General features: G+C 65.6%; 58 protein-coding genes, 1 tRNA gene and 4 pseudogenes (2 of these 63 only partly in view). 15 read left to right on the top strand and 48 right to left on the bottom strand.

From position 1 onward, the window contains the following. The 11 genes from M9917_RS02940 to M9917_RS02890 all read right to left on the bottom strand — a co-directional run. Positions 1–814, bottom strand: partial view of a LysR family transcriptional regulator gene (locus tag M9917_RS02940; RefSeq protein ID WP_297250802.1) — the 5' portion only. Its footprint begins 287 nt before the window's first position; only the first 814 of its 1,101 coding nucleotides appear in the window; the start codon lies at positions 812–814; its stop codon lies off the left edge, out of view. Positions 815–889: 75 nt separating this feature from the next. Next, positions 890–1,819, bottom strand: a complete 930-nt coding sequence (locus M9917_RS02935) for a dihydrodipicolinate synthase family protein (RefSeq protein WP_297250801.1) — start codon at positions 1,817–1,819, stop codon at positions 890–892. Positions 1,820–1,917: 98 nt separating this feature from the next. Further along, the gene (locus M9917_RS02930; RefSeq protein WP_297250800.1) at positions 1,918–2,922 is read right to left on the bottom strand and encodes a 5-oxoprolinase subunit C family protein; all 1,005 of its coding nucleotides are present in this window, start codon (positions 2,920–2,922) and stop codon (positions 1,918–1,920) included. Next, on the bottom strand, positions 2,922–3,683 hold the full coding sequence (gene pxpB / locus M9917_RS02925) for a 5-oxoprolinase subunit PxpB (RefSeq protein WP_297250799.1): 762 nt from the start codon (positions 3,681–3,683) through the stop codon (positions 2,922–2,924). Before pxpB ends, M9917_RS02930 begins: the two co-directional genes overlap by 1 nt. A 6-nt stretch (positions 3,684–3,689) precedes the next feature. After that, positions 3,690–4,448: a LamB/YcsF family protein gene (locus M9917_RS02920; protein ID WP_297250798.1), complete on the bottom strand. Its 759-nt coding sequence runs from the start codon at positions 4,446–4,448 to the stop codon at positions 3,690–3,692. A 25-nt stretch (positions 4,449–4,473) separates the two neighbouring features. Beyond that, entirely contained in the window at positions 4,474–5,286 is an 813-nt protein-coding gene (locus M9917_RS02915; protein ID WP_297250797.1) for an ABC transporter permease, read from the bottom strand. Then, positions 5,283–6,155, bottom strand: coding sequence for an ABC transporter permease (locus M9917_RS02910; protein WP_297250796.1), 873 nt, complete (start codon positions 6,153–6,155; stop codon positions 5,283–5,285). Before M9917_RS02910 ends, M9917_RS02915 begins: the two co-directional genes overlap by 4 nt. After that, positions 6,148–7,311, bottom strand: a complete 1,164-nt coding sequence (locus M9917_RS02905) for an ABC transporter ATP-binding protein (protein ID WP_297250795.1) — start codon at positions 7,309–7,311, stop codon at positions 6,148–6,150. The genes M9917_RS02910 and M9917_RS02905 overlap by 8 nt, the downstream gene beginning before the upstream one ends. Before the next feature lie 15 nt (positions 7,312–7,326). Then, a complete protein-coding gene (locus tag M9917_RS02900) occupies positions 7,327–8,418 on the bottom strand; it encodes an ABC transporter substrate-binding protein (protein WP_297250794.1) in 1,092 nt (363 codons plus the stop codon). Between the two features lie 66 nt (positions 8,419–8,484). Further along, a complete protein-coding gene (locus tag M9917_RS02895) occupies positions 8,485–9,636 on the bottom strand; it encodes a M24 family metallopeptidase (RefSeq protein ID WP_297250793.1) in 1,152 nt (383 codons plus the stop codon). Positions 9,637–9,646: 10 nt separating this feature from the next. Beyond that, the gene (locus M9917_RS02890) at positions 9,647–10,366 is read right to left on the bottom strand and encodes a GntR family transcriptional regulator (protein WP_297250792.1); all 720 of its coding nucleotides are present in this window, start codon (positions 10,364–10,366) and stop codon (positions 9,647–9,649) included. Between the two features lie 71 nt (positions 10,367–10,437). Between M9917_RS02890 and M9917_RS02885 the strand changes: the two genes are divergently transcribed. Continuing rightward, positions 10,438–10,611, top strand: coding sequence for a hypothetical protein (locus M9917_RS02885; protein WP_297250791.1), 174 nt, complete (start codon positions 10,438–10,440; stop codon positions 10,609–10,611). 436 nt (positions 10,612–11,047) lie between these two features. On the opposite strand, the gene M9917_RS02880 is transcribed toward M9917_RS02885, so the two are convergent. After that, the gene (locus M9917_RS02880) at positions 11,048–11,296 is read right to left on the bottom strand and encodes a hypothetical protein (RefSeq protein WP_297250790.1); all 249 of its coding nucleotides are present in this window, start codon (positions 11,294–11,296) and stop codon (positions 11,048–11,050) included. 782 nt (positions 11,297–12,078) lie between these two features. Between M9917_RS02880 and M9917_RS02875 the strand changes: the two genes are divergently transcribed. The 4 genes from M9917_RS02875 (at position 12,079) to M9917_RS02860 (ending at position 15,897) form a co-directional block, all read left to right on the top strand. Next, positions 12,079–13,866, top strand: a complete 1,788-nt coding sequence (locus M9917_RS02875; protein WP_297250789.1) for a hypothetical protein — start codon at positions 12,079–12,081, stop codon at positions 13,864–13,866. 458 nt (positions 13,867–14,324) lie between these two features. Next, positions 14,325–14,401, top strand: a tRNA-Arg gene (locus M9917_RS02870). Between the two features lie 35 nt (positions 14,402–14,436). Continuing rightward, complete coding sequence (locus M9917_RS02865) at positions 14,437–14,637, top strand: helix-turn-helix transcriptional regulator (protein ID WP_297250788.1); 201 nt, start codon at positions 14,437–14,439, stop codon at positions 14,635–14,637. Positions 14,638–14,707: 70 nt separating this feature from the next. Beyond that, positions 14,708–15,897, top strand: a protein-coding gene (locus tag M9917_RS02860; protein WP_297250787.1) for an IS3 family transposase whose coding sequence is annotated in 2 segments (ribosomal slippage) — positions 14,708–14,966 and positions 14,966–15,897 — 1,191 coding nt in all. Because the reading frame shifts where the segments join, the coding sequence is not laid out codon by codon here. Between the two features lie 23 nt (positions 15,898–15,920). On the opposite strand, the gene M9917_RS02855 is transcribed toward M9917_RS02860, so the two are convergent. Together M9917_RS02855 and M9917_RS02850 are read right to left on the bottom strand one after the other, a co-directional pair. Then, positions 15,921–16,922: an LLM class flavin-dependent oxidoreductase gene (locus M9917_RS02855; protein ID WP_297250786.1), complete on the bottom strand. Its 1,002-nt coding sequence runs from the start codon at positions 16,920–16,922 to the stop codon at positions 15,921–15,923. 241 nt (positions 16,923–17,163) lie between these two features. Next, complete coding sequence (locus M9917_RS02850) at positions 17,164–17,481, bottom strand: hypothetical protein (protein ID WP_465246317.1); 318 nt, start codon at positions 17,479–17,481, stop codon at positions 17,164–17,166. A 193-nt stretch (positions 17,482–17,674) separates the two neighbouring features. Between M9917_RS02850 and M9917_RS02845 the strand changes: the two genes are divergently transcribed. Further along, entirely contained in the window at positions 17,675–18,274 is a 600-nt protein-coding gene (locus M9917_RS02845; RefSeq protein WP_297250785.1) for a TetR/AcrR family transcriptional regulator, read from the top strand. 163 nt (positions 18,275–18,437) lie between these two features. Here M9917_RS02845 and M9917_RS02840 read toward each other — a convergent pair whose 3' ends face one another. Next, positions 18,438–19,655, bottom strand: a complete 1,218-nt coding sequence (locus tag M9917_RS02840; protein WP_297250784.1) for an IS256-like element ISSpma2 family transposase — start codon at positions 19,653–19,655, stop codon at positions 18,438–18,440. 167 nt (positions 19,656–19,822) lie between these two features. On the opposite strand from M9917_RS02840, the pseudogene M9917_RS02835 reads away from it, so the two are divergent. From M9917_RS02835 to M9917_RS02820, 4 genes and pseudogenes are all read left to right on the top strand, one after another. Next, positions 19,823–20,245 (top strand): annotated as a pseudogene (locus tag M9917_RS02835) (transposase family protein); the annotation flags it as partial. A 226-nt stretch (positions 20,246–20,471) separates the two neighbouring features. Further along, entirely contained in the window at positions 20,472–21,362 is an 891-nt protein-coding gene (locus tag M9917_RS02830) for an aldo/keto reductase (protein ID WP_465246316.1), read from the top strand. 159 nt (positions 21,363–21,521) lie between these two features. Beyond that, positions 21,522–22,744 (top strand): IS3 family transposase gene (locus M9917_RS02825; protein ID WP_465246315.1). Its coding sequence is split into 2 segments (ribosomal slippage): positions 21,522–21,771 and positions 21,771–22,744, totalling 1,224 coding nucleotides; the frame shifts between segments, so codons are not numbered across the junction. Between the two features lie 8 nt (positions 22,745–22,752). After that, the gene (locus M9917_RS02820) at positions 22,753–23,736 is read left to right on the top strand and encodes a LysR family transcriptional regulator (RefSeq protein WP_297250782.1); all 984 of its coding nucleotides are present in this window, start codon (positions 22,753–22,755) and stop codon (positions 23,734–23,736) included. Here the strand turns inward: M9917_RS02820 and M9917_RS02815 are convergent. From M9917_RS02815 to M9917_RS02660, 32 genes and pseudogenes are all read right to left on the bottom strand, one after another. Continuing rightward, a complete protein-coding gene (locus M9917_RS02815; RefSeq protein ID WP_297250781.1) occupies positions 23,669–23,908 on the bottom strand; it encodes a DUF2274 domain-containing protein in 240 nt (79 codons plus the stop codon). The genes M9917_RS02820 and M9917_RS02815 overlap by 68 nt on opposite strands. Position 23,909: 1 nt before the next feature. Next, entirely contained in the window at positions 23,910–25,025 is a 1,116-nt protein-coding gene (locus M9917_RS02810; protein WP_297254673.1) for a TraB/TrbI/VirB10 family type IV secretion system protein, read from the bottom strand. 68 nt (positions 25,026–25,093) lie between these two features. Beyond that, complete coding sequence (gene trbG / locus M9917_RS02805; RefSeq protein ID WP_297250780.1) at positions 25,094–26,074, bottom strand: P-type conjugative transfer protein TrbG; 981 nt, start codon at positions 26,072–26,074, stop codon at positions 25,094–25,096. Beyond that, positions 26,071–26,760 carry a conjugal transfer protein TrbF gene (trbF, locus tag M9917_RS02800; RefSeq protein ID WP_297250779.1) on the bottom strand — a complete coding sequence of 230 codons (690 nt, stop codon included), beginning with the start codon at positions 26,758–26,760 and terminating at the stop codon, positions 26,071–26,073. The genes trbG and trbF overlap by 4 nt, the downstream gene beginning before the upstream one ends. Further along, positions 26,757–28,118: a P-type conjugative transfer protein TrbL gene (gene trbL, locus M9917_RS02795; protein WP_297250778.1), complete on the bottom strand. Its 1,362-nt coding sequence runs from the start codon at positions 28,116–28,118 to the stop codon at positions 26,757–26,759. The genes trbF and trbL overlap by 4 nt, the downstream gene beginning before the upstream one ends. A 3-nt stretch (positions 28,119–28,121) precedes the next feature. After that, complete coding sequence (gene trbK-alt, locus M9917_RS02790; RefSeq protein ID WP_297250777.1) at positions 28,122–28,406, bottom strand: putative entry exclusion protein TrbK-alt; 285 nt, start codon at positions 28,404–28,406, stop codon at positions 28,122–28,124. Between the two features lie 21 nt (positions 28,407–28,427). After that, complete coding sequence (gene trbJ / locus M9917_RS02785; RefSeq protein ID WP_297250776.1) at positions 28,428–29,195, bottom strand: P-type conjugative transfer protein TrbJ; 768 nt, start codon at positions 29,193–29,195, stop codon at positions 28,428–28,430. Positions 29,196–29,200: 5 nt separating this feature from the next. Then, entirely contained in the window at positions 29,201–31,648 is a 2,448-nt protein-coding gene (gene trbE / locus M9917_RS02780; RefSeq protein ID WP_297250775.1) for a conjugal transfer protein TrbE, read from the bottom strand. 14 nt (positions 31,649–31,662) lie between these two features. Beyond that, entirely contained in the window at positions 31,663–31,944 is a 282-nt protein-coding gene (locus M9917_RS02775; RefSeq protein ID WP_297250774.1) for a VirB3 family type IV secretion system protein, read from the bottom strand. Beyond that, on the bottom strand, positions 31,944–32,276 hold the full coding sequence (locus M9917_RS02770) for a TrbC/VirB2 family type IV secretion system protein (RefSeq protein WP_297250773.1): 333 nt from the start codon (positions 32,274–32,276) through the stop codon (positions 31,944–31,946). The genes M9917_RS02775 and M9917_RS02770 overlap by 1 nt, the downstream gene beginning before the upstream one ends. Then, positions 32,273–33,256, bottom strand: coding sequence for a P-type conjugative transfer ATPase TrbB (gene trbB, locus M9917_RS02765; protein WP_297250772.1), 984 nt, complete (start codon positions 33,254–33,256; stop codon positions 32,273–32,275). Before trbB ends, M9917_RS02770 begins: the two co-directional genes overlap by 4 nt. A 168-nt stretch (positions 33,257–33,424) precedes the next feature. Further along, positions 33,425–33,874 (bottom strand): CopG family transcriptional regulator, encoded by a 450-nt coding sequence (locus M9917_RS02760; protein ID WP_297250771.1) that lies wholly within the window; start codon positions 33,872–33,874, stop codon positions 33,425–33,427. Between the two features lie 4 nt (positions 33,875–33,878). Further along, entirely contained in the window at positions 33,879–35,870 is a 1,992-nt protein-coding gene (locus M9917_RS02755; protein ID WP_297250770.1) for a conjugal transfer protein TraG, read from the bottom strand. 25 nt (positions 35,871–35,895) lie between these two features. Further along, a complete protein-coding gene (locus M9917_RS02750; RefSeq protein WP_297250769.1) occupies positions 35,896–37,635 on the bottom strand; it encodes a relaxase/mobilization nuclease domain-containing protein in 1,740 nt (579 codons plus the stop codon). A 243-nt stretch (positions 37,636–37,878) separates the two neighbouring features. Then, the gene (locus tag M9917_RS02745) at positions 37,879–38,667 is read right to left on the bottom strand and encodes a lytic transglycosylase domain-containing protein (protein ID WP_297250768.1); all 789 of its coding nucleotides are present in this window, start codon (positions 38,665–38,667) and stop codon (positions 37,879–37,881) included. Positions 38,668–38,670: 3 nt separating this feature from the next. Next, entirely contained in the window at positions 38,671–39,018 is a 348-nt protein-coding gene (locus tag M9917_RS02740) for a DUF736 domain-containing protein (protein ID WP_297254672.1), read from the bottom strand. Positions 39,019–39,086: 68 nt separating this feature from the next. Further along, the gene (locus M9917_RS02735; protein WP_297250767.1) at positions 39,087–39,632 is read right to left on the bottom strand and encodes a S26 family signal peptidase; all 546 of its coding nucleotides are present in this window, start codon (positions 39,630–39,632) and stop codon (positions 39,087–39,089) included. After that, the gene (locus M9917_RS02730; RefSeq protein WP_297250766.1) at positions 39,629–40,150 is read right to left on the bottom strand and encodes a DUF2840 domain-containing protein; all 522 of its coding nucleotides are present in this window, start codon (positions 40,148–40,150) and stop codon (positions 39,629–39,631) included. The genes M9917_RS02735 and M9917_RS02730 overlap by 4 nt, the downstream gene beginning before the upstream one ends. Next, entirely contained in the window at positions 40,147–40,398 is a 252-nt protein-coding gene (locus M9917_RS02725; protein WP_297250765.1) for a ribbon-helix-helix protein, read from the bottom strand. Before M9917_RS02725 ends, M9917_RS02730 begins: the two co-directional genes overlap by 4 nt. Continuing rightward, positions 40,395–41,048: a ParA family partition ATPase gene (gene parA, locus M9917_RS02720; RefSeq protein ID WP_297250764.1), complete on the bottom strand. Its 654-nt coding sequence runs from the start codon at positions 41,046–41,048 to the stop codon at positions 40,395–40,397. Before parA ends, M9917_RS02725 begins: the two co-directional genes overlap by 4 nt. Next, complete coding sequence (locus tag M9917_RS02715) at positions 41,045–42,202, bottom strand: replication initiator protein A (protein ID WP_297250763.1); 1,158 nt, start codon at positions 42,200–42,202, stop codon at positions 41,045–41,047. Before M9917_RS02715 ends, parA begins: the two co-directional genes overlap by 4 nt. Before the next feature lie 13 nt (positions 42,203–42,215). Then, entirely contained in the window at positions 42,216–42,497 is a 282-nt protein-coding gene (locus M9917_RS02710) for a helix-turn-helix transcriptional regulator (RefSeq protein WP_297250762.1), read from the bottom strand. A 143-nt stretch (positions 42,498–42,640) separates the two neighbouring features. After that, positions 42,641–43,183, bottom strand: a complete 543-nt coding sequence (locus tag M9917_RS02705) for a DUF2285 domain-containing protein (RefSeq protein ID WP_297250761.1) — start codon at positions 43,181–43,183, stop codon at positions 42,641–42,643. A gap of 10 nt (positions 43,184–43,193) precedes the next feature. Then, positions 43,194–43,415: a transcriptional regulator domain-containing protein gene (locus M9917_RS02700; protein WP_297250760.1), complete on the bottom strand. Its 222-nt coding sequence runs from the start codon at positions 43,413–43,415 to the stop codon at positions 43,194–43,196. A 100-nt stretch (positions 43,416–43,515) separates the two neighbouring features. Further along, complete coding sequence (locus M9917_RS02695; RefSeq protein WP_297250759.1) at positions 43,516–43,797, bottom strand: DNA -binding domain-containing protein; 282 nt, start codon at positions 43,795–43,797, stop codon at positions 43,516–43,518. A gap of 95 nt (positions 43,798–43,892) precedes the next feature. Next, on the bottom strand, positions 43,893–44,141 hold the full coding sequence (locus M9917_RS02690) for a helix-turn-helix domain-containing protein (protein ID WP_297250758.1): 249 nt from the start codon (positions 44,139–44,141) through the stop codon (positions 43,893–43,895). A 184-nt stretch (positions 44,142–44,325) separates the two neighbouring features. Continuing rightward, a complete protein-coding gene (locus tag M9917_RS02685) occupies positions 44,326–44,652 on the bottom strand; it encodes a DUF736 domain-containing protein (RefSeq protein WP_297250757.1) in 327 nt (108 codons plus the stop codon). 330 nt (positions 44,653–44,982) lie between these two features. Next, positions 44,983–45,843, bottom strand: a pseudogene (gene istB / locus M9917_RS02680) (IS21-like element helper ATPase IstB). Further along, positions 45,840–47,338 (bottom strand): annotated as a pseudogene (gene istA, locus M9917_RS02675) (IS21 family transposase). Before istA ends, istB begins: the two co-directional pseudogenes overlap by 4 nt. A 110-nt stretch (positions 47,339–47,448) precedes the next feature. Then, positions 47,449–47,700: pseudogene (locus tag M9917_RS02670) on the bottom strand (transposase); the annotation flags it as partial. Positions 47,701–47,739: 39 nt separating this feature from the next. Continuing rightward, the gene (locus M9917_RS02665) at positions 47,740–48,378 is read right to left on the bottom strand and encodes a TetR/AcrR family transcriptional regulator (protein WP_297250756.1); all 639 of its coding nucleotides are present in this window, start codon (positions 48,376–48,378) and stop codon (positions 47,740–47,742) included. Position 48,379: 1 nt separating this feature from the next. Next, on the bottom strand, positions 48,380–48,724 hold the full coding sequence (locus M9917_RS02660) for a DMT family transporter (protein WP_297250755.1): 345 nt from the start codon (positions 48,722–48,724) through the stop codon (positions 48,380–48,382). 278 nt (positions 48,725–49,002) lie between these two features. Between M9917_RS02660 and M9917_RS02655 the strand changes: the two genes are divergently transcribed. From M9917_RS02655 to M9917_RS02635, 5 genes are read left to right on the top strand one after another with little or no spacing between them, the layout of a single operon-like run. Beyond that, complete coding sequence (locus tag M9917_RS02655; RefSeq protein ID WP_297250754.1) at positions 49,003–49,596, top strand: DUF6088 family protein; 594 nt, start codon at positions 49,003–49,005, stop codon at positions 49,594–49,596. Further along, positions 49,589–50,605: a nucleotidyl transferase AbiEii/AbiGii toxin family protein gene (locus M9917_RS02650; RefSeq protein WP_297250753.1), complete on the top strand. Its 1,017-nt coding sequence runs from the start codon at positions 49,589–49,591 to the stop codon at positions 50,603–50,605. The genes M9917_RS02655 and M9917_RS02650 overlap by 8 nt, the downstream gene beginning before the upstream one ends. A gap of 15 nt (positions 50,606–50,620) precedes the next feature. Next, complete coding sequence (locus M9917_RS02645) at positions 50,621–51,403, top strand: HamA C-terminal domain-containing protein (RefSeq protein WP_297250752.1); 783 nt, start codon at positions 50,621–50,623, stop codon at positions 51,401–51,403. Then, positions 51,390–54,902, top strand: a complete 3,513-nt coding sequence (locus M9917_RS02640; RefSeq protein ID WP_297250751.1) for a DEAD/DEAH box helicase — start codon at positions 51,390–51,392, stop codon at positions 54,900–54,902. The genes M9917_RS02645 and M9917_RS02640 overlap by 14 nt, the downstream gene beginning before the upstream one ends. Before the next feature lie 15 nt (positions 54,903–54,917). Then, entirely contained in the window at positions 54,918–55,568 is a 651-nt protein-coding gene (locus M9917_RS02635; protein WP_297250750.1) for a competence protein CoiA, read from the top strand. A gap of 194 nt (positions 55,569–55,762) precedes the next feature. On the opposite strand, the gene arsH is transcribed toward M9917_RS02635, so the two are convergent. Beyond that, on the bottom strand, positions 55,763–55,939 hold the 3' portion of the coding sequence (gene arsH, locus M9917_RS02630) for an arsenical resistance protein ArsH (protein WP_297250749.1). 537 nt of this gene lie beyond the right edge of the window; 177 of the gene's 714 nt are visible here — the last part of the coding sequence; its start codon lies beyond the right edge, outside the window — the gene reads right to left on this strand; it ends in the stop codon at positions 55,763–55,765.

Here is a 55,939-nt window from a genome sequence, read left to right as displayed (position 1 = left end):
CGATGGTCCTGCTGCCGTTGCGGGCGGCGAGCGCCTGCCTGAGGGTCGAGCGGCTGTCCGCCGTCGGCGTGTCCAGGATCACATGCGACATCTTCAGATAGCGATCGATGGTGAAGTCCGCCGCGGCGATGGCGCTGTCGGACCGGACATAGCAGTTGTAGTGGCGATCCTTGACGAACTCCGATTCGAGGTCGGAATCCGGGGCCGGCTTCGCGTCGAAGACGATGTCGAGGTAGCGCAGCCGGAGCATCTTCTTCCAGTCGCTGCCGCCGACGGCGCGGAAGGTCAGCGCCGTCTCGGCGGAGATCTCCCTGAGGGCCTCCATCGTCGCCGAGACCAGGGCGGGGCCTTCGTCGAGGGGCTCGGTCACGCCGCATTGGAAGCGCGGGCCGATCGCGGTCTCCCCGGCGTGTTCGGGCGAGACGATCTCCCGCCGGATGACGCCGAGCGCCGAGGCGACCGGGGCGCGCAGCCTGAGCGCCTTGGCGGTCGGCTCGATCCCGTAGCGCGACCGCACGAAGAGCGGGTCCTGGAATTGCGAGCGCAGCTTGGCCAGGGCATGGCTCACCGCCGATTGCGACATGCCCAGCTTCTGCGCGGCCCGCGACAGGTTCTGCTCAGCCAGCAGGGCTTCGAGAATGGGCAGGAGATTGAGGTTGAAATTCCGCAGGCTCGCGCCCTTGCTGGCTGTCCGAACCAGCCCCGGATAGCCGGCTTCGTCGCCGCAGAGCGGATCCGTATCGGGGGCCTCGTCGTTCTCGGCCGCGAAATCCGCCAGGGACCCATCGCGTGACGTATCGGAGCGAGGCGGCATCGCGGGTCCCTTCAGATCATGCCGGGATCGGCACGCCGATATGAACGAGCTCCCTGTGAACCGGTTCCATAGCCGTCAGCCGAGCTCCTTCAGGCGCCGCTCCTGCCGCGCGACGAGCCGCTCGATATCGGCGACGTCCAGCTTCGACAAGGCCCCACCCGGCTTGCGCAGGGTGGCCGAGGCGATCGCGCCGCGCTTCGCCAGCGTGTATTTGCGGATGGAAAGGCCCAGCCCCGGCTGCTGCTCGTAGCGCGCCAGAGGCAGATAGGCGTCGAAGAGGTCCTGCGCCCGCTCGACCTCGCCGGCGGCATGCGCCTTCCAGACATCGACCATCATCTCGGGATAGGCGAAGCCCGTCATGGCGCCGTCCGCCCCGCGCGACATCTCCTCCGGCAGGAACAGCCCGCCATTGCCGACGAGGATCGAGATGCGGCGGCTGCCCTGGTCGCTCGCCGCGCGCAGGGCGGAAATCTTGGCGAGGCCCGGCCAGTCCTCATGCTTGAGCATGACGCAAGCGGGATGGGCGGCGACGATCCTCAGGATCGTGGCCGGAGTGATCTGCACCTGGGTGACGAGCGGGAAATCCTGCAGGACGAAGGGCGTCTTCGGCCCGAGCGTCTCGGCGACCATGGCGTAATAGGAGACGATCTGGTCGTCGGTCCGCAGATTGGAGGGCGGTGCGACCATCACGCCGGCGGCGCCGTCGTCCATCACGCGCTCGCTGAGCTCGCGCATCGCCGCGAAGCCGGCGGAGGAGACACCGGCGACGACCGGGATGCGGCCCTGCACCCGCGCCAGCACGCGGCGCACGAAGATGCGGGATTCATCGGCCGTCAGCTTCGGCGCTTCGCCCATCATGCCGAGGACCGTGAGCCCGGTCGCGCCCTTCTCCAGATAGAAATCGACCATCCGGTCGGTGCTATCGAGATCGAGCGCCCCGGTTTCGGTAAAGGGCGTCACCGCGATGACGTAGACACCCTTCGCGGTTTCATCGAGCAGAGCCATGATCGTCCTCAGTTGGGGGTGGTTTGCATGGGGTTTTGGCGGGATGCGCGCAAATCGTGGCCGGGCCTTCGGGTGAAAACGTCGTCATGGGCCGAAGGTCAGCTCGCCGGAGCTTCGGCGCTGGTCACGCCGTCGATCAGGTTCAGGCTCAGGAGCAGTTCGCTGCTCAGGCCGGCCTCGAGCGGCGCGAGCTTGCCGTCCAGCCCGTCGATCAGGCTTTTCATGGCGCGCGCGGCCTCTATCGCCTCGTCCAGGGTGACGAGGCGCAGCCGGACGGCGGTTCCGGACGGCAACTGGGCGAAACGCCCGATATCGGCGCTGATGATGGTCGCGATCTTGGGGTAGCCGCCGGTCGTCTGCCGGTCCCGGAGCAGCACGATCGGCCGGCCGTTGCCGGGGACCTGGATCGCGCCCTCGACGATGCCATCGGAAACGATGTTGTAGCCATGGCGGTGCTGCAGGGGCGGCCCGTCCAGCTGCAACCCCATCCGGTCGCGCAGGGCGCCGATGCGATAGTCGCCGCGACAGAGCCGGGCGATCATGGACGGGTCGAAATAATCGTCCTGCGGACCGGCCAGGATGCGGATCGGCCCTGGGTCGTCGAACGGATTGCCGATGAGCCGCTTCGGCGTGCCGTCCGTGTCGTCGCCGCCCCGAACAGCAGAGCCTGGCCCGAGCGCCGGGCCGCCGATGGCGGAGCGGCGGTGCTGGGAGCGGCTGCCCATCTCGCGCGGACCGGCGACGCCGCCCCGGACCGCCAGATAGGCATAGACGGCGCGGGCGCCGGCGCGGGCGATGACGGTCTCGCCGTCGCGGACCTCGACGCTCGACAGCTGGGGGATCCGCCTGCCTTCGACCTCGAGCTGGCAATCGGGGCCGGCGAGCGCGATGAGCAGGCTGCCCTCGGCGACGAAGCGCGTGACGCCCACCCCCAGCTCGACCGCGGCGGAATCGGCTGGGTTGCCGACCAGCACATTGGCTACGGCCAGCGAAAGCGGATCGATCGCGCCCGCCGGCGAGACGCCGAAACGCTGGAATCCGAGGCGCCCGCGATCCTGGATCGAGATCGCCGGGCCGCAGGCCGTTATCAGAAGCGCGCCCATCACGGCTCGCTCACGGCGACCGGTTCGCCGGCGGCGGCGCGCTGATCGAGCGCTGGCCATTCATCGGCGGCGATGCGCTCGAATCGAATCGCGTCGCCGGGCTCGTACAGGAAGACGGGCTCTCTTTGCGGCATGAAGCCGCGAACCGGCGTGCGTCCGAGCATGTGCCATCCGCTCGGCCCCTCGACGCTGGAGATCGCGCATTGCGCTCCGCCGATCGAGACCGATTGCGCCGGGACGAGTTGCCTCGGCTCGGGACGCCGCGGCGTCGCCAGGGCGGGATCGAGCCCGCTGAGATAGGCGAAGCCGGGCATGAAGCCGATCATGGCGACCGTGTAGGTCGCGCCCTGATGCCGCCCGATCAGCTCCTCGGCGCTCAGGCCGTGCACTGCCGCGGTCGCTTCCAGGTCCATGCCGAACGCGCCGCCATACACGACCGGCACGCGCCAGCGCCGCGCGCTGCGCTTGACCGCGATGTCGCTTGCCGCCAGCGCTCGGATGCGCGTCTTGAGGCCGGGGAGATCGACGACGAGCGGGTCGAAGATCACGAGCAGCGAGCGGTAGGTCGGCACGGTTTCGAGCACGCCGCGCGGAGCCTCGCTCGCGAGAGCCGCGTCGAGCGCGAGCACGCGGGCGTTGAGGCCGGCATCGATCACCGATCCGAATTCCACGGTGAGCGCCGTGTCGCCGAAGCTCAGCAGCCGGATCTCCGAAGCCGCCGCCGCTTTCTCGCCTGCCTCTGCTGGTGTTGCCCGGGTCACTGGAACCTACTTGAATCCGGCGATCGTGACGCCGGCGGCTTCGAGCGCGTCGCGCAGCGTTCTGGCCGCGGCGACCGCGTTGGGGTTATCGCCGTGGAGGCAGATGGAGTCGATCGCGACCGGCAGCCTCTTGCCGCTCGTCGCGATCAGCGCCCCTGCGTCGAGCATCCGCAGCACATGGTCCCTGGCCGCGAGCGGGTCGTGGATGACCGCTCCCGGCCGCGAGCGGTCCGTCAGGTTGAAGCTGTCGTCATAGCTGCGGTCCGCATAGATCTCGCGGAAATAGGCGAGCCCCAGCTTTTGCGCCGCCTTCTCGGTGGGCAGCCCCGGCATCACCAGGAAGAGGGCCGATGGCGCCGCCGCCTTGATGCCGCGGCCGACCGCGAGCGCGAGTTCCTCGTCGTCGTTGCACATGTTGCCGAGCGCGCCATGCGTCTTCACATGCGTCATCCTGTGCCCGGAAAGCTCCGCCATCGCGGCGAAGGCGCCGACCTGGTAGGCGACGAGGTTCTCGATCTCGCGCGGCGTGATCCCACAGATCCGCCGCCGGCCGAAGTTCAGGAGATCGTGGAAGCCGGGATGCGCCCCGACCGCGACGCCCTTGCTGCGCGCGAGCGCGGCGGTGCGGCGCATCACCTCCGGATCGCCGGCATGGAAGCCGCAGGCGACGTTCGCGGTCGTGACGATGTCGAACATGGCGCCGTCGTCGCCCATCGTCCAGGCACCGAAGCTTTCGCCGACATCCGCGTTGAGATCGATCTTCATTCCGGTTTGCCCTCGCGCTCGCCCTCTAGCGTGCGCCCCCCTTGAGGCGCGCCGCCGTCCATTGGACGATCTGGTTGAGCACCACACCGGCGCATAGCAGCGCGGTCAAGAGCACGCTGATCACCGCGACGGCGGGGGTGAGCTCGTAGTGGACGGATTCGTAGATGCGGACCGGGAGCGTCTGCAGGCTGGGCGTGGCGAGGAAGACGGCGATCAGGAGCTCGTCGAAGGCGATCAGGAAGGTGAGGGCCGCCGCCGACAGGATCGCGTGCAGGGACATCGGGAAGACGATCCGCCAGAACACCTGCGCGCGGGAGCCGCCGAGGCTGATGCCGGCGCGGATGACGCTCTCGTGGATGCCGCGAAGGCTCGCCGCGATGATCATCGCGGCCACGGGCAAGCCGAGCAGGGACTGGCCGACGGCCAGGATCAGCCAGTGGCCGTGCAGGCCGAGCGAGGTCGCGAGCACATAGGTCGCGAGCGCGACCACGACCTGCGGAACCATCATCGGCGACAGCAGCAGCATCTGGAGGGCGGCGCTGCCGCGCGCGCCCGCCCTGACGATCGCGGCGGCCCCGAAATAGCCCGTGGTCGTCGCGATCGCGCTCGCGAAGGTCGCCGTCAGCAGGCTCCAGCCCAGGGCCCGGCGCCATTCCGGCGAGGAGGCGACGGCGTCGTACCAGCGCGCCGACCATGGCGCGGGCCACGCGACGACGGTCGCCGTCGGGCTGAACGACATCGGCAGGAGCGCCAGCAGCGGCAGCAGCAGAAGCCCGAGGACGAAGATCAGGTAGCCGGTATGCAGTCTGCGGAAGCCGCGGGATTCGCCCTCGATCATGAGTCCGGCCTCATCAGGCGCGAGAGGCCGAGCCACCGGCTCGCGACGGCGTAGGCGGCGGCCACGACGACGATCATGATCACCGCGAGTGCGGCCGCCGCCGCGAGGTTGTAGGTGACAGAGATCTGCTGTTCGACGAGCTGTGCGATCATCATGTCGCCGGGGCCGCCCATCAGCGCGGGCGTCACGAAATAGCCGAAGCCGAGGATCGTGGTGATGACGAAGCCGGCCGCGAGGCCGGGCAGCGACAAGGGGAGATAGACCGTCCTGAACACGGTGAAGGGGCTGGCGCCGAGGCTGCGCGCCGCGCGCAGCAGCGCCGGGTCGATCCGCTTCATGCTGCCGACGAGCGAGAGCAGCATGTAGGGCAGGAGCACATAGCTCATCCCGATCACCACGCCGACCTGGTTGAAGAGAAGCTTGTACGGCCCGCCGGGCACGCCGAGAAACTCCAGCGCCTGGTTGACGATGCCCCGGCGGCCGAGCAGCACGATGAACACGAATGTGCGCACCAGGCTGCTGGTCAGGAACGGAAACAGGATCGCCAGGTTGCAAAGCGTCGCCTGCCAGCCGCTGAGGCTGGCGAGCCGCGTCGCGGCCGGATAGGCGACCAGGGCGCAGATCAGGGACACGGTCAGCGATGTCCGGATGGTTTGCAGCAGGACTTCGCGCGTCGTCGGCTCGCCCAGCAACCGCGCATAGACACCGAGCGAGAACTGCCCTTCCTCGCTGAGGCTGAGCACCAGGATCCGCGCCAGCGGATAGAGGAAGAACAGGCTCAGGAAAGCCAGCACCAGCCACATGCCGAGATAGTCGCGGCTGAGGCCGCCGATCCGGCGCGCCGGTCCGGAAGCAAGCTCGCTAGGCATCGCGCCCGTCCTCCGGCACCAGATGCATATCGCCGACATGCCATTGGACGAGCGCTTCGTCGCCGGGCTCAAGCTGGTCGATATCGGCACGGACGGGTTGCTGCACCGTGAGCTGTCTACCCAGGGCCGGGACATCGATCTGGTATCGGATCGCCTGTCCGATGAAGACGGCTTCAGTGACCGTGCCGGGCATCGTGATCCGGCCGTCGCGCAGGCCGGCGTCCGCGGGGAGGGCATCGACGCGCGGCAGGACGGTGAGGGCCTCGGGTCGGAGCAGGGCGGCGCAGCGCTCAGCGTCGCTCAGGCCCGCCCGGATTTGCTCCAGGGGCAGGGCGAAATGCGTGGCCGCGACCTCGAGTACCGCCGCGGAGCCTGACCGGTAAGTCCCCGATACCAGGTTCGACTCGCCGAGGAAGCGGGCGGCGAAGATCGAGCTCGGCGCACGATAGAGTTCCTGCGGCGTGCCGTATTGCTCCAGGCGCCCGTCCTTCATCAGGGCGATGCGATCGGACAGGACCATGGCCTCGTCCTGATCGTGCGTCACATAGATGACCGTCGTGCCCAGCGTCCGCTGGAGCTGGCGGATCTCCCACTGCAATTCCTGCTTCAGGCGCACGTCGAGCGCGCCCATCGGCTCGTCCATGAGCAGGACCGACGGCTCGAAAACCAGCGCGCGGGCGAGCGCCACGCGCTGTTGCTGGCCGCCCGAAAGGCGCGCCGGCTTGCGATCGGCCAGCCCGTCGAGCTGCACCAGGGCGATGGCTTTGGCGACCTTGTCCTCGATCTGCTTGCGGGGCAGGCCGCGAACCGCGAGCGGATAGGCGATGTTCTTCGCCACGCTCATATGGGGAAAGAGCGCATAGTTCTGGAACACGATCCCCATGTCGCGCTCGCGCCCGGGCGGAACCCGCGTCACGTCGCGCTCGCCGACGATGATCCGGCCGCGATCGGGCAGGAGGAAGCCGGCGATCGCCATCAAGGTGGAGGTCTTGCCCGAGCCGGACGGACCGAGAAGCGTGACGAATTCTCCCGCCTCGACATGAAGGTCGACCCCGGCCAGGATGCGCGTCCCGCCCAGGGTCTTCCAGGTGTCCTCGACGCGAACTGCAGCAGAGGCTCCGCTGCGGTGGGTCGATGAGGCGTTCGCCGGCTTCAAAACCCGATCCCTCGCTTACTTCGCCGCGGCCCAGGCATTCCAGGCCGTGGTGACGGCCGGGAGATTGTCGCCCCACCACTTCGCGTCCTGCATGAAGCCCTTCTCGGTCCATTTCGGGTTGGTCGGCAGCTTCAGGGCGAATTCCTCGGCGATATGGGCGAAGGCCTTCGTATTGACCGGGCCATAGGGAATGAGCGTGGCGAACCGCGCCTGGACTTCCGCGGACATGGCGTAGTCGAGGAAGCGATAGGCGTTGTCGAGGTTCTTGGCGCCCTTGAGGATTGAGTATCCGCTCGGGACCTTCATGTGCTCGTTCCATTCGATCGCGAAGCCGCCGCCATTGTCGATCAGGCCCTGGATGCGCCCGTTCGCGATCGCCTCGAGATCGACCTCGCCGGTCGACAGCAGGTTTTCGGAGATCGCGTCCGTGCCGTAGAACGACTGGATGTTGGCGCGGATCTTCGTCATCGAGGCGAGCGCGCGGGGGATGTCCAGCGGATAGAGCTTCGACGGAGCGACCCCGTCGGCGATGAGGGCGAATTCGAGATCGGGGGCGTTGAGCCCGAGCCCGGAGATCGCACGCGCCGCCGGGAACGTCTTCACATCCCAGAATTCGGCCCAGCTCGAGGGGGCCGCGCCCTTGAAGGCCGCCTTGCGATAGCCGAGGACGCGCGCATAGACCATGCGGCGCACGATGCCGGGCTGGGCTGCGTCCTTGCCGATATCGGCGACGGCGAAGCTCTTGAAGCGATCATAGTCGATCGTCGCCACGGCCTGGTTCGCCGCCAGCGTCTGGAGCAGGCCCTCGCTGGTGTCGACGACGTCGACCAGCGGCTGGCCCTGCTGCACGGAGGCGATCAACGGCGCCATGGCCGAGGGCGTCTTCTCGACCGCGATGCCCGTCGCCTGCGTGAAGGGGGCGAAGATGGCTTTCTCCATCGCTTCGCCATAGCTGCCGCCGGAGGTCGTGCGGATGACCACCTTCTGATCGGCCGCGGCGGCGCGCCCGCCGATGGCGAACGTCGCGACGAGGGCGGACGATGCGCCCAGCATGGAACGTCTGGTGAGAGGCCGCGCCGCAGCGCCTTTCCCGGTCAGGCTACGCATGTTTGTTCTCCCCGCTTCCTGGTTGAAAGTCGATCGGCATCACCGATGCCCTTGCAGATGGCGCGCTTAGGGCGCGTCGAAGAATCCGCCCCGGGTCCAGCTTTCCGGTCCGCTGTCGAGGAGCGCGACCGTCTCGCCGAATCCGATGGCGCGGCCGTCCGGAAAATGCCCGACCAGCACGACATGGAACGTCATGCCGACGGCGAGCGGCTCCGCGATCACCGAGTTCAGGCCGATCTGCCACTGCGCCCCCCAGGACGGCGGAAACCCGATGCCGAAAGTGTAGCCGGAGCGCTTCGCGAACCGGCAGTTCAGCGCATACTGCGAGAGCACCGCCTGGGCCGCCTCGTTGATGACGCTCATCGGGCGGCCGGGAGCGATGGCCTTAACCGCCGCCGCATGGGCCTTGCTCACGACTTCGGCCGCGCGCCGGATCTCGTCGCGGGGCTTGCCGATCATGATCGTCCGCAGGCAGGGCGCGTGATAGCGGTGCGTCACGCCGGTCACCTCGAACATGACGTGATCGTCCATGGCGATCGGCTCGTTCTCCCACGCCGCGTGGATGAGGCCGGTCCGCTCGCCCGCCAGGATGTTCGGCCAGCTCCCGGGATATTCCGAGCCGCTCTCCAGCATCTCGACCATGACGGCCTTGGTGATGTCGTTTTCCGTCCGGCCTGCCTTCGTCGCCGCGACGGCCTTGTCGGCGATCAGGCCGGTCAGCCGCGAAGCCTCCCGCATGATCTTGAGCTCGGCCGGCGATTTGACCAGGCGCATCCGATCGACGATCGCCGAGGCGTCCTTCCATGCGAGCCTGTCGCAGGCCTCGGCGAGGAAGCGCGCCTTCGCCGCCGGCATCGTCCAGCTCGCCAGTTCGATCCCCACCGTCGACCCCGGCGCCAGCCGCTTCGTCAGGGTCTTCGCGGCGGCCTCCAGCGGATCCTCGTCGTCCTGGTAGACCGCGAACGACGCGATCAGCCCGTCGCGCGAGGCCCGTTCCGCATTGGCGATTTCCATCTGGCGGGTGAAGAGGAAAGGCTGCCCCGCCCTCTCGACGAGGATGAACTGAAAGGTGAACACCGCCTTGGTGAGATACCCGCTCAGGTAATAGGTGTTCTCGGGCGCGGTGATCAGCATCGCATCGTAGCCGAGTTCCGCCATGCGCGCCTGGAGCGCATCGAGGCGACGCTGGTATTCCGAGCGGTCGAAGGCTCGCTTCATCGTTTAATCCTCAAAGCGCGTCGTGAGCGTCGATGGGTGTGCGGGCTTCGGTCGAGATGCCGCGAGCCAGCGGCCCTGCCAGGAGATCCAGAATGCCCTGGCGGGCCTTGTCGATATGCGCCTGCATGAGTCGGGATGCAGCCTCGCCGTCCCCGCGCTCGATCGCGGCGATGATGGCGAGATGTTCCGCCTTGCCGGGCTCGAACCGGCGCGGGATCCGCGAAAGGCCGAACATCCGCGTCTTTTCGCGCAGGTCCTTGACGAGCCGCGCCATCAGGCGATTGCCGCTGGCCTCGGCGATGGACAGATGAACGAGATCGTCGACCGTCCAATGCCGGTCATGGGAGACCTCATGGGGGTCGACCATGCCCTCGATGGCCGCTTTCAGCGCCGCGATCTGCTTTGGCGGGATGCGCCCGGCGGCCAGGCTGGCCGTCTCGCCTTCGATCAGGCGGCGCGTGGTCAGGATCTCCATCACGTCCTCGACGGACACCGCCTGCACCGTGAGCAGCCGGCCTTCCCGGCGCAGGTAGCCCTCGCCGGCGAGCCGCCCGAGCGCTTCGCGCACGGGCGTCCGCGAAAGCCCGAGCTGCTCGGCGAGCTTGCGATCCTGCACGACGGTTCCGCCCGGCAGATCGCCGTTGAAGATCATGCGGCGGACTTCCTCCATGGCCCTGTCGGCCAGCGAGGGGTCCGGATCGTTCGTCTGGGGGCCGAGCAGAGGGTCCATGATGGAATACTTTTGGTATACCAACCGGAAGTCAAGCCTTCCGACACTTAAATTTTCAGCACGCATCCGCCGTGATCGCGGCATCCGAGAGCTGGCAGGCCGGCGCTTCTGAGCGCAAGGCAGACGCCGAGAAGTGGGCGCGACCTCTTGAAAACGAGCTCGATCGCTGCGGCATGCTGCCGGACACGCGGATGGGCGAGCTGTTCTCGATGATCAAGCAGCTGAACGAGAGCGCTGTAGCGTGAGCCACACACCCGCCACGCCCGACACGATTCGAACGGCTGACCTTTGCCGTCTCGGAACTGCGCACGATCCAAAATCCCGCATTGCCGAAGCGGCGGGGATCGGCTATCCAGCCTTCACGGTTAGCGCCCGTAGCTCAGCTGGATAGAGCGTTGCCCTCCGAAGCTGGGAATCGCTTGGATCGACGAGCTGGAAAGCCCTTCTTTTACAAGACATTGGCGGCTATCGATGCCGCTCCGTGACGCTGACGATCCGATGCGGCACGACCTAGCCACATCTGTGCGGTGCCGCGTCTACAAGATCGCCACTGACGTCGCCTGACCGGCTGCACGCTCACCTGAAACAAGCAAGGAGCGGGCACGAGATCGCGCGAGCGCTATCGAAGTGGGACCGGACGGCCCGCTGTCACGGCTCGAACGAATTAGTCTGATCGAAGTGTCAGTTCGCGAGGTGGCTGACCATCAGGCTGGTCGTGAGTTCCTTGCATTTGTCGATCCAGGTGTCCGCGTGTCCGCCGAAATCACACATAAATCCGCCCACAACGCCTAACAAAGCAATCCCCACCACGATGCTGAGCGCTTTGCGCTTGCGGGCTCGTCTCAGCCTGCGCAATTTATGCGTGTCACTGCTCGCGTTCCGCATGCTCTCGACACGTCCAGGCTCGATAACCGCCGGGCCGTCACTCATGCCTCGGGACGATCTTGGCAGTCGGGGGAAGCAGCACTCCGCCGAGCAAGTAGGAGAGCTCAACAGATTGGCGAGGCGGTCCTGGCTGAACCGTCTGGCCGAAGTGAACGTTCAACGTCCCGACTAGCTCGCCGGTCCAGTTCCCTGCGATCACGTCGGGAAGTCGACAACCTCCCGGCTTCTTCCGTGCTGTCGGCATCGTTTCACCCTCGTGCGCTCGATCATCCGAGACGGTAGGCTTAAGCGAGCCAAGGCGCTCAGTGGCTGGCTCGGCACCGCTTAGCTAGTCAGTCACATCGCCAGCTGTGGATCGAGCCAGTGACCACCTGTGCGCGCCCTATGCTGCATCCGCTGCGAAGCGACCGACTGTTGGCCAACAATCTCGCGAGGATCTTCGACACTGAGCAGCGCTCTGTGTCGATGCGGCATTCGATGACAGCTGGCGCAAATGGGAGCGAGATCATCGAAACGCGTCTAGCCACCTGACAAGATCGTCAATATGAGCTTCCTATGGTGCAGCAAGGTCTTTTCGATGCAACCTGGCAGACCAGAAGACGATTTTGGCAGCGTTTTGGACACGCAGCGCGCTTTTCTCGATGAGCGCCATCCTTCAACGTGGATTTGGGCGGCATCGGTTCTCGCGAACGTCGCTGAGCCCACTTTTCTATACGGATGCTGCGCTTCTTGCGATCGTCCACGGCAACCGTGCCTCACCAAAACTCTTCCAATCATCGGCTCTGATGAAACGCTCTTCGGCACGCTGGTCATCCGGCAAGCCGTGATTGAAACAGCCCGCGCAAACACCTGGCTTCAAGCGCTGTCGGCAGGAGCAGGCGATCCTCTTCGCAGCGTTCCATGCCACACTCGCCAATGCCCGTTCAGTCTCGCTTGCAGATCATAGCGCAGCGCAATCACTTTCCGCACCCTGCCTGTCCTGGCAGATGCTCAGAGTAGCGAAAAGCCTTGTCATGCACCCGATGGATATCGGATCGACTCCGCGCTACGGGCTGCAATCAGTCGTCCGTCTGATGCTCGCATGGAAGCCCAGCGCTATCCGCGCGCTCGTCGACCGGGAACGCGACCATCCAATGATGTCGGCGATCGTGCGCGCCGCAGTCCAGTATCTTCATCCTCCGTCAGTCGAGCGGGTGCGTGCCGTCGCTGCAACAGGATGCCCGCTCCTGGTGGCAATCGCAGCGGCCAGCATGGCGGACCAGCCGGCTGCGGATCTCAATGAACCGACCACCTGCTTCGCTGACGGGTGGCGTGAACTGGTCGCAGCAGGCGCGGCGGAAGCCGACGCGACCTGGCTCATGGCGCTGCATTTGAAGGAGGCGGTCCATCAGCGGTTCCGCTACACCCACGGCATCGAGGATGACACTCGGCTCCTGCGCTGGCTCCGCCGAAAAGCTCCGGACCTTTCCAATTACGAACACCACCGACTTGGGCATGTGACCGAGGAGCTACCGCGACGCCGGGAGGCCGCCGCGATCCACGAACAGAAGCTCGATCGGATTCTCGATGATATGGCGCGCCTGTGGCCAGCCGCTGACCTCTCGGTAACGCAGTATCAGTGGCTAGCACAAGCGTTCGTCGATTCTGCTGAAATCAGGCATCGACTAGCCAGAAGGGTCGCAGCGGCATCGGAACGCACGATGCTGCTCAAGCAGAACGTCGAGGCGTGGAAAGCCGAGGTCGGTCTCGGGCGTTCGACCGCCGAGCCGTTCACCGAAGAATATCTCCCGCAACTCGATACGCTGTTTCAACAGACGCTGTGGGCAGCGCGATCATTCGTCGAACTAAATAAGAATGCCAAACGCGGCGTGGCGCGGGAGGTTGGGTTGCTGCTCGATCCGCTCACGCGCGATGCGCAAACAATCCTCAAGGAACCGTTCATGGCGGCGCGACGACCGGCGCGCTGGCAAGCGGCTCTGTTGCGATCGGCTGCATGCGCGCTCTTTGCGTTGATAGTGGTCGGCGAAACGCCGGATGATCGCCGAGCCGATGTCCAAGTCCTTGCTTCGCACGCGCTCGCGTTGACCAAGATGTTGGTATCAGAAAGCGAGCGTATCGGGGCCTCGTGGGAGCTGATCTATCTGGCCGCCTCCATTGCAATAGCCGTGATGGCGGACGATGCCCTGCTTTCAGGGCAGCTTACCATGTGGGCGCAGGACTCCGATCTGCCGATGCAAGTTCGTGCGATGGCAGCCTGGTCGAGCGATGATTTCCTTACGAGGCGTCTCGCGGACGCAACCAGCCTCTTTGCGATGGCGGCCAAATCTCCGCTGCTCAGGGCAAGCCGAGACCGCCACTTTGGTCAGTTGATGTCGCTGCTCGACATCGCCGTGGTGAGTGCTATCCGGTTATCAGACTACGGCGTCGCCGATCGCCTGCGCTCATTATGGAGCGATGCGATCGTGGAATGGCCCGAGCAGATGGAAGAGTGGGCAACTGCAGCTGACTGGTTGATGGACGCTGTAAAGGCTGACGGGCCGCAGCGGGCAGCGCTGCTGGAACACCCTTCATTCGCGAGTTCTCGATCTCGAAATGCCTGTATGATGTCCGCTTGATGAGGGCGCTCGATCCTAGCGTTTTTGAAAGCGGCGGCTGACCAGCCACAACCCCGCCACGCCCGACACGATTCGAACGTGTGGCCTCTGCCTCCGGAGAACCGCGCATCATCCAAAATCCCGCATTGCCCAAGCGCCGCCAATCAGCTATCCAGCGATCACGGTTAGCGCCCGTAGCTCAGCTGGATAGAGCGTTGCCCTCCGAAGGCAACGCTAAGTCAAGTGCGGCGAAAGTGCGTATCGAAAAAATCGAGGGAAACCAAGAGATTGGCGAAACTCGAAGGAAGCAGGAGAATCGCTTCCGTGGTCGCGGAAGCGTCGCGGAAGCAAACTGTAGGGGCGTGTAGAGTACGAACGGCGGCAATCGGTGGGGTTAGAACCCGTGTCGTTTGCGCTGATGGGAATGTCGAATTCGAGATTGACCCTGTTCGGTCTCGGTCACTATCTGAAGATCAAATGCACCCATAGCTCAGCTGGATAGAGCGCCACCCTCCGAAGGTGGAGGTCTCAGGTTCGAATCCTGATGGGTGCGCCACCCCTCCTTGAGGGTTGGCTTGGTAAGTCAACCGTGTGACGCAGATCATCGAGGGTCAGCCCAACATCGCCGGCGAGATGCCCCTGCGCTTTGGGCACGGGTTAAGCACGAGCGCACAGTTCTGGCTCGATCGTCAGAGCGAGTACGACATTCGCATGGCTGAGCAGGCGGGTGGCAAAGAAGTATCGGCGCTCCCGACGCGGCTGGCCCGCAGAGCACAGTCGGGCGTAGTTTGATGGTGGTGACGTGACCCCCTGAAACTCCTCCAGGAATAGCTAGAGTCCTCCCCAAGGAAGGGACGGACGGATGAAACGATCGAGGTTCACGGAAGAGCAGATCATCGCGATCCTGCGCGAGCAGGAGGCCGGTGTTGCGACGGCGGACGTCTGCCGCCGACACGGCGTCAGCTCGGCCACCTTCTACAAGTGGAAGGCCAAGTTCGGCGGCCTGGACGTGTCGGAGGCCAAACGGCTGAAGGCATTGGAGGAGGAGAACGCGCGGCTCAAGCGGATGCTGGCCGAGAGCATGCTCGACAATGCCGCGCTGAAAGATCTTCTGGGAAAAAAGTGGTGACGCCCGCCGCGCATCGGGAGGCGGCGGCGTGTCTGCAGTCGGCCCACGAGATGAGCGAGCGGCGGGCGTGCCGGGTGATCGGCATCGACCGGACCAGCGTGCGATACCAGGCCACGCGGCCAGACGACGGCGAACTGCGCGAGCGGATCAAGGTCCTGGCGTCGGAGCGTCGCCGCTTCGGCTACCGGCGGCTGCACATCCTGCTGCGGCGCGAAGGCCATGCGGTGAACAAGAAGCGCGTCCAGCGCATCTACCGCGAGGAGCGCCTGACGGTGCGCCGTCGCGGCGGCCGCAAGCGGGCGATGGGCGCGCGACGGCCGATCGAGACGCCGCTGCTGCCCAACCAACGCTGGAGCCTGGACTTCGTGTCGGACCAGATGACGGACGGGCGGCGCTTCCGAATCCTGACCGTGATCGACAACTGCACCCGCGAGTGCTTGGCCCTGGCGGCCGACACGTCGCTCTCGGGTAGGCGGGTCGCTCGCGAGCTGGACGACATCATCCGCCAGCGCGGGCGCCCGGACATGATCGTTAGCGACAACGGCACGGAATACACGTCCAACGCCATCCTGGCCTGGGCCGACGAGACCGGCGTCAGCTGGCACTACATCGCGCCCGGCAAACCTCAGCAGAACGGCTACAACGAGAGCTTCAACGGCCGGCTGCGAGACGAACTGCTGAACGAGACCCTCTTCCGATCCCTGCCACACGCCCGCACTGTGCTGGAGGACTGGCGGCGCGACTACAACGAGCAGCGCCCCCACTCAAAGCTCGGCTGGCTGACGCCCAGGGACTACGCGCGCGCCATCTGCGGAACCGCCGGCGACCGCGCTGCGCAGCCTGAGGGCTCCGCGCGGACGCCTCTTGCCACCCACCTAAACCCAGGACCAAATCAACCCAGGACTCTCGTTATGGCTGGATGAGAAATGGGGGTCACGTCATGAGCCTAACCTGCTTTCGACAGTTCCCGGTGCGCGTCGGCCAAAATCTCGAACGAGCGCAGTCGCGCCGAATGGTCGAATATCTGCGACGTGACCATCAGTTCGTCTGCGTTGGTGCGGCGGATGAAGGCGTCGAGGCCGCTGCGCACGATTGCGGGCGAGCCGACGATGGAGCAGGAAAGCGACTGGTCGAGCATCGCCCTCGCCGTCGGCTCGATCTGGCTGCGGTAACCGGCGACGGGTGGCGGCAGCCGCCACGGGCGGCCGGTGAGGATACTAACTAACGCCTGCTGCTGCGTGGAAAACAGAAGTTCGGCCTCCGCATCCGTCGGCGCGGCGATGACGTTTAGGCCGAGCATCACATAGGGCTTTTCGAGCCGCGCCGAGGGCTGGAAGCGCGAGCGGTAGATATGGATCGCGTGTTCCATTTCGGCGGGCGCAAAATGCGAGGCGAAGGCGTAGGGCAGGCCGAGCCTTGCGGCGAGCTGCGCGCCGTAGGTTGACGAGCCGAGAATCCATACTTGTACATCCTCGCCCTCGCCAGGCACCGCGCGAATGCGCTGGCTTGGCTCGGCCGCATGGAAATAGCCGATCAGTTCGACGACATCCTGCGGAAAGCTGTCGACGCCGGCATTGAGATTTCGACGCAATGCGCGGGCCGTCTCCATGTCGGTGCCCGGCGCACGGCCAAGGCCTAGGTCGATGCGGCCCGGATGAAGCGCTGCCAGCGTGCCGAACTGCTCGGCGATGACCAGCGGCGCATGGTTGGGAAGCATGATGCCGCCGGCGCCGACGCGGATGGTGGAAGTGCCCGCCGCAATATGAGCGATGACCACGGAGGTGGCGGCGCTGGCTATACCCGGCGAGTTGTGGTGCTCGGCAACCCAATAGCGCCGGTATCCGAGCCGATCGGCGTTGCGTGCGAGATCAAGCGTATTGGCGAGCGCCTGCGCGGCCGTGCCGCCTTCGGTGATCGGCGACAGGTCGAGAACGGAAAGTGGGATCATGAGAGGGCCTCCGGGGATCGAGAGTGGTAAGGGCTGGGAGCTCTATTGAGGGCAAAGGCAAAGATGGGTTTTGTGCCTGCACACCGCGCTGGCAGTTCCGGCTGGCGACTTGAAGTCGACGGGCGATGAATACGACAGGCATAGAGGCGGAATATGCTGACCGCTCCAAATTGAAGCGTCCGGTCTGCGTTTCCGTATTGATAGAGACCCGCGAGGCACTTGAATTTGGAACTCTTCTTTCTCATTCCGCTGCACTGGTTGCATTGCTGGCCAACTGCGGATCCTCTCGTGCCGATAGGGTGCCTTGGCCCAGCAGTACCGTGAGGAATGCCAAGGCCCCCGCAACTATGGATATACAGAAGCCATTGCTGGCGCCTAAGGTGTCCCTTACCCAGCCGGATGCGAAGGCACCGAGCGCCACGCCGATGCCGGTCATGACCCACGTGATGCTCTCCGTCAGCATAGCCGCCTGGACTCGCCGCTCGACCAGGTCGAAGGCAGTTATGCTGGTTTGGGAGAGCATTGCCACAATGCCGATTGGCATCAATGCCAATTGCATCCGAGCAACGAAGCCCGCAAGGGCGAACCCCTTGGCGCCTGATGCTCTGAATATCCCAGCATATGGGTTCTGCACTACGATCACTCGCTGTGTTGACGGTTGCCCGGGTCACGTTTACATACGTGGCGTATCAATTCCGTAATGACATGCGGTACGTATGTCAACTGCAATACGACTCGTATGTAAGAGAGCCATGGTTTCCAGAACCCGTAGCGAAATGATCGTTGAGACGCGCAGCAAGCTGATGGCGGCGGGAAGGCGAGCCTTTGCCGAAATGGGCTATGCCGGTGCCTCAATGGACAGCTTCACTTCTGATGTCGGGCTGACGCGGGGCGCGCTTTACCACCATTTCGGCAACAAGAAGGGCTTGTTCCAGGCGGTGGTCGCCGAGATCGATGCTGAAATGGTCAGTCGCCTCAAGGCTCGTGCCGCCGCTGCGCCGAACCCGTGGGAAGGCTTCGTCCAAGAAGGGATTGGTTACATCGAGATGGCACTCGAACCTGAGATCCAGCGTATCGTTATGCGCGATGGGCCGGCAGTGCTGGGGGATCCTAGCTCTTGGCCGAGCGCCGGCGGCTGCCTGAACGCGATGCGGGTGGGTCTCGAAGCGCTGATGGAGAGCGGCGTGGTCCGCCGGATCGATGCCGAAGCGACCGCGCGAATGCTTACCGGCGCATCGTGCTATATGGCGCAGTGGATCGCCGATGCAGAGGACCCGGTTGGCACCTCGATCCGGGTCACGGCCGCTTACCGGGCACTGGTCGAGGGACTGCTCAACGACCGCAAGGTGTAACGATCTGGTTCTGCCTTTGCGGGCAGCTCAAACAGGCCCTTCCAAGACCTGTTGTCCCTTTCCCTTACATTAGGTTTTTCCTCGCCTTGTGTGGTTCATTCGCCGTTAGCTACGGTCGCGTCCGTCAACGTGGTGTAATTTGGTCGGTGGCCTTGGGTCATCGTCAGGCGGCTTTGGCGGTGATGTGTAGGGGCTGATTTTCCTCCTCGATCATGATGGTTTGGTTGAGTTCGGCCATGCCTTCGATCTGCATGTAACGGTGCTGGAGCTGCCACTCGTCGTTCTGTTCGAGGAGCACGGCGCCGACGAGGCGCACGATGCTGTCTTCGTTGGGGAAGATACCCACGACGTCGGCGCGTCGCTTGACCTCCTTGTTCAGCCGCTCGAGCGGATTGGTCGAGTGTAACTTCGTGCGGTGCTGGGTGGGGAAGCCGGTGTAGGCGAGCACGTCGGTTTCGGCCTCGTCCATGCAGGCGCCGAGCTTGGGCCAACGGGTGCGCAACTGGTCGGCGACCTGTCGCCAGACCTGCGTTGCGCTTTTCTGATCGGGCTGCAGGAAGACCTGGCGGATCGCGGCGGCGACGACAGTGTTCTGGCCCTTGGGTACATAGGACAGCGCGTTCCTCATGAAGTGGACGCGGCAACGCTGCCAGGTGGCGCCCATGACGCGGGTGATCGCACCCTTGAGGCCCTCGTGGGCATCGGAGATGACCAGCTTCACGCCCGTAAGGCCGCGTCGGACAAGGTCTTTCAGGAAGTCGGACCAGAAGACCTCGGCCTCGGACGGTCCGATATGCAGACCGACGATCTCGCGCCGGCCCTCGGTATTGACGGCCATGGCGATTATTGCGGCAACGCTGATGATCCGCCCGCCCTCGCGCACCTTGAGATAGGTGGCATCGAGCCAGAGGTACGGCCATTCGCCGGTCAGCGGGCGTTTGAGGAAGGCATGGACGCGCTCATCGATATCCTTGCACAGCTTGGAGACCGTGGACTTGGAGATGCCGGTCATGCCCATGGCCTGGACCAGTTCGTCGACCCGCCGGGTGCTGACGCCGCCGATCCACGCCTCCTGGATCACCGCGACCAGCGCCTTCTCGACCATCTTCCGGGGTTCCAGGAAGCCGGGGAAGTAGGACCCGGCGCGCAGCTTGGGGATCTTGAGGTTGAGCGTGCCGACCCGGGTATCCAGCGAGCGGTCTCGATAGCCGTTGCGCCAGGTGGCCCGGTCACCGGACCGTTCATGCCGCCCAGCGCCGATCAGGCCATCAACGTCGGCCTCCATGATCAGCTGCAGGACGTTCTCGGCGATGGTGCGCAAAAAATCCGGTTGGCCGCCCTTCGCAGCCAGCTCTTCGATCAGTAATCTGTCCTCGGTCATCGGGAACTCCTCTTCGTCACGGTTGAAGTGTGCAAACTCCACCATAACGATGAGCCCGGTGGCCACCAGCGATGCCGCATTCCTGGGTGGGGCATGCCCCACCCAGGAATACACCATCGCCTACACCGGAAATTACACCACGAGCGCGGACGCTAGCGTTAGCTACGGTGCCGCTATGGGCGGGCTTACAAACGAAGACAAAATGGTTGGACGGCCCAGGGGGCAAGATTTTGGGTGTCACGCTCACTGTTGATGACGGTTGGGTTGTTTCCGCTGCCGCAGCCATAATCGGCATTTGCTCCGACTGCGGAGGGCGAAGCCGACGGCGGCATGGCCGGTCCGACCGCAACCTCTAGGATCTGCCAGTCCAGGGCAAGCCGGTGATGTGAAACTCCTGCTGAGCCGCTGGCGATACTCGCATCAAGAATGTGAGCGACGAACGTTCACCGGCCGTCTGCCGACGGTTGCTTCCCCTATGCGCGGCGGACGATGAGGGGCGTGGAAATTGTAAATTGCTCGGCCATAGCACGGGCGGCCGTCCTGGCGAGCGCTTGATGCAACGCCTAGGCATGCCGGTCAGCAACGACACCACTGTAAGCTCGCCTGCCCGCTGCCATCAGCTTGCTGCGCATCTCAGCGATCATTTCGCTACGGATTCTGGAAACCATGGCTCTCTTACATACGAGTCGTATTGCAGTTGACATACGTATCGCATGTCATTAGGGCATTTTGGATACTCACGAATGTAAGTGTGACCAACACAGCGAGTGATCGTCAACGCAAACCTGCCGTCCCGTATATCGAAGGAGCATTGTTTTGGCCGGAAAAAGCCCTCTCATCAACTTGAATAATGGCGTGAAAATGCCGGCACTAGGTCTCGGAGTGTTCGCTGCGTCCGCCGAAGAGACCGCCTCCGCCATCGCGTCGGCAATCTCCAGTGGCTACCGTCTGATCGACACCGCCAGGTCGTATAACAATGAGGCTCAGGTCGGTGAAGGCATCCGCAACAGCGGCGTGGATCGCGCCGAGATGTTCGTCACCACAAAGCTGTTCAACGGCGACTATGGTTACGAGAGGGCGCTCAGGGCATTCGACGAAAGCCTCGGCAGGTTGGGGCTCGACTATGTCGATTTGTATCTGCTGCACTGGCCGACCAAAGATTGGAACGCCACGATCCAGTCCTGGAAGGCGGCGGAGAAAATTCTTGGTGACGGGCGTGCGCGCGCGATCGGTGTATGCAACTTCCTGGAGGATCAACTGGACGAGCTGATCGCGGCAAGTGACGTCGTGCCGGCGGTCAACCAGATCGAGCTGCACCCCTATTTCGCGCAGAAGCCGCTGCTGGCGAAGAACAGGGCGCTCGGCATCGTCACGGAGGCTTGGTCGCCGATCGGCGGTGCCATCAACGATGGCGATGGGGACAATCATGGCGGCAGGAAGCACCCGCTGACCGATCCGGTCATCACCACTATCGCCGAAGCCCATGGTAGATCTGCCGCGCAGGTGATCTTGCGCTGGCACTTCCAGAACGATGTCGTTGCAATTCCGAAGTCAGTCAACCCCGAGCGCATTGCCAAGAATATTGACGTGTTCGATTTCGCGCTTAGCGACGCTGAGATGGCGCAGCTAGACGAGCTGGATACAGGGGTGCGCATCGGCCCTGATCCGCGCGACGTGGACACTAGCAGCTTTGCCGAATTTGTTTGATCTGAGATGATGCGATGAACCCCGCCTATGATCTCGGGGGTTCCTGCAGCAACATTTCGGCAAATCGGGAAACTGGTATCATCGATCGCATGAGCGATTGACGTGCTCCCCTGAAATTCTGCCAGTCTGAGCTAGAGTCCTTCATGAAGGAGGACGAAGATGAAGCGCAGCAGATTTACCGAGGAGCAGATCATTGCGATCCTGCGAGAGCAGGAGGCGGGATCGCCGACAGCGGATGTGTGCCGCAAGCACGGTGTGAGCAGTGCGACCTTCTACAAGTGGAAGGCGACCTATGGTGGCATGGACGTGTCGCAGGCGCGCAAGCTGAAGGTGCTGGAGGATGAGAACGGTCGGTTGAAGCGGCTGTTGGCGGACGCGATGCTCGACAACGCCGTGCTGAAGGAGGTGGCGTCAAAAAACTGGTGAGGCCCGCCGCTCAGCGAAAGGCTGTCGAGCATGTTCGGCAGCTCTTCGAGATCAGCGAGCGTCGGGCCTGTTCCATCCTTAGGGTTGATCGATCGTCGATGCGCTATGCGCATCGGCGTGGCGATGATGGCGACCTGCGGTCGCGTCTTCGCGAGATCGCGCTTGAACGTCGTCGGTGCGGTTACCGGCGGCTGGGGATCATGCTAGCGCGCGAGGGGCTGGTCATGAACTACAAGAAGCTGCTGCGGCTGTATCGCGAGGAGAACCTTCGCGTGCGGCGTCGACAGGGCCGCAAGCGAGCGATGGGCACACGAGCACCGATGACGTTGCCGCAGGGTCCGAACCAGCGCTGGAGCCTGGACTTTGTGAGCGACACGCTGGTCTGCAGCAGGCGTATCCGCATCCTTGCCGTCGTCGATGACTTCACACGCGAGAACCTCGCGCTGGTGGTCGACACGTCGCTGTCGGGCGCTCGTGTTGCGCGCGAGCTCGATACGATCATCGCGGTGCGCGGCAAGCCGCTGATGATCGTCAGCGACAACGGGACCGAGCTGACCAGCTTGGCGATCCTGCGCTGGTCGCAGGACCGGCAGATCGAATGGCATTACATCGCGCCGGGCAAGCCGCAGCAGAACGGCTACGTCGAGAGCTTTAACGGTCGCTTGCGCGACGAATGCCTGAACGAGACGCTGTTCGCATCCCTGAGCCATGCCCGCTCGGTGCTGCGGGTCTGGCGCGACGACTACAACCACGTACGGCCGCATAGCGGGATAGGCGGGCTGACGCCCGCCGATGCTGCCAGGCAGGTTGCACAACCCCATCAAAGGCGCGACGAGCGCATGATCAATGACGGTGCGAGCTTCGCATCGTCATCGCCAATACGACCTGATGGGGCGGCTGCTAAGCCGGATTGCGTTGCGCTTGTCGCGCCCGGAAACCTTTCCATCTTTTCGTGACGATGGTCATGGCTTCGTCGTCGCTCCATGCCATCGAGCTTCGCCATCTTCGCTACTTCATAGCCGCAGCCGAGCATGGCAGCTTCCGCAAGGCTGGCGCCGCAATCGGCGTTCAGCAATCTGCGCTCAGCCGTCGGATCCGTGATTTGGAATATCACTTGGGAGCGACACTGTTCCTCCGGCATAGCGGCGGCGTCAGTCTCACTTTCGCCGGCCAGCGCTTCCTGCGGCGCGCTCGACAGGTCGTGAGGAATGTCGGCGATGGCATGCAGGACATCGCCTCTATCGGACGCTCGGAGCACGGCCGCGTCAGGATCGGCATCTACTCCTCCATCGCGTCGGGTTTTCTCGCGGAGTTGCTTCACCGCTATGCTGATCGCCATCCCAAGGTGCAAATCGATCTGATCGACGACAATCCTGGCGAGCATATCGCTGCCATTCGCCGGCTCAGGCTCGACACAGCGTTCATGACCGGAGAGCGGGATTGGCCGGATTGTACAACATTGCCTCTATGGTCGGAGCGCGTGTTCGCCGTGCTGCCGAACGACCACTCTCTGGCTCAGCGAGATGAAGTGCAGTGGGATCAACTCGCGGATGAGGAGTTCATCGTCAACGAATCCGCACCGGGTCAGGAAGTTCACGACTATCTGGTGCAACGTCTCGCGGCGTTCGGTCATCATCCTCAAATTCGAGTGCAGCGTGTCGGCCGGGAAAACCTTCTGCCGCTGGTCGCGTTGAGCCGTGGCCTGACCGTCGTCAGCGAGGCGATGACTGCCGCACAGTTCCCCGACATCGTGTATCGGCCGATATTCGGCGAGATCCTCCCCTTCAGCGCCGTGTGGTCCCCCAAGAACGACAACCCAGCCTTGAGCAAGTTGCTCGATCTCGCCCGCTCATTGGCGACGGCTCGCCAAACGGAGCTCGTCACGCAATCGGTTTCGTGGATGAAACCGCGCGCCGGGCCTTCGCAAAGCCCCGATCCGTTGCAATGAAGCGCTCCAGCATCGGCACGATCAGCTTCATGGGATCAGTGACCTGCTGGCCCGTTTCGCGAGCGAGAGCATCAGCATAGGCGACCAGATCCCGATGCAGCGACGCCGGCAACTCCAACGTCGCCTTCACCGGTTTCTCGTCCACGATGGGACCGAGCTTCAATTTCGTCATATCAGCCTCTGTAGGGTTCGAGGACGAGATCGCGCGTGACGATGACGCGGACGGGAAAGCCCGGCCGAATCGTCAGGGTCGGGGCGACCTGGAGCTGGCGGCGGATGATCTCCTGGCCGGCGTCGTTGATGGTGTCCTGTCCGCCATTGCGGATGGCGCTCAAGAGCCGATCGTCATCATCGACGGCAAGCTCGGCGCCAATGGAGAGCAGCGTCGAGAGCCCGGCGGCCTTGGCGAGGTCCCACCAGTGATAGTCGACACCATCTTCCAAACCCGCATACCCCATCGCGTCGGCGCCGGGCTGGCGCTCGAGCACGATCGAGCGGCCGTTGGGAAAGATGAGGCGGCTCCACACCAGTAGGACGCGGCGCTGCCCGAAACCGACATTGTTGCTGTATTCGCCGATGATCCGCGTGCCCTGCGGGACGATAAGGATTCGGCCGGTCGGGCTGTCATAGATGTTTTCGGTCACCTGGGCGGTGATCTGGCCCGGCAGATCGGAGCGAATGCCGGTGATCATCGCGGCGGGTATGACCGCGCCGGCCTGCAGGATGTAGGGCGATGCTGGCGCCATTACGCGGTCGGCCGTGACGATCCGGCGGTCGACGGGCGCGTTGAGAAAGGCGAGCTGTCGGTCCTGAGCGGTCGGGGTGCCCGGCTGCGACCCGGTCCCTAGACCCGCGAGGCCTGGCGCGGCCACGCCGGTGGGTGTGGTCGTGGACGCCGGGCCGGCCTGGAAGAAGACGCGGCTGGTACGCGCCGCCTCCAGCTCGGCGAGGCGGCGTTGCTCCTCTGGGTCGACGCGAGGCGTTGCCGCCACGGCGGGCGGCGTGACGGGCTGGCCGCGGTTCTGTGCGCTGAGGATCGGCCGACCGAGATCGCCGGGCAGCGCTGGTCCAAGGACAGGTCCGGTATAGTCGCGCGGCAAACCGGCCAAGCCGTCGGCGGTGGCGCGATTATCGGTCGAGTAGAGCTCCTCACTGGTCTGGCCCGCATCGCGCGTCTGAAGCGCATAGATGAGAGCGCTGCCGATGCCGATGCTGGCGACGAGGCCGATGCTCGCGAGGACCTTGCGCGACAGGCGCGTGACGCGCGGCGGTTCGGCGCGCAGGCGCATGGGTGCAGCGCTATCGGTTGCGGCCGAGGTTTCCGGCTGCGGTTCTGGGATGTCATTTTCGGTATTGCTCACGATGCGGGCCTCCCGTCGGTACGCACGATCCTGACGGTCTGCTGACGGTCGCCGCTACCAAGGCGCAGTTCGGCCGCGCCGAAGATGCGGTCGACGATCAGGATGTTCTGGTAGACGCGGCTGTTGACTATCTGCGGCTCGCCGTCTGCTCCGAGCACGAAGATCGGCGGCATCTCGCCCTGGGCGATGCCGCGCGGAAACTCGACATAGACGCGACGCCCGTCGTCATAGACGGAGACGGGCCGCCAGGGCGGCGTATCGCCTGTGAGTCCGTAGCGATATCTGCGGGCAGCGGCGGCCGGGATGACCGGGGCCGCCGGCACGTTGGCGCGCTGGGGTGCTGGGGGCACCGGATAGGCCCAGGCGACGGCCGGCATATAGGGATTTTGCCCTGCCCTAAGTTCGAGCATGTAGATGCGGCGGTCGGTCGTGATGACCAGGTTGGTGGAGATGTCGGGCCGCGTGGGCTTGACCAGGATGTGGACGCGGCGGGTGAGCCCGGACCCGCTTTCGGTGTCGCCGATGATCCACCGGGCGGTGTCGCCGGCGGCGATCGGGCCTGCTCCGGTCAGGCTTTCCCCCGGCTCGAGCGCGATGTTGGTGATCTGCCCCGGTGCGGTATAGATCTGATAGAGCGCGCCCTCGCTCCACGGATAGATCTGGATGGAGTTGTAATAGCCCTCGCGGCGCGGCTCGACACGCGCGGCGGCGTTGGCGCTCTGAACACGGCCCGTTGGCGTGCTCGCGGCGCTTCCGCCACGCGCCGGCGTCCAGCCGGGCGGCGTGTGCAGCGGACGCGGCGGTTGTTCGGTGACCGGCGCGGGCGCGGCCGGTAGCGGCGGCACATCGCTGTCGTAGCTGATCTCAGGCGGCTTGAACGTCGCGCAGCCCCCCAGCATCGTCGCGGACAGCAGGGCAAGCGCCAAAGCGGATTTACGGAAAGCCGGAGAACCGGAGATGCAGAGGGACGGGCTCATTGGGCCATCTCCCGCGACCAGGAAATCGCGTTGACGTAGATCCCGAGCGGATTGGCGCGCAGCCGTTCGGCATCGCGCGGGGTCTGGATGACGATGGTGAGGATCGCGGTCCAGCGCTCGGTCGTGGCTAGCTGGCCGTTCTCGTAGCGCTTCTCCGTCCAGGCCACACGGAAGGAATCCGGCGAGGCGCGCAAGACGCTGGAGACCTCGACGGCGATCTGCTGGCGGCCGACCCTGGTGAAGGGATCGTTGGCGCGGGCATAGTCGTTGAGGGCCGCCGCGCCGCGATCGGTCGTCCATTCATAAGCGCGCAGCCAGTTCTGCCGCACGATGATGGCATCAGCCGGGATCGAGCGGACCTGCTCGATAAAGCGTGCAAGATGCCAGGCGATCTGGGGATCGGTCGGGCGATAGTCGGCGGTTGCCGGCGCGACCGATTGTGCCTGGCCGAGGCGATCGACCTGCACGACCCAGGGCACGACGGTGCCGCGCGCGGATTGCCAGACCAGCGCGGCGGCGAAGCCGGCCGACAGGACGAGCGATCCGAAGGCCATGAAGCGCCAGTTCCTGGCCTGGACCCGGGCCGAGCCGATGCGTTCGTCCCAGACCTGCGCGGCTTTCTGATAGGGCGTTTCGGGTTCGGGAGACTTGCCGTAATGGGCGGCGGGTCGCTTGAAGAGGCTCATGAGCGGTCGCTTTCAGAAAGGTTGACGGAAGAGCCGCCGCCATGGCTGTCGCCCGAGCGGACGGCATGCGCAGTAAGGGTGGCTCCATGTCCGAGGGACTGGTTGCGCTTCATGCGCTTGGCCCAGTCGGGCGGGCCGTCGCTTGGGGTCGCCGCCGCCGTCTCGTTCGCGGTCCCTGAACTCGAAATCGTGCCCATGGTCGAGGAACCGCCGGTGGCGCCGAAGCCGGCCTTGGCACCGTCGGAGAAGCTGGACTTGATGCTTTCGGAGGCACGCGCGGCGGCGCGCTTGAGCGGCGAGGCGGTCGCGGCGCCTGCGGCGCGCGCGACACCGCCGAGACCGGATGCGACACCGGCGGCTCCGGACTGGCCGAGCGAGCCGACACTGTAGGCCGCGGCGGCTCCGCCAGCAGCGGCCGCGCCGCCCCGCACAGCGGCGGCACCACCGGACATGGCGGCCGCCCCTCCCTTCACGGCAAGGCCCGCGGCGCCGCCTGCAGCGAGTGCGGCGCCACCGACCGCGAGGCCGGTGCCCACGGCAGCGCCCGCGCCGAGCTGCGGGCCACCGGAAACGAGACCGCTGGCGATACCAGGGCCGAAGATTCCGAGCCCCAGCAACGACAACGCCGCCAGCACGATCGCCATGGCGTCGTCGATCGTCGGCGTCTGGCCGCCGAAGCCTTGGGTGAACTGGCTGAACAGCGTCGAGCCGATGCCGATGATGACGGCGAGCACGAGAACCTTGATGCCGGACGAGATCACGTTGCCGAGCACGCGCTCGGCCATGAAGGCCGTCTTGCCGAACAGGCCGAACGGGATGAGCACGAAGCCCGCCAGCGTCGTCAGCTTGAATTCGATCAGGGTAACGAAGAGCTGGATCGCGAGGATGAAGAAGGCGAGCAGCACCAGCGCCCAGGCGAAGAGCAGGCAAGCGATCTGGATGAAGTTCTCGAAGAAGGCGACCCAGCCCATCAGGTCGGAGATCGACTCGAGTAAGGGGCGCGCGGCGTCGAGGCCGGTCTGCGCGACCTTGCCAGGGCGCATGAGATCCTGAACGGAGAAGCTCGTTCCCGAGCCTTTGAGGCCCAACCCCGCGAAGCTCTCGAAGACGATCCGGGCGAGATTGTTCCAGTTGGAGATCAGGTAGGCGAAGACGCCGACGAAGAGCGTCTTCTTGACAAGACGCGCCATGATGTCGTCATCGGCGCCCCAGCTCCAGAACAGGGCGGCAAGCGTCACGTCGATGACGATCAGCGTGGTGGCGATAAAACCGACCTCGCCGCCGAGGAGGCCGAAGCCGGAGTCGATATAGGAGGTGAAGACCCCCAAGAAATTGTCGATGACGCCGGTGCCGCCCATGGGTCAGGGTCCTTCCGTGGGTCGGACGGCAGGCGTTGGCGCGCGGCCGAGGAAGCGGTCGCGGGTCTCGGCCCAGACGCGCATGCATTCAGAATCGCTGGCGGCCGCTTGGCCAAGCTGCTGGCACCGGCGTTGCCCGTCGCGGAGCGGATCGCGCGCGATCTCGACCGCACGCGCGGACTCCACGACCGGAGCCGTTTCCTTCCGGGTCATCTCGATCGCCGTCGCCGTGATGGCGATGGCGACGAAGACGACAGCGCCCAGCCGGGCCAGCATCTTGCCGTTCATGACGGTGCTCCCCTTCCGGCCTCAGTTGCCGTTGCCGAACATCTTGGCGTTGCCGGGTTGATAGCCGGAGCCCGGCGTCAGGAAGCGGCGACGCCGCTCGCGCCCCTGCTCAGCGGCCGCCGCGCGTTCGGCCTCGGTGAGCGCGCTCGACCGGCCATTGGCCGAGATCAGCGCGATCAGGTCCGAGAGCTGCTGCGACTGAAGCGCGAGAAGCTGATTGCCCGCCTGCGTCGCCTGCAGCGCACCTGTCGCGCCCTGGCTCTGGCTGACCAGCGCCGACATCTCGGCGCGGTTCGTGTCGATATTGCCGACGACGCCCGCCTGCACGCGCATGGCGTCCTGAAGACTGCCGATGGTGTTCTGCCAGCGGGTGCGCGCGCCGGCGACCAGTTCGGCGTCGCTCGCCGAAAGCGAGGCCCGGCCATATTGCTGCTGGAACATCCGGTCGACGTTCTGGACGTCGAAGGCGATGTTCTGGGCCTGCTGCAGGAGCTGCTGGGTGCGCTGGACGTTCTGCTGAAGCTGCTGAAGCGACGAGTACGGCAGGCTGGCGAGATTGCGCGCCTGGTTGATCAGGCTCTGCGCTTCGTTCTGGAGCGAGCGGATCTGATTGTTGATCTGTTCGAGCGAACGCGCCGCCGTCAGCACATTCTGGGCGTAGTTGGTGGGATCGTAGACGACCCATTGCGCCGCGGCCGGCGTCGACAGCATGGGCGCTGCGGCGAGCGGCATCGCCAGGATGCAGGCCGCGAGCGACAGCGCGCGCGGGCGTGAACGATGGATGGTCACAACGATTACTCCTTCTCAGGCTGGGGGTTGAGGTTGGTGAGATCGGGGATGAGATCGGCCGCCCATTCGGCGCCGCGCAGCCGCAGCCAGGCGGCGAGGAAGCCCTCGCGGCCATACTCGGCGATGGTGCGCGCGATCTCCGTTTGATCGGACTTGGAGGACGCGGCGGCGAGCGCGAGGCCGACCTCGGAAAGGCCGAGCTCGAAGAGGCGATTGCCGCGGCGGGACTGGCAATAGTAATCGCGCTTGGGCGTCGCGCGGGCCAGGATCTCGATCTGGCGATCGTTGAGACCGAAGCGGCGATAGATCGCGGTGATCTGCGGTTCGATCGCGCGTTCGTTCGGCAGGAGCAGCCGCGTCGGGCAGCTCTCGATGATGGCTGGCGCGATGTTGCTGTTGTCGATGTCCGAGAGCGACTGGGTGGCGAAGACGACGCTGGCGTTCTTCTTGCGCAGCGTCTTCAGCCATTCGCGCAGTTGCCCCGCGAAGGCGTCGTCGTCGAGCGCGAGCCAGCCCTCGTCGATGATGAGCAATGTCGGCGAGCCGTCGAGCCGGTCGCCGATGCGATGGAAGAGATAGGAGAGCACGGCAGGCGCCGCGCCGGTCCCGACCAGTCCTTCGATCTCGAACGCCTGGACCGAGGCCGAGCCTAGGTGCTCCGTCTCAGCGTCAAGCAGACGGCCATAGGCGCCGCCGACGCAATAGGGCCGCAGCGCCTGCTTCAGATCGTTCGATTGCAAGAGGACCGTGAGGCCGGTGATGGTGCGCTCCTCGACCGGCGCGGAGGCCAGCGAGCTGAGCGCCGTCCACAGATGCTCCTTCACCTCGGGCGTGATGGCGATGCCTTCGCGGATGAGGATCGCGCCGATCCAGTCGGCCGCCCAGGCGCGTTCCGGCGCGTCGTCGATGCGCGCCAGCGGCTGCAAGGACACCGACACGTCCACGCCTTCGGTCAGATCGCCGCCAAGATCGTGCCAGTCGCCGCCCATGGCGAGCACGGCGGCGCGAATCGAACCGCCAAAGTCGAAGGCGAAGACCTGGGAGCCCTGGTAGCGCCGGAACTGCAGGGCCATAACGCCGAGCAGGACCGACTTGCCGGCGCCGGTCGGGCCGACGACCAGCGTGTGGCCGACGTCGCCGACGTGAAGGGAAAACCGGAACGGGGTCGAGCCTTCGGTCTTGCCGAACAGCAAGGGGGGGCTACCCAAATGCTCGTCCCGTTCCGGCCCCGCCCACACCGCCGAGAGCGGGATGATGTGGGCGAGATTGAGCGTCGAGATGGGCGGCTGGCGCACATTGGCGTAGACGTGCCCGGGCAGCGAGCCCAGCCATGCATCGACGGCGTTGATGGTCTCGGCCATGCAGGTGAAGTCGCGGCCCTGGATGACCTTCTCGACAAGGCGCAGCTTCTCGTCGGCGATGCGCGGATCATCGTCCCAGACGGTGATCGTCGCGGTGACATAAGCTTGCCCGGCATAGTCGGCGCCGAGTTCCTGAAGCGCGAGGTCCGCGTCGGCCGCTTTGTTCGCCGCGTCGGTGTCCACGAGCGCCGACGCCTCGTTGGTCATCACCTCTTTCAGGATCGCGGCGATCGACTTGCGCTTGGCGAACCATTGGCGGCGGATCTTCGTCAGCAGCCTGGTCGCATCGGTCTTGTCGAGCAGGATGGCGCGCGTCGACCAGCGATAGGGAAAGGCCAGACGATTGAGCTCGTCGAGAATGCCGGGCGTGGTCGCGGTCGGGAAGCCGACGATCGTGAGGATGCGCAGATGCGCCGTGCCGAGCCGGGGCTCGAGACCGCCGGTCAGCGGCTGATCGGCGAGCAGTGCGTCGAGGTAGATCGGGGTTTCCGGCACGCGGACGCGGTGCCGCTTCGTCGAAACGGTCGAGTGGAGATAGGTCAGCGTCTCGGGACTATCGAGCCAGGTGCATTCGGGCATGAAGCCGTCGAGCAGCGCCAGCACGCGATCGGTGCGATCGACGAAGGTCGTGAGGATCGCGTGGGGGTCGACGCCGCCCCGCTCGCGGCCTTCATAGAGCCAGGCTTCGGTGCGCGCGGCGTCTTCAGCCGGCGGCAGATAGGAGATGGTCAGAAAATAGCCGGACACGAAATGCGCGCCAGCCTCCTCGAAATCGGCCTTGCGTTCGGCGTCCAGCAGCGCCGAAGCGGCATCGGGAAAGTGGCTCTGCGGATAGGTCGATGCTTCGTGGCGCTGCGCCTCGACGAAGATCGCCCAGCCCGAGCCGAGGCGGCGAAAGGCGTTGTTGAGCCGTCCGGCGACGGCGACCAGCTCGGCCGCGACAGCCGAATCGAGATCGGGGCCGCGGAAGCGCGCGGTGCGCTGGAAGGAGCCGTCCTTGTTGAGGACGACGCCTTCGGCGACGAGCGCTGCCCAGGGCAGATAATCGGCGAGCCGGGCGGCGGTGCGGCGATATTCGGCGAGGTTCATCATGGACGCGCGCCTCCTCAGACGGACAGGTGACCAGGGATGCGCAGGTGCCGGCGGCCGACCTCGACGAAGAGCGGGTCGCGCTTGGCGGCCCAGACCGCCGCGAAATGGCCGATGGCCCAGATCGCAAGGCCGACCAGCCAGAGGCGGAGGCCGAGCCCGACGGCGCCCGCGAGCGTGCCGTTCATGATGGCGATCGAGCGCGGAGCGCCGCCGAGCAGGATGTGCTCGGTCAGCGCCCTATGAACCGGGACGCTGAAGCCCGGCACGTCGGCAAGCTGTTCGAGAACAGCCGCCATCAGACGAGCGCTCCGCCGCCGAACGAGAAGAAGGACAGGAAGAAGGAGCTGGCGGCGAAGGCGATCGACAGGCCGAAGACGATCTGAATGAGCCGGCGAAAGCCGCCCGAGGTGTCGCCGAAGGCGAGCGTCAGGCCGGTCACGATGATGATGATGATGGCGATGATCTTGGCGACCGGGCCTTCGATCGACTCCAGGATCGATTGGAGTGGCGCTTCCCACGGCATGGACGAGCCGGAGGCGTGCGCTGCGGAGGTGAACATCAGGCTCAGGGAAACGGCGGCGGCCGCGTTGGCCATGGTGCGGCAGCCGCGCGCGAGGGTACGGATCATGACGGGTCTCCTGTCGGGTTGGGGGTGACGGGGGTGATGTGGTAATCGCCATCGGGGCCGAGCCCTTCGACGCGCGCGAGTTCGGCGAGGCGGCGCTGCGAGCCGCGGCCGGCGAGGACGGCGACGAGATCAATCGTCTCGGCGATCAGGGCGCGCGGGACAGTAACGACGGCTTCCTGGATGAGCTGCTCGAGGCGGCGCAGCGCGCCGATGCCGGTGCCGGCGTGGATGGTGCCGATGCCCCCGGGATGGCCGGTGCCCCAGGCCTTGAGGAGATCGAGCGCCTCGGAGCCGCGCACCTCGCCGATCGGGATGCGGTCGGGGCGCAGGCGCAGCGAAGACCGGACCAGCTCGGACAGCGTCGCCACGCCGTCCTTGGTGCGCATGGCGACGAGGTTGGGCGCGGCACATTGCAGCTCGCGCGTGTCCTCGATGATGACGACCCGATCGGCGGTCTTGGCGACCTCGGCGAGTAGCGCATTGGTCAGCGTCGTCTTGCCGGTCGAGGTGCCGCCGGCGACCAGGATGTTAGCGCGCGAGGCGACGGCTTCGCGCAGGACCCCGGCCTGGTCCGTCGACATGATCCCGGCCGCCACGTAGTCGCCGAGGCTGAAGACCGCGACCGCGGGTTTGCGGATGGCAAAAGCGGGCGCCGCGACGACTGGGGGCAGCAAGCCCTCGAAGCGCTCGCCGGTTTCCGGCAGCTCGGCCGAGACGCGCGGGCTGCGTGGATGGACTTCTGCACCAACATGGTGCGCGACGAGGCGGACGATGCGCTCACCATCGGCGGCGGACAGCCGCTCTCCCGTATCGGCCAGGCCCTCGGAGAGCCGGTCCACCCATAGACGGCCGTCGGGATTCAGCATGATCTCGACGACGGCGGGGTCTTCGAGGAACTGGGTGATGGATGGGCCGAGCGCGGTGCGCAACATGCGCGCGCCACGTGCGAACGCCTCCGGTTTCTGGCTTGTGGTGGTCACGTCAGCCCCGCTTTCTCACGGGGCTGGAAAGACGGTCCCCGGATCGGGGATGATTAAAAGGACACGGAATCGAGCCGATTCAACAAGTATCGGTCGTAGTAGTAACGTGGCGTGCAAATACAGGAGAACGGCGGTGACGCGCCGGTCTTGATCGGTTGCCCGCGGCTTCTATGAGGCGCCGTCGGCATCTGCGGCGGCTGAGTCGCCGACATCTTCAGCGACTTCCTGTCTGAGCTTCGGGCCTTGCGCCAAACGGCGACCGAGCGCGGCGATGAAGCCTTCATAACGTTCCGCAGCCTTGGCGCGCGCGGCCTGGGCGGCGGGCTCGGGAAGCGCCGGCGTCGTCGCCAGCCAGAAGCGGATGAACACCGCCAGCGTCTCGACCGATATGCCGACATCCCGTTCGATGCGCGTCATCCGGCGATCCAGCTGATCGAGACGTTTGGCCACGATCGCCTCGCGCCGTTCGGCGTCATCGGGCGACAGGAAGGATGCGATGGCGGCTTCGGCGATCAGCGAGAGCGACTGCTCACGTCTTGCCGCATGGGCCGCGAGCATCGTCATGATCTCCGGGTCGAGATAGACGGAGATCTGCGCCTTCTTCTTGCGTCCGGTCATGGCGCTACAGCTCCATGCCGTCATTGGGATCGAGCGCGACCTGGCGGGCGACGCCGCGCATAACCCGCGTCAAGCGCTGATTGCGCGTGGCGTCGTCTTCGGTATCATCCGGCAGATCGATCTCAAATTCGTTGTCGATCGGCGCCTTCTTCTCGACAGGCTTCACCCGGTTGAGCTCCGGCTGATGGCGCCGCTCCGACTCGGTCGGATCTTCGTCGTCGCCGGCGCCTGTCTCCGAGGCCACACCGCCGCCGATCTCTGGACGCGCCGGGATCGGCAGCTTGCTCCAATCGTCGGGGCGCCCTTCGGCCGGCCGTGTCAGTTGGGGCGGCGGCAGGATGCGCTCCTTGAAGCGGGCGTCCTCGTAATAGCGCGCCTTCTTCGCGCGGATCGGCGGCGTCCCGGCGACCATGACGATCTCATCGGTAGGCGGGAGCTGCATGATCTCGCCGGGCGTGAGGAGCTGGCGCGCGGTTTCCGAGCGCGACACCATCAGATGCCCGAGCCAGGGCGAAAGGCGATGACCGGCATAATTCTTCATCGCCCTCATCTCGGTGGCGGTGCCGAGCGCATCGGACACACGCTTGGCGGTGCGCTCGTCATTGGTCGCGAAGTTCACGCGCACATGGCAGTTGTCGAGGATCGAGTTGTTGGGGCCGTAAGCCTTCTCGATCTGGTTCAGCGACTGTGCGATCAGGAAACTCTTGAGGCCGTAGCCCGCCATGAAGGCCAGAGCGCTCTCGAAGAAGTCGAGCCGGCCGAGCGCCGGAAACTCATCGAGCATGAGCAGCAGTCGATGACGGCCTGCCTTCGCCTGCAGATCCTCGGTGAGGCGCCGTCCGACCTGATTGAGGATCAGGCGGATGAGCGGCTTGGTGCGGTTGATGTCGGAGGGCGGCACGACGAGGTAGAGCGTCGTCGGCCGCTTGCCGCCGACCATATCGGCAATGCGCCAGTCGCAGCGCCGCGTGACCTCGGCGACCACGGGATCGCGATAGAGACCGAGGAACGACATGGCGGTCGACAGCACGCCGGAGCGTTCGTTGTCCGATTTGTTGAGCAACTCGCGCGCTGCACTGGCGATGACCGGGTGCGGCCCGGCCTCGCCGAGGTGAGCGGTCTTCATCATGGCGGCGAGCGTCGACTCGATCGGCCGCTTCGGGTCGGAGAGGAAGGCCGCGACGCCGGCGAGCGTCTTGTCCTCCCCGGCATAGAGGACATGCAGGATCGCGCCGACGAGAAGCGCGTGGCTCGTTTTTTCCCAGTGGTTCCGCTTCTCGAGGCTTCCTTCCGGGTCGACTAGGATGTCGGCGATATTCTGAACGTCGCGGACTTCCCACTCGCCGCGCCTCACCTCGAGCAGCGGGTTGTAGGCCGATGATTTGGGGTTGGTCGGATCGAACAGCAGCACGCGGCCGTGCCGGGCGCGAAAGCCCGCGGTGAGCTGCCAGTTCTCGCCCTTGATGTCATGGACGATCGCCGAACCCGGCCAGGTCAGCAGCGACGGAACGACCAGGCCGACGCCCTTGCCCGAGCGCGTCGGCGCGAAGCAGAGCACATGCTCGGGCCCGTCGTGGCGCAGATAGTCACGCTCGTAGCGGCCGAGCACCACGCCGTCGGGGCCGAGCAGCCCGGCTGACTTCACCTCCTCCTTCTCGGCCCAGCGCGCCGAGCCATAGGTTTCGGCATTCTTCGCCTCGCGCGCGCGCCAGACCGACATGCCGATCGCGACGGCGATGGCGATGAAGCCGCCCGAGGCGGCGATCATCCCGCCCTGGGCGAAGATCTCCGGCGCATAGGCGTCGTAGAAGTACCACCACCAGAAGATCGCCGGCGGATAGTAGATCGGCACTCCAGAGACGACGAACCAGGGAGCGCCGAGCTGGGCCTGAAAGCCAAGGCTCCAGGCGACATACTGCGTCGCGCCCCAGGTGGCGACGAGGACGATCAGGAAGACGACGGCGATCTGGCCCCAGAGGATTTTGGTCGCGGACATGGCGGCGGTCCTTTCTTGTCGAATGTTAGAGGCCGAGCCCCCGCTTGCGGCCGAAGCTCCAGTCGACGCCGCCGTCGCCGCGGGCGACCCCGGAGACGTGTTTGCCGAGCTGTTTTTCGAGCGATGGCGACCAGGGCACGAGCTGGAAGCCGAGACCGTCATCGATCATCGCAAAGCGGCCGGATGCGAGCGCGAGCCGCTGGCGATAGGCGCCAGCGACATACTCGCCGTTCCCCGCCGGCTTGAACGGCTGGCCGGTCTCGGTGGCGAGCTTGTCGGCCACGGCCTCGAGCTCGCGGCGGCGAAGCGTGTCGATCAGGTTGCGAGAGAAGATGACGCGCTTTCCCTGCCGCTCCGCCAATCCTTCAGCGACGAGATGCTCGGCGCGCTTCTCCAGCGCCTGGCGCACCTCGGCGCCGAAGCCGCCGTCCGATAAGACCACCGGCTCTCGGGCGATCGCCTGCCGGTCGAGCCAGGTCGCGCCCGAGGCCGCCACCTGTGCGCCGAGACCCAGATCGGATCGCACGGCGAGCGCCGCCCGGCGCTGGCCGCGCGCGTCGTCGAACTTGCGCAGCTCGACGATGGAGCCCGGCGCGCTGTCGCCTGCGGCATCGAGATCGGCGAGCTTGATGTGGTGGGTGCGTCCATCGACGCCATCGACCACAGCATAGGCGGTGCCCTGCAGCTCGTCGTCGAGACCGCGGGCGACGAGCCGGCCGACGATCGGCGTGTCGAGGCTCTCGGCCGCGAGCACATAGCCGGCCGAGCCGCGCTCGATGCCGCGCTCGGTCAGGGCGCGGTGCATGCGCTTGATGATGTCGCCGCGCTCGCCGAGCTCGCGTAAGGTCGCCTTGGCCTTGTCGTCGATCATCCACTGACCCGGCCCCACCTCGGTGGCCAGGCCAAGACTTTCGAGCTTGCGCAGGCGGCCGACCTTTTCGACGCTGTAGGCATCGGGCTGGCGACCCGCGTCGGGGGCGACGTCGATGACGCCGGTCTCGCGAGCGTCGCGGACGAGCTGGCGGTCGAGTTGGGTCCATCGCTCGGCGCCGATCTGCCTCTCCAGCGAGCGGCGGATGTCGTGGTCGGTGCGCGGGCCGAGCTCCTGGGTGATGAGGTCGCGCGCGCGGTCGCGCATGCCCTCCTTGATGTAGTCGCGCGAGATGACGAGGTCCTGGCCGTCGTCGCGGACGCCGCGCACGATCAGATGGACATGCGGATGCTCGGTGTTCCAGTGATCGACCGCGACCCAGTCGAGCCGCGTGTCGAGATCCTTCTCCATCTGCCCGACCAGATCGCGGGTGAAGGATCTGAGGTCGGACATCTCCACCGCGTCGTCGGGCGAGACGATGAACCGGAAATGATGCCGGTCGTCCTGGCACCGCTCGGCGAAGGCGCGCCCGTCCGCTTCCTCCGTCCCCGGCCCGAACAGCCGCGCCTTCTCCCCGTCCCGGGTCACGCCATCACGGCGCAGATAATCGAGATGGGTGCCGAGCGGCGCCGCCCGCGCCGAGTGGCGCACGACGCGCGCCTTGATGACGGCGCCGCGCGTGCGCGCGGTGATGAGGCGGTTCGCCTGGATGCTCGCGCGCTGGCCGCGTCCGAAGCGGGAGCGGCTGGCGGAGACGATGCGGCCCGAGCGCGAGACGCCGCCGCCCGCCTTCTTCGCTGCGGCGAGCGCCTGTGCGATGAAGGGCCGCGCCGATTGCGCACGGGTCGAGCGGATGCGCCCAGGCCGGATGCGAAACTCGCGCTCATCGGCCATGGCGCGACCCCGCAATGTGCGAAAAATCGAAGAGATGCAGTGTATTAGGCTTACGCCGCACATTGCGAAGCAATGCGGCAAGGTGCGCAGCGCGCCGGAAAACCCAGCAAAACCAACCGCCCGACCGACGCACAATGTGCGCCCTTTTATCCTGCCATCGTGCGGTTGTTGTGCCTGCCTCTCTCCCCTGCGCCCTCCATGCTACGCGGGGATGCGAAACGCCACGAAAGACGCTCTCGGCGCTCATCGTGGCGCTCCGGGGTCGGCGCGTGCGACGACAAGGGGCGCATCGGACGCTTCGGACGCTTCTGTCGGATCGAGCGAACGCGCCGCGACGGAGGAGCGGCTGTCATCCGAACGTGCTGCCGATGACCGCGAAACGGCGGCGCGAGCGTCGGCTGAGCGCACGACGAATAGCGGCGCCTCGCGCCAGTCGGGCGGCGGCGGCGGTGCGACAGGCGGCATGCTGGATGGCGCACTGGCCCCGAGCTGCGGAGCGATCAGCGCGACATAGGCGCGCGTTTCGGCCGGCAGAGCGCGGCCCGTTTGAAGATGCGCGTCGTAGCGCGCCGGGCCCGCATTGTAGGCCGCGAGCATCGCCGGGATCGTGCCGTAGCGGTCGTACATTTCGCGCAGATACGCGGCGCCCGCGAGGATGTTGTCGCGCGGATCATAAGGGTCGCGGCCGAGCCGATAGCGGACGCGAAGCTCGGCCCAGGTGTTGGGCATGACCTGCATCAGTCCCATGGCCCCAGCCGACGACACGGCGCGCACGTCGCCCGCGCTTTCGGCGCGTTTGACGGCGACGATCCACGCCTCGGGAATGCCGAAGCGCTGCGAGGCTTCCGCGATGAAGGCAGCGTGCGGTTCGGCGGATGCCGTGCGCGCCGGTGGCGAGGATTGCGCATGGGCAGCGCCCGTCACGCTCGCCCCGACAAGCAGGCCGCGAAGGAGAAGGAGAGCCATGCGCCGGGCGGATGGATACCGCCCGGGCGCACTCCGCTGGCTCGTCGATGTTCGGCGAGCAAACATCGATCAGTCCTTCTCGGAGCGGTCGCGCGGACGCGACCAGTGCAGCGACCAGGCGCTGCCGGCATCATCGTCGCGGAACAGATTGGCGCGGATCGGGTGCGGCAAGGCCGGGTCGTCGATGAGCACTGCGATATATTCGCCTGCGCGTTCGCCGGTGCGTTTCCAGCCCGCGCCGATCTCCGCGCCGGCTTCGGCCTTGCCGTCGTCGCTGGCGTGAACGCGGTAGTCGGGCGCATTCTCGGCATCGGAATGTTCCGCCGGAACGATGACGACGTCGCGGAAGAGCGTGAACGTCTCCAGCTTCCCGGCGAAGCCGGTCTCCTGGCGAGTGAATTGACCGATCTGAGGCATGGCTGCTTCCTTTGCGGTGGCGTTGGGAAAGCCATCGACGGGCACCGCTCCCGCCGCTGGCGAGGCGATCACCGCGTCGGCGCGCGCCATTCGAAGCGGCCGGTTCCTTCCTCGTCGGTCCACAGCGGGACCGCGCGGCCGATGATCTGGTCGGTGGAGGTCAGGCCGAAATAGCGACCGTCGAGGCTGTCGCGGACCTGCCAGTTCATGAGGAAGACTTCGCCGGTCGCGATGCGGCGGCAGCCCCGCCAAACCGGCAGATCGCGGCCGATGCGATCGCGCTCCAGCGCCGCGCCGACCGCGACGCCATCGACGGTGATGGTGAGGTTCGAGCGGCAGACGGTCTGCCCGGACACGCCGAGGATGCGCTTCAGGAGCGGCACGCTCCTGGGCAGGTAGCCGCGTGTCGCAAGGTAGGTTGCGAGCGGCTCGGGCGCGTCGACGGCGACAAGATCGGTGACCTCGAAGGGACCGTCGAATTCGATCGTGTAGAAGCCGATCGGCGCGCTGGCCGATGCGTTCCAGATGAGCTTGATGGGCATCTGGGTGAGCGCCGGATAGCCGACGCCCATCGCAGCGAGCGCCGTCACCAGGATGAGGCGGGAGCGCCTCATAGCCCGGCGCTCCGGCGCAGGAGGAAGGCGCGATGGTGCTCGAGCGTGTAGGCGCGCGGCTGGTGGCCGGCTGCGAGGCGGTTATGGACGTGGCGCCAGTGATCCGGCGACACGGCGTCCGGCTCGATCCCGACGGCTTCCACGGCATCGATGTGCCGCAGCACCGCTTCGACCTTGGGCCAGCCCTCGAGCCTGAGCAGGATTTCGCCACCGGGGCGCACGGAGGACAGCGTCTGATACGGCTGGCCCGGCCGGATCGCGCGCACGATGTCGATGCGCGAGACGATTGTGCCGAAGTCGTTCGCCGCCCATCGCACGAAGGCGAAGATGGTATCGGGCTGGAAGGAGACGACGCGCCGACGCCGATCGAGTATCTGTTCGTGCGCCTCGCGGCCGAACCTGATCCAATGCTCGATCTTCTTCTCGATCCAGGTGAGCTCGACATGCGTCATGTCGTCGTGCGAGCACGGTGACGGCATCGGGCCGCCGCGCACGCGGAGAGCCGCGATGCCGGTCACGAGGAGGCTCCTTCGGTCGGTGGGAATTCGCGCGCGAGCAGCTCGCGCAGCATGTCGGCGACGGTGACGCCGCGGCCGAAGGCGGCGATCTTGATCCGGCCACGCAGCTCGGGCGTCACGTCGATGGTGAGCCGGGCGGTGAACGCAGCGGTGTCGTTTGTACGCGGCGCGGTCTCGGCCGCCTTGATCCAGTGATCGGGATCGGCGGGGCGCGCTGCGAAGCCGCGACGGGACGCTCGTTCGCTCATAGCGCGCTCCCACCTAGAGGAAGATGGAGGAGTTCGTCCGCCAGCGCGGCGATCTCGCGCGCAGCCGATGTGGCCTGCTCGCATTCGCTGGCGAGACGGCCCGTCTGCGCGGCGGCGGCGAAGGCGATGCGCTGGCCGATGGTGGTGGCGAGAACGGGCGGATCGTGATCGGCCAGGGTCTCGGCGGTCTCGCGCGCGAGAATGGTGCGCGCGCCACAGCGATTGAGCACGAAGCGGGCGACGAGCTCGGGGCGATAGATGCGCGCTTCCTTCAGAAGCGCGAGCATCTCGGCCGAGGCCCAGCCGTCGAGCGGCGACGGCTGCACCGGGATGACGACCAGGTCGGCGGCGAGCAGCGCCGAGCGCATGAGGCCGGCGACCCGCGGCGGTCCGTCGACGATGACGTGATCGGCGTCCTTCGCCAGTTCCGGCGCTTCACGATGGAGCGTGTCGCGCGCCAGGCCGACGACGCCGAAGAGGCGCGGCAGGCCCTCATGGCTGCGCTGCTGCGACCAGTCGAGCGCCGAGCCCTGCGGGTCTGCATCGATCAGCGTCACGCGCTGGCAGCGCGCGGCGAGTTCGCCGGCGAGGTGCAGCGCGAGCGTCGTCTTGCCGACGCCGCCTTTCTGGTTGAGGAACGCGACGATCATCGCGCACCTCCAGGCCCGTCGTCGAGCGGCAGCCGATCTGCGGCGAGCGGTTCGCTCCCCTTCCGGCCCGCCCGGGAGGGGGCGCTCAGCCCCGGCTTCTTGCCGGTGGCGCGCAGGCTATCTGCGGCGATGCGGATGAGACTTTCCACATCGCGCGCGCGCTCTTCAAAGTTAGATTCTGGGTTAGACTCTAAGTTAAGGGCGCGATTCCGCCCGCGTTTTCCAGATCTTAGACCCGGTTTGGGTTCCTGATAGCACGAGCCTCGGGTTCCCGATGGCACGATAGTGCGGGTTCCCGATAGCACGAGGCCGTCCCCAGCTTTCCCACAGGCCGCGAGGGGCTCGAAGGCGAGCAGCGTGCGACCGCCGATCTCCACTTCGAGCGAGAGGAGGTAGCCCGGCAGCGGCTGGCGCCGCACGATGTCGCGCAGTTCGAAGGCGAAGCGTTTGAACGGCGACAGGCTGCCGGATTTGAGATGGAGGTGACGAAGATCGAAGCGCCAGCCGTCCCGCTGGCGGCCGCCGTGCTTGCGTACGAGGCGGTAGAGCCAGCGGTCGAGGCCGCCAGTGAGATCGAAATAGGCGGGATCGATGGTGAGGATGAGGGCGTCGTCGAGGACGGCCTTGTAGAACCAGTCCGGGACGATGAGCTCGATGCCGTCGGGCCGCCCGTCACGGTCGGTCCGCTCCTGCCATTCGTTGATCCAGGAGAAGCGATGGCGGCGGCCCTCAGCGGGCTGGCGGATCGACGTGGAGACGGTCGTGGACTGGAGACGGTCGAGCGCGGCTTTGAGGCGCTGATAGTCCCGCATGGATGTGCCGCGTCCGACATAGGTGAGGATTTCGTAGGGCGTCGCCGCCATCAGGCGCGAGGTGCGAAGTCCGGCATCGCGCGCCTCGACGATCTGGCTGGCCGCCCAGATCAGGATGTCGGCGTCCCAGATCGTCGCCATGCCGTGGTCGGGCACGGCTTCCACACGGATGGTGACGTCGCCGGCCGCGAAGTCGATCGGCGCGATGCGATGGGATTTGGAGAGGGAGAAGAAGGGATAGGCCATGAGATCCTGCGCGTCTCGTGGCGCGAAGTCGCCCGGGAGCGCCCGGAACAGATCGAGTTGCCCACGCTCGGAAGGGTGACGACGCCGCACCGCCATGAAGGGACCGCGGTCAGCGGGCGTAGCGACCGGCGATCTGGCCGGTCGAAGGCGCCTGGCGCTTCGCCGGCAGGACGGAGCCGCGGGGATCGGAGGTGGAGGTGACCGCGCCGCGCGCCGCCCAGGCTTCGAGGTCGTCTACGGCATAGACGACGCGGCCGCCGAGCTTGCGATAGGCTGGGCCGGTCCCATAGGTGCGGTGCTTTTCCAGCGTGCGCGCGGACAGGCTGAGAAATTCGGCGGCTTCCTTGGTGCGCAGGAAGCGCGGCGGCAAAACGGCGAGATCGGGTCGCATGGATCGGGCCTCCGTCAGGGTGTTGGCGGCCGCTGCGGATCAGCGGCGGGCGACAACCACGGTGGCGGAGGAAAACCGGCGGGATGCAGGGAGATGTTGGGGGGTATCGAAATCGCCCACCGGCGAAGGATCGGGGGCGGCTATTATCGCCGTCGGTGACGCAACAGTTTCCGGTATCCGCCGGCGATCATCGCCCGGGCGTCGCGCAGCAGCGCCTTTACGCCATGACGGGCCGAAGAGGCCTGCCACGCATCCCGGTCGAGATGGCCGATCCTGAAGAGGATTTGCGCGATCTCCTGCTGGGTCGCTCCGGCGCGATGCCCGTCGATTGCTTGCAGCATCTTGCGCAACCGCGTGCGCTGTTGGCGCGTCAGACGCGTGTCCGGCGGAATGGTGCGGCCATTTAACGCCGAGAGGAGCCGACGGACGGCTTCCAACCTGTCGAAACCTTCGAGGTCGAGCGGAATCACGGCTGCCGCAGCCACCGCGCCGCTTGCGGCGCGGTGGTCAACGATCTGAACATACTGGCCATTGCCGAAAGCATAACGAAAGGCGGCGGTTTCGCCGTCATAGGTGGAGGGGCCAAGCCCACTCGTTGCGACGTGTTCACCCGCAACGGCCCCTCCGAAGTCGGATGGCGCTTCGGTCAGGACGACGACGCTGGTGTCGTCCTGAGGTAGCCACAATACCGGAGCTTCAGGTGCTGGAGTGCGCGGATCGACCGGGAAATCGCAACCCCCACCGCTGCCGGATCTGGTCGGTCAGCGTCTTTGGATTGCCCGTCTCAGCAAGAGCGTCGAAATCAGCGTCATAGGCTTCATTGCGGCGGAGCCACTCCCAGGCCAGGTCGGATGCCGTCAATCCATCCAGATGGTCGTATTCCGCCGAGGAGCGCCATGCCGATGCATCAGGTGTCATCGCAAACCCCTCAAGTTCTGCATTTTTGGGGCTCTACGATTCCCCTGTGGGTTGCATCGGGGAAGTCAATGATCTGTCAGCAGGTGATGCCGCAGCGGCATCACGCGGACGGGCGCTGCTGGCTTTCCCGGACCAGCTCTCGATAGCCGTGCTCGGCCATCCAATGCGCCCGAGCCAGGTGGGAATCGTGAATGCGACGGCATCGTTGGGGATCGCAACCGGGGTCGAGCCCAAACAGGACATGGACCGCTTCCCGCCAATCCGCTCCGTCGCGCTCGGCATCCAGGAGCCGCAGGTAGAGCTTCATATGCTCACGGTCATACGGCGTGAGCGTATTGCCAGACGGCGGCTCGTCCAGATGCGTCGTTCTTGGCTGTTCCATCAAGCTACCATAGTCGCCCGCTCACAACTCGTTAACCGTCTTGCGAGGCCGAACGACCCCTTTGCACGACAAGAGTGGCGACTACATGATCCCGCCTAGCGCTGCCGATCGCCCCTATCGTGCAGAAGCAGCACGCCTTCACCCTTGTCGGTGGAGAGGAGGACGATCCCTGCGGATTCGAGCGCCCGGCGCACCTGATCCCGCGTCGATTCAAACACCTCAAGGCGGTTTCCCGACTCAAGGCGCTTGAGGGCGGTCAGCGATACTCGGGCCTCGTCAGCGAGCGTCTCCTGCGTCCAACCCAGCAACGCGCGTGCGGCCCGTGATTGACGGGCGGTGATCATGCATGATCACCTCCCATCACGGACGGCACGCACTCCAGAACTACGACTAAAATAGTCGTTCTTGGCCGCAATGCTAATCAAAAATGCGGCTGCAGGCGCTTCCTTGTCGGCTCATCGGCCGCGGCTGATTCGGTCGCGCCGAAATGGCGGCCCCGGCCTTTCGGCCGGGGCCTGTCCCGCCGCCTCAGTCGCTGCGGCGGCCGTTGGGGCGGGACCAGATGAGGCTGAAGGTGTCGCCGTCCTCGTCGTCGAAGAGGTTGGCGTAGATCGGGGCGTTGAAGCTCGGATCGTCAAGCTTGAGGCCCAGATAGTCGCGGCCCTCGTTGGAGCGCTTGGACCAGGCGGCGCCGATCTCGGCGCGGCCGACCAGGACCCGGTGGCTGGGGGCGTTCTCGCCGCTGGCGCGGGTGTCGGGAACGATGCGCACGTTCTTGGCCTGGACGCTGAGGGTGACGATGTCGCCGGTGAACTCGTTCGAACCGGTCTTCTTGAAGGTGCCGATGGTCGCCATTGTAAGTCTCCGTTTTCCGTTTCGAGCCCGCACCATTGCGACCTCGATGGCGATCGACCGGCCGGAGGCGAGCGCCGACACATCGCTTGCGACCGCAGCGCAGCGGAGGATGGCGCAGGCGCGACTTTGTTGTTTCGCGAGGAATGACGGCGCAGCCGGCAGGGGAAGAAAGTCGGGGCCAGCCGTTGTGGCATAGGCGCTCGAGGCTGTCAACGGCGGTCGGATTCCAGGCCAGCGTGGCGGAGTAAAAGCAGGCCACTGGCGTTGAGGGTGGCGGATATGGCAGGGGCCCCGATCGGGGCCCCTGCCATATCGCGCTGTCGGGATTGATCAGGGGATGATCTCGCCGGTTTCTGGATCGGCTTCGTTGGCGGTGGTCTGTTTTTGCCCCGCCGCGGCGGAGGCGCGCCGGCGGCCGGCCGATTGTTTGAGGCGGTAGCTGTCGCCGTTCATGGCGAGGATGCTGACGTGGTGGGTCAGGCGATCGAGCAGCGCGCCGGTGAGGCGCTCCGATCCCAGGACGGACGTCCAGTCCTCGAAGGGCAGGTTCGAGGTGACGATGGTTGAGCCGCGCTCGTAGCGTTGCGAGAAGATCTCGAACAGGAGCTCGGCGCCGGTCGGCGACAGCGGCACATAGCCGAGCTCGTCGACGATCAGCAGCTTGACCGCCTGCAACTCGCGCTGGAGCCTGAGCAGGCGCTTCTCGTCGCGGGCTTCGAGGAGCTGGTTGACCAGCGAAGCCGCCGTCGTGAAGGCGACGGAGAAGCCCTTCTGGCAAGCGGCCAGCCCGAGCGCGAGGGCGACATGGGTCTTGCCGGTGCCGCTGTTGCCGAGCGCGATGATGTTCTCCCGGCGCAGGATGTAGCCGCAGCGCGCCAGCTCCAGCACGAGCATCTTGTTCAGGCTCGGGATCGCCGTGAAGTCGAAGGTGTCGAAGCTCTTCACCGCTGGGAAGCGCCGCCCGGATCCGCCGCTCGACCGTGCGCCGCTCCCGGTCGATCAGTTCGAGCTCGACCAACCGTAGCAGGTAGCGGGGATGATCGACGCCGTCGCGGAGCATTCCCGTGCCACCTTGTCGTACTCGCGCAGGACGGTTGGCAGCTTCAGTTGCTTGAGGTGGTGCGCCAGCAGGACCTGCGGCGTTCCAGCGGTCGTGCCCGCCGGCATCGTCTCTTTCCCCGAGCCCGTCATGCCGCGGCTCCCGGCAGGAGCACGGCGTAATCGGCCGCCGAGGTCGTCTTCACCGTAGTCCTCGGCAGATACGGATAGGCCGCCAGATCCAGACGGGCCGGGCGCCGTTCCAGCCGCGCCAGCGCGATCAGCTTCACCGCATCGAAGCCGATCGCGCCCAGCCGGATCGCCTCGCCGACGGCGAAGCTCACGACCTCGCGCGGCAAGGCCTCCAGCAGCCGCAGCACCTGGATGAACTCGCGCTTGCCGCGATTGCCCATGCGCGCTTCCAGGAGATGGCGCAGGTGCTGGAAGGCCTCGGGCAGGTCCCAGCCCTGCAAGGCCGCGGCCTGGTCGAGGGCGTTCGGCTTCTCCTCGATTAGCGCCAGATAGTGCAGCGGATCGGAGACGAACACGCCCGTCCCGTAATTGCGGGGATGGCGGGCAATCTCCTCGCCCCGGCACAGGATCACGACCTCCTCGACGAAGCCCTTCACCACCACGTCCTGGAAGCCATAGGCCGTCGGGACCGAGTAGTCGTTCGACCGATATCGGACCAGCGCCGTCGACGAGACCCGCGCACCACGCTTCTCGCACGGCTCCAGCGGCACTGCCGGCAAGGGCGCAAGACCCCGAGATCGGCAACAAGCCGCTCTCCGATCGTCTGGGCATGCCGGCCGGCCCGCTCGTCCTGTCGCCGGCGGCAGCGCTCGGCCAACATCGCGTTCAGTTCGGCGAAGCTCGCCGCCAAAGGGATCGGCGTCATGAAGTTCGAGCGGGCATACTTCACCAGCCCCTCGACCTTGCCCTTGTCATTGCCCTTGCCCGGGCGCCCGAACCGATCCCGGAACAGATAGTGGCTCACCAGCTCCGTGAAGGCCCGCGTCCGCTCGCGCCGGCCATCGCCGCAGATCTTCGCCACCGCAATGCGGGTGTTGTCATAGAGGATCGACAGCGGCACACCGCCGAAGAAGCCAAAAGCCGAGACGTGACCGTCCAGGAACGCTTCCGTCGTCTCGCGCGGATACGCCTTCACGAAGCAGGCATCCGACTGTGGCAGGTCCAGGCAGAAGAAGTGGATCTTCTGCCGCACGCCGCCGATCACCGCCAGCGCCTCGCCAAAATCCACCTGGGCGTGACCGGGCGGATGGGCCAGCGGAACGAAGGTCTCGCGGCCCCGCGCCCGGCAGAGCCGCACATGGTCCTTCACCACCGTGTAGCCGCCGGCAAAGCCGTGCTCGTCCCGCAGCCGCTCGAAGATCCGCTTCGCCGTATGGCGCTGCTTCACCGGAGACGCCCGGTCTCCGTCCAGGATCGCCTCAATCACCGGCAGCAGCGGACCGAGCTTCGGCTTCTCGACCGGCTTCGTGCGCGTGTAGCCCGGAGGGATCGAGAACCGGCACATCTTGGCGATCGTTTCGCGGCTCAGCCCGAACACGCGAGCCGCTTCCCGTCGGCTCTGCTTCTGATTGAAAACGAAATCGCGAACCGCCGCGTAGACCTCCACAGCGAACATCCCCGCCGACCCCGAAAGGGATCAGCCTATCCAGTGGACGACTTTTACGCCGCCCGCGCCCGCACAAACGCAGGCGCTTCACTGGATGGTTTTCTCACCGCCCTGCACACTCGCTCCAGCATACGGGATGACCGGACCTGATTCAGATAGCCCCAGATGTAGAGCCGGAGCATATCGCCGGGATGGAAGCCCGGCCGTCCAGTCGCAGCCGAGACTGCGCGTTCGAACCCGAGATCACCCAAGGCCAAGCTGTCGACGAACATATCGACTACGCGCACCAAGGCGTCGGGCGCAATGTAGTCGTCGATACTGGGCGGGAGTAAGCTGCCCTGCGTCCTATCCTGACCTTCTATGAAGCTCACCCGATACTCTCCCGGCGCGATGTAAGAGAAAGGCCCAGGTTACGAGGTGGCCATTCTGACATTCTTCCCATTTTTCTTGGATCTTCCGGTGCGGCTATTCGCAGCTTCATGCGGACGCTCGACGCCTTGTTCGTAAGTATGTTGAAGAAGGTGGTTCCGGAGTTCTATCCGTTCACCCAGAGCAACTCCGGTCAGGTCGGCGAGCCAAAGACCGTCGGCAGCGAGACGTATGGCCGTGAGCTGCACGTCGCTGTCGGTAGCCTCATGTCTTTCGAGCCGTTCCTGGAACCATTGCGTCCATGACACCCGCAGCTTCGGGTCCGTCAGCATCGAAATCGACAGTGCAGCCCAGGGGCTGCCCTTCGCACTTGGGTCCATATCGAACACGGCTTCAAGATAGGCACGGGTAAAGGCGCCATAGTGTTCGGCGTCCGCTTCCATGCGCCGGTCGAGGTCGTGTCCGAGCCTTTCGAGCAGCTCGTGAAAGACGGTGTCGATCAGCGCCTGCTTGCTCGGGAAATGGTGGGTAAACCCGCCCTTCGTCACTCCGGCTGCGTCGGACACGGCCTGCACCGTCACCGCAGCGAGGCCCTGCTCGACCGCGAGTTTGGCCGCATGGTCGAGCAGGGCGCGCCGCACCAACTCGGGCTGCTTGATGCGCGTGTAGGCGTTGCCCATGTCAGTGCGAGACGCTGTGCGACAGGGTGTTCATCACGATCACGCCCGACACGATGAGGGCGATCCCGACCAGCGCCCACGCGTCCAGGGCGAAGCGGAACACGACCACGCTGATGATGGCGGTGAGCACAATCCCCAGCCCGCCCCAGATCGCGTAGGCCACGCCGAGAGGAATGACCTTCAGGGCTTGCGACAGGAAGAAGAGCGAGGCGGCGAAGCACAGCGCCATGGCGACGGTGGGCAGAGGTTTGGAGAATTGCTCGGTCTTCTGGAGAAGGGATGACCCTGTGACTTCACAGGCGATGGCCAGGCCAAGCGAACCATAGGCGACCAAAAGCGGATTCATGGAATGTCTTTCCTAAACGAGGCTAGCAGCGGTAAAGATACCAAACGTCCGGTATCATGTCAAGAATCGGCCTCCCCTGAGGTGGGCGTCGCCTGGCGGCCGCGACATCGTTGATGCGGCCGAGAGTTTTGGCACAGCCTGGGGGTGTCCCCGCAGAAGGGGTCGGCCGAGACCTTGGCTCGGCCGCAGGGGAAGGCATTCCCCTTCCGGAGCCTCGCAGAAACGTCCCCATTGAAAAGTGTCAGAAATCCGCGTATATTTCTGACAGGAGAATGGTCGTGCAACGGTTGACCGAACAGATTCTGGCGTATGCCGAGCGGCTTCCGGAAGGAACGCCATTGGCAGCGAAAAGCTTGCTCCATCTCGGCAGTCGCGCCGGTGTGGATCAGGCCTTGTCGCGCCTCGCCGAACGGGGCCAGCTTATTCGCGCCGGACGGGGCGTGTATCTGCGCCCGGTCACGAGCCGGTTCGGCACGCGCGCGCCCTCGGTGGAACAGGCGGTCGAGGCGTTGGCGGCACAGCGCGGCGAAGTCATCGTGCCGAACGGCGCTGCGGCTGCGAACGCGCTGGGTCTGACAACGCAGGTGCCGGTGCGCTCCGTCTATCTGACGTCGGGGCGCAGCCGCACGATGACCCTGGGCAGGCAGTCGGTCGAATTGCGGCACGCGCCCCGCTGGCAGCTCGCTCTGGCCGATCGTCCCGCTGGACAGGCGGTTCGTGCGCTGGCCTGGCTCGGCCCTGAGAAGGCGGAAGCCGCGCTCAAGACCCTGAGGCGAAAGCTGCCGGCGACCGCCTTCGGCGAGTTGGTGGCGGCCGCGCCGCAGTTTCCGACCTGGCTTGCCCGGAGCGTCGGCAAGGCGGCTCATGGCTGACCCCTTCCTCTCCTTGTCGGCCGAAGACCGTCGGGACGCGCTGGGCGTGGCCGCCGATCGCTCGGGGCGGCCCGCCCACCTGCTCGAAAAGGATGTCTGGGTCGTCTGGGCGCTTCAGACCCTCTTCGGGTCCGCGCTCGGCGACCATCTCGTCTTCAAGGGCGGGACGTCGCTTTCAAAAGCCTATGGCGTCATTCAGCGCTTCTCCGAAGATGTCGATCTGACCTACGACATACGAGCGATCGCGCCCGATCTGGTGGGCGACAATGGCGAGGCCGTGCCGACGACGCGCAGCGAAGAGAAGCGCTGGTCGAAAGCGGTGCGCCACCGATTGCCGGAATGGGTTTCGGGCACGGTGCAGTCGCTGCTCATCGACGCCATTGGCGCACAGGGCGTTTCGGCGGCGACGCGGGTGGAAGGCGAGAAGCTCTTCATCGACTATGAGGCGACCTCCGCCGGCTCCGGTTATGTCGCGCCCAGCGTCATGCTGGAGTTCGGCGCCCGCTCGACGGGCGAACCGGCCAGCCCGCGTGACGTGATCTGTGACGCAGCGGGTCTGGTCGAGGGCGTGACGTTTCCCACAGCGACGCCGCGCGTCATGCACGCCGAGCGGACCTTTTGGGAGAAAGCGACCGCGATCCACGTCTTCTGTTTGCAAGAGCGGCTGCGCGGCGAACGCTTTGCGCGCCACTGGCATGACGTGGTCCGCCTTGACGACGCCGGGATTGCCGACGCGGCCGCAGCTGATCGAGATCTCGCTCTCGCGGTAGCGCGGCACAAAAGCATGTTCTTCGCGGAGAAGGCGGCAGACGGCGCGCCCGTCGACTATGAGGCCGCCGTTAACGGCTTGTTGCAGCTCGTGCCGAACGGCGAAGCGCGCACGGCGCTGGCCTCGGATTACGGGCACATGGTGGAAGACGGGTTGCTGCTTGAGGACGCCGAGCCCTTTGAGGGGCTGATCGAGCGGTGCGCAGACATCGCCGACCGGGTAAATCGCGCAGCAAAATAAAGAAGCGGGGGAAACATGGGGCTGTATGAGCGGTGGTGCGAATCCACCAGGGAAAAAGACAAGCGCAAACACTACTGGACCTATGTCGAGAAGGACGGTGGCCGCGACGAGATCAGCGGCGACCTCGCCAAGACCATTCGCTCCCACTATGATCGCCTCGAGCGTATCGCTGAGGATGTCGAGCGCCTCGGCTACACGGTTGCCGCCAAGATCCTGAGCGAGGCGATGCCCCAGACGGCCAAAGGCCGCTCGGGAGATCTGGGCGAAATTCTCGCGACCGAGCTGGTGGAGGAAGAGATCGGCCTGCGCGTCCCCGTGCGCCGCCTTCGCTACAAGGACGGCCGCAACATGGCCATGCGCGGCGACGATTTCATCGGCGCCGGGTACGGCGGCGAGGACGAGAAATTGTGGCTTCTGAAGGGGGAAGCCAAGAGCAACAAGAAGCTCAGGAAATCCACTGTGACCAGCGCCCGCAAGGTGCTCGACCGCGACAGTGGCCGCTGCACGCCGGATTCGCTGCTGTTCGTCGCAAACCGCCTGCTCGAGAGCAATGATCCTGACGATAACGCGCTGGGTCGCGCTCTCCGCGATGAGGTAGGCGTGAAGTCGCTGCGCGCCGATCGCATCGACCACATGCTTTTCACCGTGTCGGGCAACGGCCCCCATGCCTCGCTGAAGGAAGACCTCGACGCTGCCGGGACCAATCGGGACCACTACGTCGTGAACATCCACGTCGAAGACCACCAGGACTTTATCGCGGCCATGTACCAGGGGGCGCAAGACCTTGGAGACGCCTGATGAGCTGACTGCTTTTCTCGCAACCGCGACCGTCGACGGCATCCTTGGCCGATTGCTCTATCGTGGCGCTGCGTGGTCGCTGATGCGGGAAGCGGGCGTATTGCCTCAGACCGCCCCGCCCTTGGGCGCCACAATCGAAACCGACCTTGCCGAACATGGTTTCGCGCTGCTTCGGGGCGCCATGGCGTTGCGCGCCCAGACCGGTGCATCGGACCTGACGAACAAGGCGTTCGAGCGGGCCGCCAACGCCTTTGAAGCCCTGGTGCGCAACGGCGATCCCGAGGCACCCGATCGGGGCTTTCGCCGCACCATCGCGGCTGCCGCCTATCACCTGGCCGGCTTCTCGGCCGTTGCCTATTCGCTGTTCAACGAGACGGCTGAAGATCTCAACGCATCGCCCGGCGAAACGGCGATCCGTCATCTCATCCTGCGCGATCTCGATCAGTTGCGCGGCTTCGTTCGCGACTGGCTCGGTGACGAGGCCCACGGCGACGAGCAGATGGGCGAAGCGCTGGGCGGCGATGAGCCCGACATCGACGACGTATTGTCGACCATTCTGAATACGACGATTTGCCGGGCTCTGGCCTTCTTCGACTTTGCTTTGGAAACAGGGGAAGAGGAGCCGATCGACGCCGCGCGCGATCTGTTGGCCACTGCCGTGAGCCTCGCCGGCAACGCCGGGAACGTCCCGCTGTGGTGGATTTCGAACCTCTGCCGCCACCTGATCGACGATCTCTGGCAGCATTCGCTGCACCGGAACCTGCCGACGGAGCCACCCGCTGGTACGGAGGAGAAGTATCCGGACCTGCGGCGGCTGTTCATCGGTTCGCTGTACGCCCGCAAAACGTCCGAGGTGGAGCTTTGGCCGTCCCAACGCGAAGCCGCCCGGCGATCCACCGATGTCTCCGACGACCTGGTCGTGGCGCTTCCTACCAGTGCAGGGAAGACGCGCGTTGCGGAAATCGCCGCGTTGATGACCTTGTCCTCGGCGCGTCGGGTGTTGATTGTCACGCCGCTGCGCGCGTTGTCGGCCCAGACCGAACGCTCCTTCCGCAAGACCTTCGCGCCGCTCGGGTTCAGCGTCTCATCGCTGTACGGCGCCAGCGGTCTTTCGGCGGGCGACGAGGATGCCCTGCGCACCCGCGAGATCATCATCGCCACACCGGAGAAGCTAGACTTCGCGCTTCGGAGCGATTCCTCCCTGATCGATGACGTCGGCCTGATCGTTCTCGACGAGGGTCATATGATCGGGCCCAGCGAGCGTGAGATCCGCTACGAGACGCTGGTTCAGCGCCTGTTGCGCCGCCCCGACGCGGCCGATCGCCGGATCGTCTGCCTCTCCGCGATCCTGCCGAGCGGGGACGAGTTGGACGACCTTACCGCCTGGATACGCTCCGACGAACCCGGCGAGCCCGTGCGTTCTGACTGGCGACCCACGCGCCAGAGGTTCGGCGCCCTAACCTGGCGCGGCAAGGATGCGCTCCTGCGGCTCGACCTCGACGACGGCGGTCCATTCCTTGACAAGTTCGTCGAGGAGATGCCGGCACGCGGAAGGGAGAAGAATCCCTATCCGCGCAAGAACTCGCACCTTGCCCTGTTCGCGGCGTGGGAATTCGCCGGCCAGGGTAAGCGCACCCTGATCTTCTCCACCCAGGCCAACTGGGTCGAGAGCTACGGCAAGCAGGTCGTTGATCTATGCAAGCGCGGCTATCTCGATTCCCTGCTCGACGACGAGGCTCCGATCGCACGCGCGTTGGAGGTCGGCAAGGAATGGCTGGGCGAGGACCATCCGGCGGTCGCCAGCTTGAAGGCTGGCGTCGCCATCCACCACGGCCGCCTGCCGAGCCCGTTCCTGCGTGAACTGGAAGTCCTTCTCTCAGAGGGCGTCCTCAAAGTCATCGTCGCTTCGCCGACGCTTTCCCAAGGGCTCAACCTCAACGCCGCCGTCCTGCTCGTACCGGCACTCTACCGGGCTGGCGAGAAGATCAAGGGCGAGGAATTCGCCAACGTCGCGGGGCGCGCCGGGCGCGCTTTCGTCGACGTCGAAGGCCTGATCGTCCACGTCATGTTCGACAAGACCGACTGGCGAAAGAAGGAATGGAGGAAGCTGGTCGCCTCCGCCAAGGCCCGAACCCTCAAGAGCGGCCTTATCCAGATCGTCGCCGAGATCCTTGAGCGGCTGTCGCGCGAGGGCGTGCTCGACCGTGACGATGCTTGGGAATATCTGGCCAATGCCCGGGAGGCCTGGAGATCGCCGACCGAAGAGGCTGAGGTAGCCGAACGTCTGGCCGCGGCCGGGGAGTACGACTCCGATTCCGACGCGGATGAAGATGATGAAACCGATGAGGACGACGAAGAGGAAACCATCGACGAAGAGCCACTGTCGCAGCTCGTCGAGCGCCTCGATGCCACCGTGTTCGGCCTGATCGAAGCGCTGGACGCTGATCGTGCCGATCTTCCAAAGTTGCTGGATGAAGCTCTCAAGGGATCGCTCTGGGCCCGGCAAATTGCCCACGAAGAAGAGGACGTCGCGCCCCTGCACAAGAAGGTGTTCGAGGCTCGCGCCGATCTTATCTGGAAGTCGACTACGCCGCAGGCGCGGCGCGGACATTTCGCAATGGGGGTTGGACTTGAAGCCGGCCTCTCCATCGACACCATGGCTGATGAACTGGCCCAGCTGCTCGATCGGGCCGACGGTGCGGCGCTGAGCGGCGACGTCGACGAACTCGCCGATGCGCTTGGTGGCCTGGGCGAGCGGTTGCTGTTCATGCGGCCCTTCATCCCCGACAAGAAGAACGCGCTGCCGGCGAATTGGAAAGCCATCCTGCGCGCGTGGATCTCAGGCGAGGAGGTCGCGAAGATCGGACCGCAGAACATGCGAGCGGTCGAAGAGGCCTTCACCTATCGCCTGGTCTGGGCGCTGGAAGCCGTCCGCACCCGCCGCATGTCGCTTGGCTGGTCACCGGAGACTGTGGCGGGCGGCGCTGCGGCCGCGGTCGAAACCGGCGTCCCGCAGTTCATGATGGCGATGTTGATCCGGGCGGGGCTTCCGTCACGGCGCGCGGCAATCGCGGCCATTCAGGACGCTGGGCCGATCTTCGTGACGCCCGCAGAGATGCGGGCCTGGCTCGAATCCGACGAGATCACGGCCTACACAGATGCCGGCGACTGGCCCACGCCCGACACCGCAGCGCTTTGGGCGCGCTTTCGCACCGAAGCCCTCAGCGGTGGAATCCAGAAATGGTCGGTCGAACGCTATAAGCGTCTGCTCGACATCGCGGCGCCTCCGCCTGCGGGCCTTTATCGAATCGTCACGGACGAGGGGGACGGACGAACTTGGCTCGAAACGCCTGACTACCAGCGGGTCGCGCCCTTCAAGAAGCCGGCGGTGGACCCAAAGCCCAGCCTCTTCTCGGGACGGCTACCGGGCAACACCAGGCTGGTCGAAGCCTTGCGCGTCGGCCGCGGAAAACTGCGGTGGCCGCCCGCTGATGCGTAGAGGGGAAAATTAGACATGCTCTATGCTTGGGTCGGCGATCAGAAGCGTGCACCGCTCGCCAAAGGCGAACACACCACCTGCCGTGACTGCGGCGGTCTGTTGACGGCGGTGATGCCCGTCGAAAACACGCCCCATTGGCGGCACAAGGCAGGGGACTGCGATCCGTGGAGCGAGCCTGAGGGGCCTTGGCATCTCGGCTGGAAAGAACTTTTCGATATGTCGTGCCGCGAGATCGCCCTGCGCGATCCGATGACCGGCGAACTGCATCGCGCCGATGTGCTGGTCGGCAGCGGCACCTCTCGAGCGACCGTGCTTGAGTTGCAGCATTCCTCAATCAGTGAGGACGAACGCAACGCGCGCGAAGCTTTCTATCGGCAAGGACATCGGATGTTCTGGCTGGTCCACATCCACAGCGAAAGCTCCTTTCTCGGAACCTACTTCAGCATGTCGCTCGATTTCGGCTCCCGCGTCGTAAACCTCGACGGCAAGGAATTCGCGGTCATGCGCTGGATGGGACCGAGCAAGCAGTTCATCGAGAAGTGGAAGCGCGCAAGCGCCCACGTCTTCTTCAATGCAGGTCCCTACATCTTTTACCTCGCTGGTCAGGGCGTCGCCTCTCGGTTGGGCGGCCCTTCCGGCGTGGTGAGTTTGCTCTCAGCCAGTTGACTCGCGATGAGTTTCTGCGGGCCGTTCGGTGGGAGGACAGCGCAGCGCCTTAGTGAAAGTCATGCGACTTGACCTTGAGGTCATCGATGTGAGCGCAGGGATCAAAGAAGTCACGCGCGCGTAACCACTTGGACGCCAGCGCGCGTGCATCATTCTCGCGAGCGATAATGTGCCATCTGCGCGGGTCAGAATATTCAGGTTGCGGCCGCCAGATTGACCCGCCGCATCAGGGCCTCGCCGCTCTCCTTGCGCTCGGAATAGCGGCCGGTCAGATAGGATGAGACATCGCGCGTCAGCAGCGTGAACTTCACCAGCTCTTCCATAACATCGATCATCCGGTCGTAGAAGGCAGACGGCTTCATCCGGCCTGC

The organism is Bosea sp. (in: a-proteobacteria), from assembly GCF_023953965.1.
GTDB lineage: Bacteria > Pseudomonadota > Alphaproteobacteria > Rhizobiales > Beijerinckiaceae > Allobosea.
This window is presented reverse-complemented; position numbering and strand designations above follow the sequence as displayed.

Bases quoted from the DNA above. Each gene is read 5' to 3' on its own strand.
- trbK-alt (WP_297250777.1), bottom strand. From the start codon at position 28,406: ATGAACGGCAAGATGCTGGCCCGGCTGGGCGCTGTCGTCTTCGTCGCC.
- M9917_RS02745 (WP_297250768.1), bottom strand. From the start codon at position 38,667: ATGTTTGCTCGCCGAACATCGACGAGCCAGCGGAGTGCGCCCGGGCGG.
- M9917_RS02690 (WP_297250758.1), bottom strand. From the start codon at position 44,141: ATGATCACCGCCCGTCAATCACGGGCCGCACGCGCGTTGCTGGGTTGG.
- M9917_RS02910 (WP_297250796.1), bottom strand. From the start codon at position 6,155: ATGCCTAGCGAGCTTGCTTCCGGACCGGCGCGCCGGATCGGCGGCCTC.
- M9917_RS02850 (WP_465246317.1), bottom strand. From the start codon at position 17,481: ATGCAATTGGCATTGATGCCAATCGGCATTGTGGCAATGCTCTCCCAA.
- M9917_RS02935 (WP_297250801.1), bottom strand. From the start codon at position 1,819: ATGGCTCTGCTCGATGAAACCGCGAAGGGTGTCTACGTCATCGCGGTG.
- trbE (WP_297250775.1), bottom strand. From the start codon at position 31,648: ATGATGAACCTCGCCGAATATCGCCGCACCGCCGCCCGGCTCGCCGAT.
- M9917_RS02915 (WP_297250797.1), bottom strand. From the start codon at position 5,286: ATGATCGAGGGCGAATCCCGCGGCTTCCGCAGACTGCATACCGGCTAC.
- M9917_RS02715 (WP_297250763.1), bottom strand. From the start codon at position 42,202: ATGGCGGTGCGGCGTCGTCACCCTTCCGAGCGTGGGCAACTCGATCTG.
- M9917_RS02920 (WP_297250798.1), bottom strand. From the start codon at position 4,448: ATGAAGATCGATCTCAACGCGGATGTCGGCGAAAGCTTCGGTGCCTGG.
- trbG (WP_297250780.1), bottom strand. From the start codon at position 26,074: ATGAGCCCGTCCCTCTGCATCTCCGGTTCTCCGGCTTTCCGTAAATCC.
- M9917_RS02810 (WP_297254673.1), bottom strand. From the start codon at position 25,025: ATGCGCCTGCGCGCCGAACCGCCGCGCGTCACGCGCCTGTCGCGCAAG.
- M9917_RS02645 (WP_297250752.1), top strand. From the start codon at position 50,621: ATGGGGCTGTATGAGCGGTGGTGCGAATCCACCAGGGAAAAAGACAAG.
- M9917_RS02700 (WP_297250760.1), bottom strand. From the start codon at position 43,415: ATGACACCTGATGCATCGGCATGGCGCTCCTCGGCGGAATACGACCAT.
- M9917_RS02725 (WP_297250765.1), bottom strand. From the start codon at position 40,398: ATGAGCGAACGAGCGTCCCGTCGCGGCTTCGCAGCGCGCCCCGCCGAT.
- M9917_RS02665 (WP_297250756.1), bottom strand. From the start codon at position 48,378: ATGGGCAACGCCTACACGCGCATCAAGCAGCCCGAGTTGGTGCGGCGC.
- M9917_RS02650 (WP_297250753.1), top strand. From the start codon at position 49,589: ATGGCTGACCCCTTCCTCTCCTTGTCGGCCGAAGACCGTCGGGACGCG.
- trbL (WP_297250778.1), bottom strand. From the start codon at position 28,118: ATGGGCGGCACCGGCGTCATCGACAATTTCTTGGGGGTCTTCACCTCC.
- M9917_RS02760 (WP_297250771.1), bottom strand. From the start codon at position 33,874: ATGACCGGACGCAAGAAGAAGGCGCAGATCTCCGTCTATCTCGACCCG.
- M9917_RS02770 (WP_297250773.1), bottom strand. From the start codon at position 32,276: ATGATCCGTACCCTCGCGCGCGGCTGCCGCACCATGGCCAACGCGGCC.
- M9917_RS02775 (WP_297250774.1), bottom strand. From the start codon at position 31,944: ATGGCGGCTGTTCTCGAACAGCTTGCCGACGTGCCGGGCTTCAGCGTC.
- M9917_RS02735 (WP_297250767.1), bottom strand. From the start codon at position 39,632: ATGAGGCGCTCCCGCCTCATCCTGGTGACGGCGCTCGCTGCGATGGGC.
- M9917_RS02880 (WP_297250790.1), bottom strand. From the start codon at position 11,296: ATGAGTGACGGCCCGGCGGTTATCGAGCCTGGACGTGTCGAGAGCATG.
- M9917_RS02695 (WP_297250759.1), bottom strand. From the start codon at position 43,797: ATGGAACAGCCAAGAACGACGCATCTGGACGAGCCGCCGTCTGGCAAT.
- M9917_RS02820 (WP_297250782.1), top strand. From the start codon at position 22,753: ATGGCTTCGTCGTCGCTCCATGCCATCGAGCTTCGCCATCTTCGCTAC.
- M9917_RS02815 (WP_297250781.1), bottom strand. From the start codon at position 23,908: ATGACGAAATTGAAGCTCGGTCCCATCGTGGACGAGAAACCGGTGAAG.
- parA (WP_297250764.1), bottom strand. From the start codon at position 41,048: ATGATCGTCGCGTTCCTCAACCAGAAAGGCGGCGTCGGCAAGACGACG.
- M9917_RS02845 (WP_297250785.1), top strand. From the start codon at position 17,675: ATGGTTTCCAGAACCCGTAGCGAAATGATCGTTGAGACGCGCAGCAAG.
- M9917_RS02710 (WP_297250762.1), bottom strand. From the start codon at position 42,497: ATGCGACCCGATCTCGCCGTTTTGCCGCCGCGCTTCCTGCGCACCAAG.
- M9917_RS02840 (WP_297250784.1), bottom strand. From the start codon at position 19,655: ATGACCGAGGACAGATTACTGATCGAAGAGCTGGCTGCGAAGGGCGGC.
- M9917_RS02895 (WP_297250793.1), bottom strand. From the start codon at position 9,636: ATGAAGCGAGCCTTCGACCGCTCGGAATACCAGCGTCGCCTCGATGCG.
- M9917_RS02635 (WP_297250750.1), top strand. From the start codon at position 54,918: ATGCTCTATGCTTGGGTCGGCGATCAGAAGCGTGCACCGCTCGCCAAA.
- M9917_RS02685 (WP_297250757.1), bottom strand. From the start codon at position 44,652: ATGGCGACCATCGGCACCTTCAAGAAGACCGGTTCGAACGAGTTCACC.
- M9917_RS02900 (WP_297250794.1), bottom strand. From the start codon at position 8,418: ATGCGTAGCCTGACCGGGAAAGGCGCTGCGGCGCGGCCTCTCACCAGA.
- M9917_RS02740 (WP_297254672.1), bottom strand. From the start codon at position 39,018: ATGCCTCAGATCGGTCAATTCACTCGCCAGGAGACCGGCTTCGCCGGG.
- M9917_RS02660 (WP_297250755.1), bottom strand. From the start codon at position 48,724: ATGAATCCGCTTTTGGTCGCCTATGGTTCGCTTGGCCTGGCCATCGCC.
- M9917_RS02750 (WP_297250769.1), bottom strand. From the start codon at position 37,635: ATGGCCGATGAGCGCGAGTTTCGCATCCGGCCTGGGCGCATCCGCTCG.
- M9917_RS02890 (WP_297250792.1), bottom strand. From the start codon at position 10,366: ATGGACCCTCTGCTCGGCCCCCAGACGAACGATCCGGACCCCTCGCTG.
- M9917_RS02855 (WP_297250786.1), bottom strand. From the start codon at position 16,922: ATGATCCCACTTTCCGTTCTCGACCTGTCGCCGATCACCGAAGGCGGC.
- M9917_RS02930 (WP_297250800.1), bottom strand. From the start codon at position 2,922: ATGGGCGCGCTTCTGATAACGGCCTGCGGCCCGGCGATCTCGATCCAG.
- M9917_RS02755 (WP_297250770.1), bottom strand. From the start codon at position 35,870: ATGTCCGCGACCAAAATCCTCTGGGGCCAGATCGCCGTCGTCTTCCTG.
- trbF (WP_297250779.1), bottom strand. From the start codon at position 26,760: ATGAGCCTCTTCAAGCGACCCGCCGCCCATTACGGCAAGTCTCCCGAA.